50 protein-coding genes, 2 pseudogenes and 1 riboswitch (1 of these 53 cut by a window edge) are annotated in these 56524 nt (G+C 76.1%); of the genes and pseudogenes, 21 read left to right on the top strand and 31 right to left on the bottom strand.

Going from position 1 to position 56524, the window contains the following annotated elements; all coding sequences use genetic code 11:
* Both ACSNN7_RS12625 and ACSNN7_RS12620 read right to left on the bottom strand, forming a co-directional pair.
* Window positions 1-664, bottom strand: the start of a protein-coding gene (locus tag ACSNN7_RS12625; RefSeq protein WP_436680924.1) for an acetyl-CoA carboxylase carboxyltransferase subunit alpha. The gene continues 1061 nt to the left of window position 1, outside the view; 664 of the gene's 1725 nt are visible here — the first part of the coding sequence; its start codon is at window positions 662-664; the stop codon falls past the left edge of the window.
* Entirely contained in the window at window positions 661-1002 is a 342-nt protein-coding gene (locus tag ACSNN7_RS12620; protein WP_436680923.1) for a TcmI family type II polyketide cyclase, read from the bottom strand. Before ACSNN7_RS12620 ends, ACSNN7_RS12625 begins: the two co-directional genes overlap by 4 nt.
* 406 nt (window positions 1003-1408) lie before the next feature.
* On the opposite strand from ACSNN7_RS12620, the gene ACSNN7_RS12615 reads away from it, so the two are divergent.
* From ACSNN7_RS12615 to ACSNN7_RS12590, 6 genes and pseudogenes are all read left to right on the top strand, one after another.
* Complete coding sequence (locus ACSNN7_RS12615) at window positions 1409-2218, top strand: AfsR/SARP family transcriptional regulator (RefSeq protein ID WP_436680922.1); 810 nt, start codon at window positions 1409-1411, stop codon at window positions 2216-2218.
* Window positions 2219-2338: 120 nt separating this feature from the next.
* Window positions 2339-2686, top strand: a complete 348-nt coding sequence (locus ACSNN7_RS12610; protein ID WP_436680921.1) for a TcmI family type II polyketide cyclase — start codon at window positions 2339-2341, stop codon at window positions 2684-2686.
* Window positions 2687-2700: 14 nt separating this feature from the next.
* Entirely contained in the window at window positions 2701-4050 is a 1350-nt protein-coding gene (locus ACSNN7_RS12605; RefSeq protein WP_436680928.1) for an FAD-dependent oxidoreductase, read from the top strand.
* Window positions 4051-5028: 978 nt separating this feature from the next.
* Window positions 5029-5343 (top strand): annotated as a pseudogene (locus ACSNN7_RS12600) (helix-hairpin-helix domain-containing protein); the annotation flags it as partial.
* Window positions 5344-5706: 363 nt separating this feature from the next.
* Window positions 5707-6972: a low temperature requirement protein A gene (locus ACSNN7_RS12595; RefSeq protein ID WP_436680920.1), complete on the top strand. Its 1266-nt coding sequence runs from the start codon at window positions 5707-5709 to the stop codon at window positions 6970-6972.
* A 103-nt stretch (window positions 6973-7075) separates the two neighbouring features.
* Window positions 7076-7282: a hypothetical protein gene (locus ACSNN7_RS12590; RefSeq protein ID WP_088961651.1), complete on the top strand. Its 207-nt coding sequence runs from the start codon at window positions 7076-7078 to the stop codon at window positions 7280-7282.
* Between the two features lie 113 nt (window positions 7283-7395).
* Here ACSNN7_RS12590 and ACSNN7_RS12585 read toward each other — a convergent pair whose 3' ends face one another.
* From ACSNN7_RS12585 to ACSNN7_RS12570, 4 genes are all read right to left on the bottom strand, one after another.
* Complete coding sequence (locus tag ACSNN7_RS12585) at window positions 7396-9504, bottom strand: amino acid transporter (RefSeq protein ID WP_436680919.1); 2109 nt, start codon at window positions 9502-9504, stop codon at window positions 7396-7398.
* 116 nt (window positions 9505-9620) lie between these two features.
* Window positions 9621-10013 (bottom strand): hypothetical protein, encoded by a 393-nt coding sequence (locus ACSNN7_RS12580; RefSeq protein ID WP_436680918.1) that lies wholly within the window; start codon window positions 10011-10013, stop codon window positions 9621-9623.
* Window positions 10014-10193: 180 nt separating this feature from the next.
* A complete protein-coding gene (locus ACSNN7_RS12575; RefSeq protein ID WP_436680917.1) occupies window positions 10194-10964 on the bottom strand; it encodes a DUF5995 family protein in 771 nt (256 codons plus the stop codon).
* Between the two features lie 118 nt (window positions 10965-11082).
* Entirely contained in the window at window positions 11083-14004 is a 2922-nt protein-coding gene (locus tag ACSNN7_RS12570; RefSeq protein ID WP_436680916.1) for a helix-turn-helix transcriptional regulator, read from the bottom strand.
* A 190-nt stretch (window positions 14005-14194) separates the two neighbouring features.
* Between ACSNN7_RS12570 and ACSNN7_RS12565 the strand changes: the two genes are divergently transcribed.
* Window positions 14195-16546, top strand: coding sequence for an AAA family ATPase (locus ACSNN7_RS12565; RefSeq protein ID WP_436680915.1), 2352 nt, complete (start codon window positions 14195-14197; stop codon window positions 16544-16546).
* Between the two features lie 109 nt (window positions 16547-16655).
* Here ACSNN7_RS12565 and ACSNN7_RS12560 read toward each other — a convergent pair whose 3' ends face one another.
* The 3 genes from ACSNN7_RS12560 to paaK are packed head-to-tail and all read right to left on the bottom strand — an operon-like array spanning window position 16656 to window position 19020.
* A complete protein-coding gene (locus ACSNN7_RS12560) occupies window positions 16656-17240 on the bottom strand; it encodes a dienelactone hydrolase family protein (RefSeq protein WP_436680914.1) in 585 nt (194 codons plus the stop codon).
* A gap of 48 nt (window positions 17241-17288) precedes the next feature.
* Window positions 17289-17711 carry a hydroxyphenylacetyl-CoA thioesterase PaaI gene (gene paaI / locus ACSNN7_RS12555; RefSeq protein WP_436680913.1) on the bottom strand — a complete coding sequence of 141 codons (423 nt, stop codon included), beginning with the start codon at window positions 17709-17711 and terminating at the stop codon, window positions 17289-17291.
* A 1-nt stretch (window position 17712) separates the two neighbouring features.
* Entirely contained in the window at window positions 17713-19020 is a 1308-nt protein-coding gene (gene paaK, locus ACSNN7_RS12550) for a phenylacetate--CoA ligase PaaK (protein ID WP_436680912.1), read from the bottom strand.
* Window positions 19021-19194: 174 nt separating this feature from the next.
* Between paaK and ACSNN7_RS12545 the strand changes: the two genes are divergently transcribed.
* From ACSNN7_RS12545 to crcB, 3 genes are all read left to right on the top strand, one after another.
* Window positions 19195-20256, top strand: coding sequence for a hypothetical protein (locus ACSNN7_RS12545; RefSeq protein WP_436680911.1), 1062 nt, complete (start codon window positions 19195-19197; stop codon window positions 20254-20256).
* 283 nt (window positions 20257-20539) lie between these two features.
* Complete coding sequence (locus ACSNN7_RS12540; protein ID WP_436680910.1) at window positions 20540-21007, top strand: FluC/FEX family fluoride channel; 468 nt, start codon at window positions 20540-20542, stop codon at window positions 21005-21007.
* Window positions 21004-21366 carry a fluoride efflux transporter CrcB gene (crcB, locus tag ACSNN7_RS12535; RefSeq protein ID WP_436680909.1) on the top strand — a complete coding sequence of 121 codons (363 nt, stop codon included), beginning with the start codon at window positions 21004-21006 and terminating at the stop codon, window positions 21364-21366. The genes ACSNN7_RS12540 and crcB overlap by 4 nt, the downstream gene beginning before the upstream one ends.
* Before the next feature lie 51 nt (window positions 21367-21417).
* Here crcB and cobA read toward each other — a convergent pair whose 3' ends face one another.
* The 14 genes and pseudogenes from cobA to ACSNN7_RS12465 form a co-directional block, all read right to left on the bottom strand.
* On the bottom strand, window positions 21418-23079 hold the full coding sequence (gene cobA / locus ACSNN7_RS12530; RefSeq protein ID WP_436680908.1) for a uroporphyrinogen-III C-methyltransferase: 1662 nt from the start codon (window positions 23077-23079) through the stop codon (window positions 21418-21420).
* Window positions 23076-23672, bottom strand: coding sequence for a precorrin-8X methylmutase (locus ACSNN7_RS12525; RefSeq protein WP_436680907.1), 597 nt, complete (start codon window positions 23670-23672; stop codon window positions 23076-23078). The genes cobA and ACSNN7_RS12525 overlap by 4 nt, the downstream gene beginning before the upstream one ends.
* Window positions 23669-24754, bottom strand: coding sequence for a HoxN/HupN/NixA family nickel/cobalt transporter (locus tag ACSNN7_RS12520; RefSeq protein ID WP_436680906.1), 1086 nt, complete (start codon window positions 24752-24754; stop codon window positions 23669-23671). The genes ACSNN7_RS12525 and ACSNN7_RS12520 overlap by 4 nt, the downstream gene beginning before the upstream one ends.
* The gene (locus tag ACSNN7_RS12515) at window positions 24751-24942 is read right to left on the bottom strand and encodes a 4Fe-4S binding protein (RefSeq protein WP_154936401.1); all 192 of its coding nucleotides are present in this window, start codon (window positions 24940-24942) and stop codon (window positions 24751-24753) included. Before ACSNN7_RS12515 ends, ACSNN7_RS12520 begins: the two co-directional genes overlap by 4 nt.
* Window positions 24930-26600 (bottom strand): precorrin-3B C(17)-methyltransferase, encoded by a 1671-nt coding sequence (gene cobJ, locus ACSNN7_RS12510; RefSeq protein WP_436680927.1) that lies wholly within the window; start codon window positions 26598-26600, stop codon window positions 24930-24932. Before cobJ ends, ACSNN7_RS12515 begins: the two co-directional genes overlap by 13 nt.
* A gap of 161 nt (window positions 26601-26761) precedes the next feature.
* A complete protein-coding gene (cbiE, locus tag ACSNN7_RS12505) occupies window positions 26762-28069 on the bottom strand; it encodes a precorrin-6y C5,15-methyltransferase (decarboxylating) subunit CbiE (protein ID WP_436680905.1) in 1308 nt (435 codons plus the stop codon).
* Window positions 28057-29208 carry a cobalt-precorrin-5B (C(1))-methyltransferase gene (locus tag ACSNN7_RS12500; protein ID WP_436680904.1) on the bottom strand — a complete coding sequence of 384 codons (1152 nt, stop codon included), beginning with the start codon at window positions 29206-29208 and terminating at the stop codon, window positions 28057-28059. The genes cbiE and ACSNN7_RS12500 overlap by 13 nt, the downstream gene beginning before the upstream one ends.
* Window positions 29205-30035: a precorrin-4 C(11)-methyltransferase gene (gene cobM / locus ACSNN7_RS12495; protein WP_436680903.1), complete on the bottom strand. Its 831-nt coding sequence runs from the start codon at window positions 30033-30035 to the stop codon at window positions 29205-29207. The genes ACSNN7_RS12500 and cobM overlap by 4 nt, the downstream gene beginning before the upstream one ends.
* Window positions 30032-30784, bottom strand: a complete 753-nt coding sequence (cobI, locus tag ACSNN7_RS12490; RefSeq protein ID WP_436680902.1) for a precorrin-2 C(20)-methyltransferase — start codon at window positions 30782-30784, stop codon at window positions 30032-30034. Before cobI ends, cobM begins: the two co-directional genes overlap by 4 nt.
* The gene (locus ACSNN7_RS12485; RefSeq protein ID WP_436680901.1) at window positions 30781-32142 is read right to left on the bottom strand and encodes a cobyrinate a,c-diamide synthase; all 1362 of its coding nucleotides are present in this window, start codon (window positions 32140-32142) and stop codon (window positions 30781-30783) included. The genes cobI and ACSNN7_RS12485 overlap by 4 nt, the downstream gene beginning before the upstream one ends.
* Entirely contained in the window at window positions 32139-32750 is a 612-nt protein-coding gene (cobO, locus tag ACSNN7_RS12480; RefSeq protein WP_436680900.1) for a cob(I)yrinic acid a,c-diamide adenosyltransferase, read from the bottom strand. Before cobO ends, ACSNN7_RS12485 begins: the two co-directional genes overlap by 4 nt.
* 86 nt (window positions 32751-32836) lie before the next feature.
* Window positions 32837-35097 (bottom strand): annotated as a pseudogene (locus ACSNN7_RS12475) (VWA domain-containing protein); the annotation flags it as partial.
* Between the two features lie 55 nt (window positions 35098-35152).
* Window positions 35153-38848 (bottom strand): cobaltochelatase subunit CobN, encoded by a 3696-nt coding sequence (gene cobN / locus ACSNN7_RS12470; protein WP_436680899.1) that lies wholly within the window; start codon window positions 38846-38848, stop codon window positions 35153-35155.
* Between the two features lie 134 nt (window positions 38849-38982).
* Window positions 38983-39132, bottom strand: coding sequence for a hypothetical protein (locus ACSNN7_RS12465; protein ID WP_436680898.1), 150 nt, complete (start codon window positions 39130-39132; stop codon window positions 38983-38985).
* A gap of 45 nt (window positions 39133-39177) precedes the next feature.
* Window positions 39178-39308, bottom strand: a riboswitch (cobalamin riboswitch).
* 429 nt (window positions 39309-39737) lie between these two features.
* Here ACSNN7_RS12465 and ACSNN7_RS12460 point away from each other — a divergent pair.
* The gene (locus ACSNN7_RS12460) at window positions 39738-40367 is read left to right on the top strand and encodes an MBL fold metallo-hydrolase (RefSeq protein ID WP_436680897.1); all 630 of its coding nucleotides are present in this window, start codon (window positions 39738-39740) and stop codon (window positions 40365-40367) included.
* Between the two features lie 4 nt (window positions 40368-40371).
* Here ACSNN7_RS12460 and ACSNN7_RS12455 read toward each other — a convergent pair whose 3' ends face one another.
* The 4 genes from ACSNN7_RS12455 to ACSNN7_RS12440 form a co-directional block, all read right to left on the bottom strand.
* Window positions 40372-40707: a hypothetical protein gene (locus ACSNN7_RS12455; RefSeq protein ID WP_436680896.1), complete on the bottom strand. Its 336-nt coding sequence runs from the start codon at window positions 40705-40707 to the stop codon at window positions 40372-40374.
* A 92-nt stretch (window positions 40708-40799) separates the two neighbouring features.
* Window positions 40800-41696, bottom strand: a complete 897-nt coding sequence (locus tag ACSNN7_RS12450) for an aldo/keto reductase (protein WP_436680895.1) — start codon at window positions 41694-41696, stop codon at window positions 40800-40802.
* Window positions 41697-41776: 80 nt separating this feature from the next.
* Window positions 41777-42988, bottom strand: a complete 1212-nt coding sequence (locus tag ACSNN7_RS12445) for an MFS transporter (protein ID WP_436680894.1) — start codon at window positions 42986-42988, stop codon at window positions 41777-41779.
* Window positions 42989-43113: 125 nt separating this feature from the next.
* Complete coding sequence (locus tag ACSNN7_RS12440) at window positions 43114-43932, bottom strand: SDR family oxidoreductase (RefSeq protein ID WP_436680893.1); 819 nt, start codon at window positions 43930-43932, stop codon at window positions 43114-43116.
* Between the two features lie 81 nt (window positions 43933-44013).
* Between ACSNN7_RS12440 and ACSNN7_RS12435 the strand changes: the two genes are divergently transcribed.
* Window positions 44014-44952, top strand: a complete 939-nt coding sequence (locus ACSNN7_RS12435) for an AraC family transcriptional regulator (protein ID WP_436680892.1) — start codon at window positions 44014-44016, stop codon at window positions 44950-44952.
* A gap of 55 nt (window positions 44953-45007) precedes the next feature.
* On the opposite strand, the gene ACSNN7_RS12430 is transcribed toward ACSNN7_RS12435, so the two are convergent.
* Window positions 45008-45637 (bottom strand): TetR/AcrR family transcriptional regulator, encoded by a 630-nt coding sequence (locus ACSNN7_RS12430; protein WP_436680891.1) that lies wholly within the window; start codon window positions 45635-45637, stop codon window positions 45008-45010.
* 35 nt (window positions 45638-45672) lie between these two features.
* Here ACSNN7_RS12430 and ACSNN7_RS12425 point away from each other — a divergent pair, with 35 nt between their 5' ends.
* Window positions 45673-46866: an FAD-dependent monooxygenase gene (locus ACSNN7_RS12425; RefSeq protein WP_436680890.1), complete on the top strand. Its 1194-nt coding sequence runs from the start codon at window positions 45673-45675 to the stop codon at window positions 46864-46866.
* Between the two features lie 34 nt (window positions 46867-46900).
* Here ACSNN7_RS12425 and ACSNN7_RS12420 read toward each other — a convergent pair whose 3' ends face one another.
* From ACSNN7_RS12420 to ACSNN7_RS12410, 3 genes are read right to left on the bottom strand one after another with little or no spacing between them, the layout of a single operon-like run.
* On the bottom strand, window positions 46901-47326 hold the full coding sequence (locus tag ACSNN7_RS12420; protein ID WP_436680889.1) for an NUDIX domain-containing protein: 426 nt from the start codon (window positions 47324-47326) through the stop codon (window positions 46901-46903).
* A gap of 53 nt (window positions 47327-47379) precedes the next feature.
* Window positions 47380-47856 carry a cupin domain-containing protein gene (locus ACSNN7_RS12415; RefSeq protein WP_154936386.1) on the bottom strand — a complete coding sequence of 159 codons (477 nt, stop codon included), beginning with the start codon at window positions 47854-47856 and terminating at the stop codon, window positions 47380-47382.
* A 29-nt stretch (window positions 47857-47885) separates the two neighbouring features.
* The gene (locus tag ACSNN7_RS12410; protein WP_436680888.1) at window positions 47886-48371 is read right to left on the bottom strand and encodes an RrF2 family transcriptional regulator; all 486 of its coding nucleotides are present in this window, start codon (window positions 48369-48371) and stop codon (window positions 47886-47888) included.
* A 370-nt stretch (window positions 48372-48741) separates the two neighbouring features.
* Here ACSNN7_RS12410 and ACSNN7_RS12405 point away from each other — a divergent pair, with 370 nt between their 5' ends.
* The 8 genes from ACSNN7_RS12405 to ACSNN7_RS12370 form a co-directional block, all read left to right on the top strand.
* Window positions 48742-49488, top strand: coding sequence for an LppM family (lipo)protein (locus ACSNN7_RS12405; protein WP_436680887.1), 747 nt, complete (start codon window positions 48742-48744; stop codon window positions 49486-49488).
* A gap of 115 nt (window positions 49489-49603) precedes the next feature.
* Window positions 49604-49951 (top strand): hypothetical protein, encoded by a 348-nt coding sequence (locus tag ACSNN7_RS12400; RefSeq protein ID WP_436680886.1) that lies wholly within the window; start codon window positions 49604-49606, stop codon window positions 49949-49951.
* A 14-nt stretch (window positions 49952-49965) separates the two neighbouring features.
* Window positions 49966-50574 (top strand): glycine zipper family protein, encoded by a 609-nt coding sequence (locus ACSNN7_RS12395; RefSeq protein ID WP_436680885.1) that lies wholly within the window; start codon window positions 49966-49968, stop codon window positions 50572-50574.
* Window positions 50571-51266 (top strand): carboxypeptidase-like regulatory domain-containing protein, encoded by a 696-nt coding sequence (locus tag ACSNN7_RS12390; protein ID WP_436680884.1) that lies wholly within the window; start codon window positions 50571-50573, stop codon window positions 51264-51266. The genes ACSNN7_RS12395 and ACSNN7_RS12390 overlap by 4 nt, the downstream gene beginning before the upstream one ends.
* A 30-nt stretch (window positions 51267-51296) precedes the next feature.
* On the top strand, window positions 51297-52538 hold the full coding sequence (locus tag ACSNN7_RS12385; RefSeq protein ID WP_436680883.1) for a phage tail sheath family protein: 1242 nt from the start codon (window positions 51297-51299) through the stop codon (window positions 52536-52538).
* Between the two features lies 1 nt (window position 52539).
* Complete coding sequence (locus tag ACSNN7_RS12380) at window positions 52540-53025, top strand: phage tail protein (RefSeq protein ID WP_088961616.1); 486 nt, start codon at window positions 52540-52542, stop codon at window positions 53023-53025.
* Between the two features lie 1719 nt (window positions 53026-54744).
* Window positions 54745-55497 carry a CIS tube protein gene (locus ACSNN7_RS12375; protein ID WP_436680882.1) on the top strand — a complete coding sequence of 251 codons (753 nt, stop codon included), beginning with the start codon at window positions 54745-54747 and terminating at the stop codon, window positions 55495-55497.
* On the top strand, window positions 55494-56524 hold a 1031-nt coding region (locus tag ACSNN7_RS12370; protein WP_436680881.1), incomplete at its 3' end, for a phage late control D family protein. The genes ACSNN7_RS12375 and ACSNN7_RS12370, both read left to right, overlap by 4 nt.

The raw sequence follows: 56524 nt of genomic DNA, 5'->3' as shown, positions 1-56524 counted from the left end.
GGATCACCCGGGGGCCGGCGAAGCCCATCCGGGCGCCGGTCTCGGCGAGCACCACGTCGGTGTTGGTGGCGAACGACGCGGCCACACCCCCGTACGTGGGGTCGGTGAGCACGCTGACGGTGAGCAGCCCGGCCTCGCGCAGCGCGGCGACGGCCTGGCTGACCGTGGCCATCTGCATCAGCGACAGCGCGCCCTCCTGCATCCGCGCCCCGCCGGAGGCGGTCACCAGGACCAGCGGGACGCCGTCCTCCAGCGCCCGCTCCGCCGCCAGGGTGATCAGTTCACCGACGGCCGCGCCGAGGCTGCCGCCGAGGAACCGGAAGTCCATCACGGCCAGCGCGCACCGCTGGTGACCGATGGTGGCGGTGCCGCAGACCACCGCCTCCGCCAGCCCGGTGCCGGCCCGGGCCGCGCTGAGCCGGTGCCGGTACGACAGCACGTCGACGAAGTCGATCGGGTCCACCTCGGCCGGCCGGTCCGGCAGCGGGGTGAACGACCCCGGGTCCACCAGCTGGCGCAGCCGCTCCGGGGCGGCGAGCCGGGTGTGCTCCCCGCACTCCGGGCAGACGTCGAGGTTGCGGCGCAGGCGCTTGCGGTACAGCAGCGACGCGCAGCCGGCGCAGCGGGACCAGAGCTCCCCTTCCCGGGGTGCGGTGGCGGTCACGGCCGCCGCCCGGCGGAAGCCGTCGCGTCGAAGCGGTAGAAGCAGCGCGCCATCGCGTCTCGGGGTTCCCGCCAGGTCGGCAGGTACGGCGAGATGAACGGGCGGAGCCGCGCGCTGACCCGCTCGAACTCCGGATGCCCCCGGGCCGCCTCGACCGCGCCCTCCGCCGGTGACTCCGTCTCCAGCAGGTGCACGTAGAGGTCGTGCAGCCGGTAGAGCGACCGGTGCCGGACGCCGACCAGGCGCGGCAGCTCGGTCGCGTCGGACTCGGCGAAGATCGCGGCGACCTGCGCCTCGGCGGTGGGAACCACCTTCGCGACGATCAGCGAACGCTCCATGGACGGGCCTCCCCCCACGGCGCGGCGACGCGGTACGGACCGCGCCGGCCGAGCCGGACGACTGCCGACACGATGCGCGGGCCGCCGTCACCGGGGCGTCACCGGACACCGACCGGCGACGCAGGTTCGTGACGGTGCGTTGACGGATGCTGTGTATCCGCTGTGCGAACACCCTGACCGTCACGCACTATCCGCAGTTCAGAAGGGTTTTCACGGATGCGCGTACGGCAGCCGGCCGCCGTCAACGACATTGACCGAGAGTGACCACGATTGATAATCTTCATCACGGTCAGCCCGGTGGCGCGCGACGCCGCGTCGCGGCGCGGCGATCCGACAGTGGGGTCTTGGGCAGCCGCACCGGGGACACACGAGGAGTCGGGACGCGCGTTCCGCAGGGGGTGCCGCCGTGGCCGCTGAACCGTCCATGCCGACCACCGGGCACCGGCCCGGCACGGACATCACGCTGCACCTGCTCGGCGGATTCCGGCTGCTGCACGACGGCACGCCGGTCGTGGTCCCCCGGGGCCTGCAACGGGTCATCGCCCTGATCGCGCTGCGCCCCGGCGCCACCCGCAGCCACCTGGCAGGCCTGCTCTGGCCGGACGCGCCGGAGGACCGGGCGCTCTCCTCGCTGCGCACCGCCCTCTGGCGGCTGCGCCAGGACCCCTGCTGCCCGTTCACCACCGCCGGCGACACGGTACGGCTGGAGCCGGTCGTCCGGGTCGACGTCGACGCCCTGGTCGGCACGGCCGCCCGGATCCGCGACGGCGACGATCCGTGCGCCGCCGCCACGCTCGCCGCCGGCCGGCACGACCTGCTCCCCGGCTGGTACGACGACTGGGTCCTCGCCGACCGGGAGCGGCTGCGCCAGCTGCGCCTGCACATGCTGGAGGAGCTGGCCGGCCATCACCTGGCGGCCGGCCGCCACGGCGAGGCGCTGGAGGCCGCGCTGGAGGCGATGTCGGCCGAGCCGCTGCGGGAGACGCCACACCGGCTGGTGGTCCGCATCCACCTCGCCGAGGGCAACGCCTTCGAGGCGGTGCACGCCTTCTACGTCTACCGGGACCTGCTGCTGCGGGAGCTGCGCCTGGAACCTTCCGCGGCGATGACCGCGCTGCTCGACGAGACCCTCGCGCCGATCCGCGACGCCACCCGGGAACTCCCCGGTGGCCCCCGCCGGCCACCGGCCGCCCGGGTCGCGCCCCGCGGGCACTGACCGGCGTCACTGGAAGCGCGCCACGCGTGACGGCCAGGTGACAGCCGTACCGGCAGGGTGGGCCGCAGAGCAGACCGCGGTCTCCGACCTGGGCGGAGCGCCACCGGCGAGAGGGGTCCCATGAGTCGTCTACTGATCGTCAGCAGGATCATCCCGGGCTCGGAGGGTCGGGTGGCGCAGATCTTCGCCGAATCCGACGCGACCGAGCTGCCCGCCCTGACCGGCGTCCGGCACCGGTCCCTGTACTGCCTGCACGACCTGTGCGTGCACCTCATGGAGACCGAGGACGTGGACCCGGACGCGCTGGCCGGCGCCCGCAACCACCCGCTCTACCTCCAGGTCAACGAACGGCTCTCCGCGCACACCTCCCCCTACCTGCCGACCTGGCGGTCGCCGCGGGACGCGATCGCCGGCTGCTTCTACCGCTGGGACGCCGTCGACGTACCCGCGCCGCGTCCGGCCGGATGAGCGGGGCCGACGCCGTGTCCTCCCGGCCACCGCACGTCCTGGTGATCGGCGCCGGTACGGGCGGGCTCTGCCTGGCGCAGGGGCTGCGCCGCGCCGGCATCCGGGTGTCCGTCTACGAGCGGTACCGCACCCGGGGCGAGGGACTGCTCGGCTACCGGGTCGGCATCGGCCCGACCGGCAGCCGGGCGCTGCGCGACTGCCTGCCCCCGGAGCTGTTCGACACGTACCGGGTCACCTGCGCCCGCGCCCCCCGCTACTTCAACGTGGTCACCCAGCGGCTGCGGCAGACCGCCTCGTTCACCCTGCGCCCGGACACCGACCCGGTGAACACCGAACGCTCGGTGGCCCGGATGACCCTGCGCCAGGTGCTGCTCACCGGCATGGAGGACGTCGTCCACTTCGACAAGACCTTCACCCGCTACGAGCAGCGCGACGACGGCACCGTCACCGCGTACTTCGCCGACGGCACCAGCGCCACCGGCGACCTGCTGGTGGCCGCCGACGGCACGCACTCGGCGGTACGCCACCAGTACCTGCCGCACGCGGTCACCCGGGACGCCGGCACCATCAACATCGCCACCCGCATCCCGCTGACCGCGCACACCCGGGCCCTGCTGCCGCACCGCATCGAGCAGGGCATCAGCCTGATCTTCGGCGCCGGCGGCATGATGGGCGTGCTGCACGTCATGGAGTTCAAATGGGACTCCAACGGCGCCGTCAAACCCGAGGTCGCCGACGCCGACGCCGCGCTGCTGCGCCAGTGGCCCGGGCTGCGCCACGACAACACCCGCGACAACATCAACCTGATCGTCTGGAGCACCGCCCGCCGGTTCCCGCCGGACATCATGCAGCGCCGTGGTGAGCAACTGGTCCAGACCGCCCTGGACCTGACCCGCAACTGGCATCCACACCTGCGGGAGCTGCTGGCCCGCAGCGACCCCGGCAGCGCCCTGCCGATCAAGGTGTCCACCAGCGAGCCGGTGCCGCCCTGGAAGAGCAGCACGGTCACGCTGCTCGGCGACGCCATCCACACCATGACCCCCGGCCGGGGCGTCGGCGCGAACACCGCCCTGCGCGACGCCGCGCTGCTCTGCCGGCAGCTGCGGCAGGCCGCCGCCGGCGACAAGACGCTGCTCCAAGCGGTGGCCGACTACGAGGCGGCCATGCTGCCGTACGGCTTCGCCCGGGTCGCCGACTCGCTGCAGCGCAGCGGCACCAGCGGCGACGACCGGATGTACAAGCCGGTCGTCGGCCGGCTCGCACTGCTCGGGGCGCGCGGCTACTTCGGCGTCACCAGCCGGGTGCCGCGGCTGGCCCGCAAGTTCGTCGACGACTTCTACACCTATCGGGGCGAAGAGGACTGAGCCCCCGGCCGGGCCCGACGACGGCACCTCGCCGCGGCCCGGCCGGGTCCAGCCGTGTGGCGTACCGTCGGTCATCCCGTCGCCACCCGCCGACACCGTGCATCCCACCTGCGTCGCGATGGCCCCTCCTCCCTGTCGTCCGACATGCGCGTGTGCGAAGCTGCGGCGAGTTTTTTCGCGACTTTCACCGACAACGCAAGAGGGAGGTTTGCCGTGCCGTCGACTTTCGGGCAATGGCTGATCGTGATCCTGGCCCTGGTACTGGGCGGAGCCGGCGGTTGGCTGGCGCGCGGCCGGCAGGCCGTGGCGACCGCCCGGCAGCCGGAGCCCATGGTGGAGGGTGACCCGGTCGTCGGGCTCTCCGAGCAGGAGAAGGCCGCCGCCACGGTGACCGCCACCGTCGACACCCCCCAGCCGGCGGCCACCGTCGACGTCTCGCCGGCGCCCGCCGCCGTGGTCGACGCGCACACCCCGCACGACCTCGACACTCCGCCCGCCGCCGCGTCCCTGGCCGCCGACCACACCCCGCTCACCGCCGACGAGGAGACCGCCGCGGCGGACACCGCCGCCGGTCCGGTCGCCGTGACCGGCACCGACGAGGTCGACCTGGCCGCGAACCGGACCGACTCGCCCGACGCGACCGACGACCGGGCCGACGCCGACGCCGTCGACAGTCGGGCCGACGCGGACGCGGCCGGAGCCGACGTGGAGCCGGTCGCGCCGGTCGAGGTCAGCGCCGACGACCGCGCGGTGGACGCCGAGGCGGGCCCCACCGGTGACGAGGCGACCCCGCAGGTCACCCCGGTGCCGACCGGGCAGGTCGAGGAGCCGGTCGCGGCCGAGGACGCCGACCGGCGCGACGAGGACGAGGCCGCCGAGCGGCCGGCCGAGGTCGGTGTTCCCGTCGCTGCCGATGCGCCGGTCGAGACTCCGGCTCCGGCCGCGGTCATCCCCGCCCCTCGCAAGGCCATGGAGGACGAGGCGCCGGCCGACGCCGCCGCGCCGGTCGTCGCGGCGACCCCGGTCGCAGCGGACGAGGACGCCCCGGCGGACGACTTCCGTCGCATCCAGGGCGTCGGACCGAAGATGGCCACCGCGTTGCAGGCCGCCGGGATCCGCACCTACCGCCAGCTGGCCGAGCTGGACGAGGCGGCGCTGCGCGACACCATCCGGGCGGCCGGGCTGCGTGCCGCGCCGAGCCTGGCCACCTGGCCGCAGCAGGCGAAGGTGCTGGCCGGGGCCGGCGCCGAGGCCGGTGCGGTGCTGCCCGGGCCGGGCGCCGACCAGAACTGAGCACCACGCGGGCCGGTGGCCGCGCCTCGGCGCGGTCGCCGGCCCGCACTCTTTCGCCCGGACCGCACGGGTACCCGACCCTCGCGCCGGCGGTCGCGCACCAGCCGGTTGCCGGAGGCGACGTGGCCGTGGCACCAGAGCGGCGGTCCGTCCCTGCTGGAGTGCATCGTCACCACCGGGGGCGCGGTCATTCCGTGCGACGGATCGCCACCCCGTCGTAGATCCGCAGTGCTGCTCGCGCAGCGCCGTGCGGCCCGCCGGGCCGGCCGGAGCGCCCGGTACGGGAACTGCCCGGCGACCAGGCGGCGGCAGGCCGGAAAGCCCCGAACCGGACACGCACCCCGCCCGCCGTCGCTACGGTCGGTGGAAGGGGCGACGGCGGCCCGCCGCGCCGACGACCCGGTACCGCAGGAGCAGCTCGTGCAGGCACCCCCGCCGGACCCGCCCGCCCGGCAGGCCGACCCGCCGCCGCTGCGCGATCCGGAGGGCCCCCGCCGGGTGACCCTGCTGGAACTCTTCTTCGACCTGGTCTACGTCGTCGCGCTCGCGCTCATCTCCCGCGGCCTGGTCACGGACCTGACCTGGCAGCACGCGGGCCAGTCCCTGATCATCCTGATGGCCGTGTGGTGGACGTGGGCGATCACCACCCTGGTCACCGACATGTACGACCCGCAGCGCCGGGAGATCAAGCTGCTGGTCACGGCGGTGATGTTCGGCGCGCTGCTGATGACCACGGCCATCCCGCACGCCTTCACCGACCGGGGCATGGTCTTCGCCGGCACCTACGTGGCGATCCACCTCGGCCGGGGCCTGTTCCTCATGCCCACGGTACGCGGACACCGGCCGACCCAGCGCCGGGCCGCCCGGATCTTCATCTGGTTCAGCGTCTCGGCGATCCCCTGGATCGTCGGCTCCACCGTCAGCGGGCACGCCCGGGAGGCGTGCTGGGCGTTGGCGCTGGCCATCGACTACGGCGGCTTCCGGCTCGCGTACCCGGTGCCCGGGCTGGGGATCATCCCGGAGCGGCAGCGCAACGTCACCGCCGAGCACCTGTCGGAGCGCTACCAGCAGTTCTTCATCATCGCGCTCGGCGACGCCATCCTGGTCATCGGCACCATGTTCAGCCTCCATCACTCGGAGAGCGAGAACATCGGCGCGTTCGCCGTCTCCTTCGTCACCACGCTGCTGCTCTGGCGGATCTACGTGCACCGCTCGGGCGAGCTGCTGCCGCACGCCATCCAGGCCTCCCAGGCGCCGAGCAAGTTCCTGCTGTCCGCCCCGTACACCCATCTGATGCTGGTCGCCGGGGTGGTGACCACGGCGGCCGGCTTCGACCTGGTGCTGCACGAGCCGCTGGGGCACACCCCGCCGGCGTGGGCGGCGGTCATCCTCGGCGGGCCGGCGCTCTTCCTGGTCGGCCGGTCCGCCTTCGAGTACGAGGTGTTCAGCCGGGTCTCCCTGTCGCGCCCCGGCGGGTTGCTGGCCCTGCTGACCCTCGCCCCGGCGGTGCTCTTCCTGCCGCCGCTCTTCGCCGCCGCGGCCGCGATGGTGGTGCTCGCCGGCGTGGCGGTCGCGGACGCCCTACGCAGCCGGGGCAAGCCGCCCGAGCAGCCCTCCCCGCCACACTGATCCGGCCGGTACGCCGGTGACCGTTCCGGATGCCGTTTATCCGTTCGTCGCGTCTGGGTACAAGGTGCGTCACCTCGACCCACCACGATTCTGGAGGCACCCCATGCGCGGCACGTCGATTTTCGGAGTACTGGTCGTCATCTGGCTGCTCATCGGCGCGATAGCCGCCGGGCAGCGCGGCTACTACAGCAACGACGACACCAACTGCGCCGAGGCCGGCACGATCCTGGTGACCATCGTGGCCGGGCCGTTGAACTACATCGGCGCCAACCCGAAGGTCGACTGCAAGCTGCCCGAGCCCTCCAAGTAGGCCTCCCCGACCGGAACGCCCGCGCCCGCACCCCCGGGGCGCGGGCCGTTCCATGTCCGCTCCCGATCACGTCCGTCACCACCCCTAGGGCGTCCTAGGAGGCTGGGTAACGGTCAGCCGCCGACGTGGATGCCCGGCCGGCGGGCCGGGTCCGGCTCGCTTCTGCGGATGATCTCCCGAACCACCGGCGGAGTGTCGCCCCGGCCCAGGATGAGGTAGCGCAGCAGGTGGGCGACCGGACTGCCCTCGGACCACTCGAAGTGCGCGTGCGGGCGTACGCCGGTGCCGTCGCGCAGGGCGAGCAGGATGGCGGCGATGGCGTTCGGGACCGCCGGGCTGGCGGCCCGCAGCACCCGGTAGCCGCCGACCTCCACGCCGCACACCCGCAGTTCCTGGCTGAACCGGGAGGGGTCCACCACGTCGATCTCCAGGAAGAGCACGTCGGCGGCGCCCGGCACCGGGTTCATGCCGCGCTGCGCCCGCTCCTTGACCCGGTACTCCTTGAGCGAGCCGCTGGCGCGCTTGTGGGCGACCAGGTGCAGCCGGCCGTCGTTCGCCAGCGACTCGGCGACGAAGCGCCGGGCGGTCTCGTCGAACTCGATCCGCTCCGCCCGCAGCTCGGTGGTGCGCGACACCCGGGAGATCAGCGAGACGGCGATGATCCCCGCGATGAACAGCATCGAGATGGCGATGCCGTCCGGCTTCTCGATCACGTTCTCGGCGAGGGCGTAGAGCAGGACGGCGGTGAGCACGCCGAAGCCGGTCGCGGCGACCCGGTGGTGGGCGCGCACCGCCGCGATGCTCACCGCCACCGCGGCGGAGACCATCATCGCCAGGATCCCGGTCGCGTACGCGCCGGCCTGGGCGTTGACGTCCGCCCGGAAGGCGATCGTGATGGCGATGCTGATGCCGGTGTAGACGATCACCACCGGGCGCACCGCCCGGCCCCACTCCGGCGCCATCCCGTACGAGGGCAGGTAGCGGGGCACGATGTTGATCAGACCGGCCATCGCCGAGGCGCCGGCGAACCAGAGGATCAGCACACTGCTGATGTCGTACACGGTGCCGAACGCCTCGCCGACGTGCTCGTGGGCCAGCCAGGCCAGGGCCCGGCCGTTGGCCGCGCCATCCGGCCGGAACTGCTCGGCCGGGATCAGCACCGTGGTGACGAAGGTGGTGGCGATCAGGTACACCGACATGATCAGCGAGGCGGCGGCGAGCAGCTTGCGGGTGTTGCGGATGCGCGCCTCGAGGCGCTGCTGCCGGTCCGCCCCCTCCCCCTTGACCAGGGGCATCATGCTGACCCCGGTCTCGAAGCCGGACAGGCCCAGCACCAGCAGCGGGAAGGCCAGCACCGCGGGCCCCAGCAGGTCACCCGGGCCCGCCCCGCCGGCGGTCAGGGCGCCGGTCCAGTCACCCACCAGCGACGGGTCCGCGACCAGCTCGGCCAGCCCGACGACGACGATCACCGCGTTCAGCCCGAGGAAGACCGCGACCAGCGGGATGGCCACGGTCACCGCCTCGCTGAAACCCATCAGGAACACCCCGCCGAGCACCAGCAGCAGCACCACGGTGACCACGACGGCGGCCAGGGTGCCGTGCGGGAAGGACTCCGGCAGCAACGGGTTCTCCAGCAGGTGGACCGTGGCGTCGGCGGCGGAGAGGGTGATCGTGATGATCCACGAGGTGGCGACGAAACCGAGCAGCACCAGCACGAAGATCTTGCCGCGCCAGAACGGCAGCAGCCGCTCCAGCATCGCCACCGACCCCTGCCCGTGCGGGCTCTCCCGGGCCACCCGGCGGTACATCGGCAGCATCCCGAACAGGGTCAGCGCCACGATGAGCAGGGTGGCCAGCGGGGAGAGCGCCCCGGCGGCCAGCGCCGCGATGCCGGGCAGGTACGACAGCGTGGAGAAGTAGTCGACGCCGGTCAGGCACATCACCTGCCACCACGGGTGGCGCTTCTGCGCGCCCTCCTCCGCCTCCGGGCCGACCGCCTGCACGTGGTGGGCGAAGAGCCAGCGCCGCAGCGGGTCGGCCGGCGGCCGAGTCCGGGCGTGGCTCTCCACGCACTCGGGGACCACCACCGGCCCGGTGCGGGTCCGCTCCCCCTGGGCCGGGTCCCGGGCCGCCCGCACCTCGCGCCCGGGATTCGCCGGCGCGCTCGGTCCGCGCCGACCCCGGCTACGCCGCGGCGCCGCCCCGTCCCGCCCGTCCGTCATGCCCCGTCCCACTCTCCACGGTCCTGCACCGACCGTAGGCGCTCCCTGCGGCGCGGCTCGGCGGAACCGGCAAGCCGGGAGATCATCCCCGGCCCCGGGCCACCTGACCGGAGGCCTCAGCCGGGCCGGCCGCCCAGCACGTCCCGCAGGGCCTCGGGGTCGGAGACGGTGACGGTGGCGCCCGGGTGGCGCAGCCACGGTCCCGCCACGAGGGCCGGCACGGGCTCGGCGAACCGCACACACACCCCCGCGGCGGTGCTGCTGCCGAAGGTGACCCCCCGGTCGGCGAACGACAGGTGCGGCCCGATCGTCCGCCACCAGCGGAACGGCCCGTCGATCTGCGCCCCGGTGACGTTGGCCCGCGGCGTGCGCAGCCGCCAGCGTCCGTACCGGATCTCCAGCGCCTCGTCGTCCACCAGGACCCAGGAGGTCTCCGGGCGGACGCCGAGCAACGCCAGCGGAGCCCGGAAGGCCGGGTCGAAGCGGAACGCGGAGCGGTGCACAGGCATGACCCGCGCGTACCCGGTGCGGGCCGGCCGACACCCCGGCTCACTCAGCCGCGGTCGGCGCGGACCCGGGTTGCACGGCGCGGCGTCGTGGTGGCGGACGGCACCTGTCGGCCATCCTGCCCGGCGGGGACGCGCCCCCGCGCCCCGGTTTCCCGGAGCGCGGGGACCCCCCGTTCCCGGCTACTGCAGAAACGCCCCCAGTGGCGAGAGCAGCAGCCGGCCGAGCGCTGCGGCGTTGTCGTCCAGCCGCGTGCGCTCGCAGTCTCGGGCGTGCGGGTCGTGCCGGCAGCGCCAGATCTTCTGCGCGTTGCGCCAGGCCACGTCCCGGGTGTATTCCACCAGTTCGCCCTGGTACCAGTCGTCGACGTCACCGTTGAGCATGTCGATCAGCAGCTGCCACCGCTCCAGGTAGCCGCGGCGCAGCGACGGAATCTTGTCGGCGAAGATGTCATTGATCTTGAGATAGTCGCGGTGCTGCTCGCTGCCGTCGACCGGCTCGGACTCCAGGTGGTCGAAGGTCGTCACCAGCGCGAACGGCAGGTCGAAGTTGATGTGCGCGTTGACCCCCGCCGCCGCCGACGGCAGCGGCCGGGCGTCCGGGCCGCGCATCCGCTTGAACAGGCAAGACCAGGCCTTCGGGGTGCTCGGGCTGGACTCGGACCACAGCCGCAGCGCGTCGAAGTAGCGGGTGGCGAACTCCACGTCGAGCCGGGACAGGAAGACCGGATCGGCGAAGAAGCCGTCGTACAGCCCCTCCAGCACGCTGGTGGTGATGGTCAGGTACAGCTCGTTGAAGTCGGCCAGCGGGCAGCTGCGCTCCAGCGGTGGCAGCCGCACCAGCAGGTCCTGGAGCTTGGTGAGGTGGTCCACCACCGCCGGCACGTCGCCCGGGTGGTCCGCCAGCAGACCGACGATGTCGGCGTGGACCGGGCCCCAGACCGGTTCCGTCATGTCTCCTCCACAATGGTTCAGGGGCACCGGCGTGCCGTCGGCGTCGCTGGACAGCCTTCCAGCGACGCAGACGTACGGGATCAGTAGAACGACGTATTCGCGCCGGCCCCGCTCGGGGTCAGTCGGCGCGGTTGCGCAGGTGGATCGCGCTGGCCTGGACCCGGGTACGCACCTGGAGCTTGTCGAAGATGTGCGAGACGTGTACGCCGATGGTCCGCTCGCTGATGAACAGCCGCTGGCCGATCTCCTTGTTGGTCAGCCCCTCGGCCACCGCGGCGAGCACCTCGCGCTCCCGGGCGGTCAGCACCGCCAGCTCGTCGCTGACCGGCTCGGCGTGGGTCGCCGCCCGGCCGCCCGCCGGCTGGGCCCGCTCCTCCAACTCCACCCGGGCCCGCCCCGCGAGCGCCCTGATCTCGCTGGTCAACGGCACCGCGCCCAGAGACTGCGCCATCTCGTACGCCCGGCGCAGCAGCTTGGCCGCGGTCGCGCTGCGGCTGCGCCGGGCGAGCAGCGCCTCGGCCTGCCGCAGCCGCGAGTACGCCGCCGGGTACGGGTGGTTGCGCCGGTCCCACTCGGTGGCCGAACGGGCCCACAGCTCGGGGTCGCCGCGCCCGTCGAGCCGGCTCAGCTCGGCCGTGCACAGCGCCAGGAACCCCTCCACGCCCAGGCGTACCGGCCGGGCCGCGTGGGCGCTCTTGCGGGCCACCCGGTCGACCACCTCGCGCAGCCGCCGCAGCGCCGTCTCGTCGACCGGCACCGTCCGGCCGGCGTGCGCCTCCGCCTCGGCGCGCAGGCCGTGCCAGGCGAGGGTGGCCAGCAGCATCACGTCGTCGGAGCGGCTCTCGGTGAGGCCGCGCTGCACGGCCTGCCGGGCCAGATCGGGCCGGCCCTGCCACATCGCCAGCCCGGCCCGCAGGATCAGCATGGGCAGCACGTGGCGGGCCCCGCCACCGGCCAGCACGGTGGCCACCGCCTCCAGGTCCCGGTCGGAGGCCGCCACGTCGCCGTACCCGACGGAGAGCCGGCACCGGGCCAGCAGCAGCTCGACCGCGTCCGCGCCGGACGGGCGGTGCCGCAGCGCCGCCGCGACGACCTTCTCCGCCTCGGCCCACTGCCCGACCCGGAACAACCCGTTGGTGGCGATGGCCAGCAGCCGGGTCTCGTAGGTGCGTCCCAGGCCCAGCTCGGCGACCCGCTCCGCGCCCCGGCGGGCCACCACCACCCCCTCCTCGAGGATGTTCAGCGGACCGGTCAGCAGCTCCGCCAGGTGCAGGTACGCGCACGCCACGTCCTCGGGGCGGCCGGCCCGCTCGGCGATCTCCAGCGCCCGCCGCACCACGGCCAGACCGGCGTCCGGGTCCTCCAGGAACGCCTCGCTGAAGCCGAGCGCCGAGCTGGCCAGCACCACCTCGGTGGTGCTGCCGTCGACCTGGGCCGCCAGCTCCAGCGCCTCCCGGGCCCGGGCGCCGGCGTCGGCGTACCGGCCCAGGTGCAGCAGCAGCTCGGCGAGGTGCGCGGCGGCGGTGGCCCGTTCCCGGACGGTGCAGTCGGCGGCTTCCAGGACGCGCTGGTACTCGGCCTCGGCCGGCGCGGACCGCCCGGCGGCGGCCAGGTAGCGGGCCCGCCGGATGCGCAGCGCGCAGGAGGGCTCGGCGTCGTCGCCGCCGGCCAGCTCGGCGAGGAGGGAGAGCGCCCGCGCGTGCTCGCCGCACTGGTGGGCCGTCTCGGCCGCGTGCTCCAGCAGCACCGCCCGGTCGACCTCCACCGGCGCGGCCTCCGCCGGCCCGGCCGCCGGGGTGTCGGCCAGCTGCAACGCCACCGACCAGTGCCGGTGCGCCTCGGCGAAACCGTGCAGCCGCTCGGCCTCGCGGGCGGCGGCCATCGCCGCGGGCAACGCCCGGCCGGGCTCGCCGGCCAGCCGCCAGTGGTGCGCCAGCCGGGCCTGGTGCAGCTCCGCCGGCACCCGGGTGAGCGCCTCGGCGTAGCGCCGGTGCAGGGCGCTGCGCTCGGCGGGCAGCAGCTCGTGGGCGAGCACCTCGGCGACCAGGCGGTGCCGCAACCGGTAGCCGTCGTCGGCGCCGACCAGCAGCCGGTGCGCCACGGCGGCGCGGACCGCCTCGATCAGCTCCTGCTCGGGCAGGCCGAGCACCTCGGCCAGCAGCCAGTGCTCGACCGGTTCGACGCCGGCGGCCACGGCGTGCACGACCGCGTGCGCGTGCTGGGGCAGCGCGTCGACCCGGGACAGGAAGATCTCGCGCAGGGTGTCGGAGAGACCGTCACGACCGTCACGCAGGTCGCGGGCCAGCTCCTCGACCACGAAGGGGTTGCCGCCGCTGCGCTGCCAGACCTGCTCGGCGGCCTCCGGCGTCGGCGGCGTGCCGACGATCGCGGCGACCAGCCGGTCGGTGTCCGCGCGGTCCAGCGGGGCCAGGTCGACCACCCGGACCGAGCGCAGCCGGCGCAGCTCGGTGAGCACCCGGCGCAGCGGGTGGGCGCCCTGCAACGACTCGGCCCGCACCGCGGCGAGCACGGAGAGCTGGAGGTCACCCAGCCCGGCGAGGAGGTAGAGCAGCAGCTGCCGGGTGCTCCGGTCGACCCACTGCAGGTCGTCGAGGACGAGCACCAGCGGGCGCCCCTCGGCGATCAGGCTCAGCCCGCGGGAGACCCGTTCCAGCAGCGCGCCACCGTCGGGCGTGGCCGTCTCCTCGGCGAACATCCGCAGCAGGCCGCGGACGGCCGACGAGGTGCGGGCCTGGGTGGCGGTCAGCTCGGCGTCGAAGCGGCGCAGCGCCTGGAGCACCGGATGCAACGGGGAGGCGTCGCCGATGTCCAGGCACGACCCGGTCAGCACGACCGCTCCCGCGTCACGCAGCCGTGCCCCGACCTCGTGCAGCAGCCGGGTCTTGCCCACCCCGCTCTCGCCACTGACGAAGACCGCGGCGGTCTGCCCGGGCCCGAGCTCGTCGAGCAGCGCGGAACGCAGCGCCGTCAGCTGGTCGGCACGGCCGACGAGCGGTGCGGTGTCCACATCGCTGGCCATGACCGCAGCCTAGTCACAGGTCCCCGCACCGTTCTACGGGCTTGATCCCGCTGTGGTACTCCTCGCGTCGACATTGCGACTAAAGGTTGCGACCGAACGACATACGTCGTTCTGCAGATCCCCCGACGGCCCGGTGGTGACAGTCTCCGGAGGTCGTAAGGCACCACTGCTGGGGGGAAGGGTGGGCACGATGCCACTGTCCACGATCACCACCGGCCGGGAGGACCACGGCTGTTCCGGCTCGGCGCGCCTGGCGCCGCGCCCCGACCCGGAACAGCCGGTCACCACGTCACCCTGGCCGGTGCGGGAGGAACGGCGCGTGGTCAGCGTGCTGTTCGCCGACATAGTCGGCTCGACGGCGCTGACCGAACGGCTCGACCCCGAAGACGTCCGGGCGCTGCAACGCGCGTACTTCGACACCGTCGCCGGGGTGCTGCGGCACTGGCACGGCGTGGTCGAGAAGTACGTGGGGGACGCGGTGATGGCGCTGTTCGGCGCGCGCCGCTCCGACGGGCTCGACGCGTACCGGGCGGTCCGGGCGGCGCTGGAGATCCAGCGGGCCCTGGACCGGCGGCCCATGCCGGGGGGCGTGCGGCTGCGGGTCCGGGTCGGGGTGGCCACCGGTGAGGCGGTGGTCGACCTGGCCGCCGCCCACGACGGCGGGCACGGCGCTGCCAGCGGCGCGGTCACCACCACCGCCTCCCGGCTGCAGGAGTACGCCCCGGCGGGCGGGGTGGTGGTCTGCGCCGCCACCCACCGGGCCACCGCCGACCTGGTCGAGCAGCGCCCGCTCGCCCCGGTGGCGCTGGCCGGCAAGGCGCTGCCGGTCGACGTCTGGCGGGTCACCGCGGCCGGCCGACCGCGGCGGCCCCGGCACGAGGGCCCGCTGGTGGGCCGGCGCCGGGAGCTGGCCACCGTCGCCGACCAGCTCGCCCGGGTCGCCCGGGAGCACCGTCCACGATGGGTGTCCCTGGTCGGGCCGGACGGCGTCGGCCGCAGCCGCCTGCTGCACGAGCTGCGCCGCACGCTGCGGGAGGTCGACGGGGTGGCGGTGCGCTGGGGCGTGACGCACTGCCCGCCGTACGCGCAGGGCGCCTCGGGGCCGATCGCCGAGCTGGTGCGCGACCTCGCCGGAGTGCGCGGCCGGGACCCGGCGGCGGTGGTCCACCGGCGGCTGGCCGCCCTGGTCCACGGGCTGGTCGCCCCGCCCCTGGCCGTCCCGGCCGTGGCCGCGCTGACGGCGCTGCTCACTGCGCCGGAGGGCGCCGCCCCGGCCGGCGGCGGGCCGGTGGCCTGCCGCCAGCTGCTGCTGGCCCTGGCCGCCCGGCAGCCGGTGGTGGTCGCCGTCGACGACCTGGACCGGGCCGCGCCGGAGCTGGACCGTTTCCTGCGGACCCTCTTCGCGGCGGCCACCCAGCGCGGGCTGCCGCTGGCCGTGGTCGCCACCCACCGGCCACAGCTGGCCGATCCGCTCCCGGTGCCCGGCGACCGGCGCTGCCGGGTGCCGCTGGCGCCGCTGGGCACGGTCGACACCGGCCGGTTGCTGCGCCGGCTGCTCACCCACGCCGGCCGGCCGGCCGCGCTGGCCGGGCGCCTGCTGCCGCTGGTCGCCGGCATGCCGGGATACGCCGCCGCGTACGTCGCCGCGGCCGGCGACGGCGACGGGGAACCGGGTCTGCCCGAGGCGGTGCGCCGCACCGCGTCCGCCCGGCTGGACCTGCTCGACGCCCAGCGGCGCGCGGTGCTGACGGCGGGCGCCACGCTGGGCGTCGGCTTCACCGCGCCGGCCGTCGACCGGCTGCTCGGCTGGGCGCCCGGGCGCGCGGCGGCGCTGCTGCGCCGGCTCGCCACCGCCGACGGCCTGGTCCGGGGCGACCGGCACGGCCGGTACGAGATCGTCGACCCGGCCCTGCGCCGGGCCGCGTACGACCGGCTGCCCCGGGCGGTCCGCGCCGAGTTCGGCCGGCGGGCCGAGCAGTGGCGGCGGTCCACGGCACCCGCCCGGCTCGCCGCCCGCCGCTCCGGCGCTCCCGTGCGGCTCGGCACGCCCCGCCCGGCCGGCGTCGTTCCTCCTCGGGCCCCCGCCCTCGCCGCCCCGGCGGTCGCCCCCGGCGGCCTGCGCCAGCACGTCGGCACCGGCGTGCACGCGGACCGGTTGGCGCCTGCCGTGCGCTTGAAAAAGGACGGTGCGTCGACGCCGACGACGACGAGCACCGCGGGAGGGCCACGCGGCCAGGCGGTCGGCGGTCTCCACGCCGCCCCGGGACGCGGTCCGCGCGCCGAACGGGGCCGTCGCGAGGATGTCGTGCCGATCCTCCCCCGGCTCGCCGTCGGGCCGCGCCCGCACCGGCGACCAGCCGATGCCGTCGTACACCGGGACCGCCACACCGCACCGGACGCGCACGCCCACCCGCCGTCACCGCTGCCCCAACCCGTCGGCCGGGACACCGCCGGCGTGGTGGTGGCACTGCGGCCGGCGACAGCGCAGCGCGCCGATCGGACGCCGTCGCACGGCGGTCCACGGCCGGCGCGGGCGGCCTGATCCACCCCACGGAGGTGCGGCGCCGGCGTCTCGACCTGCCCGACCGTGTGCCGGCCCGGCGGCCGGTAGAGGGAACGGCACGCCGCGGTCCGCCGGGCGCGCGTCGGGGTCAGCCGGCCGACGGGGTGGGCAGCGCGGCGAGGAAGGCCAGCGCCCGCTCCCAGGTCAGCTCGGCGGCCCGCGGGTCGTGGTCCGGCACGTCCGGTTCGGTGAAGAAGTGCCCCGCGCCCGGGTAGCGGAACACCTGCACCCCCGCCCCCGCCCCGGTCATCGCCCGCCGCCACTCGTCGACCTCGTCCGACGGCTCGTACTCGTCGGGGTCGGCGAGGTGCAGCTGCACCGGCAGGCCGCGGCGGACGGTGGCCGGATCGCCGCCGGTACCGTGCAGGAGCAGCAGCGCGGCGGCATGTGGCCGCTCGGCGAGCAGCGCGCCGGCCACCCCTGCGCCCATCGACCAGCCGGCCAGCACCGTCTCCGGCGGCAGCGGGGCCAGCGCGGCCCGGCCCCGGCGCAGCACCTCGTCCAGGCCGATCTTGTCGAACAGGGCGAAGCCCGCCTCCACGGTGTCGACGGGCGGCTCGCCGTACAGGTCGGGGGTGACGACCCGGTGCCCGGCCGCGCGCAACCGGTCGGCCTGGGCCAGCGTGGCCGGCCGGAGCCCGTACACGGAGTGGAAGAGCACGATGTCCGTCATCCGGTCATGGTGCCGGAGAACACCGACAACGGCGGCGCGGCGCGCGGGTCAGACCTCGCGGGCCACCGTCCGGCTGCGACCCCGGAACTCGGCCACCACCTCGTCGCCGCGGAACACCGTGACGTCGTAGATGCCGCTGCGGCCGTAGCGGGTGCGTTCGGTGGCCCGGGCGGTCAGCAGGTCACCCTCGCGGACCGGGCGCAGAAAGCTGATCTCGCCGCCGGCGGCGACCGTCACCGGGCCGTGGCTGTTGCAGGCCAGCGCGAACGCGGTGTCGGCGAGCAGGAAGACGAAGCCACCGTGACCGATGCCGTGCCCGTTGAGCATGCTCGCGGTCACCCGCATCCGGGCCACCGCGGCGCCGCCGGCGGCGGAGACCAGCTCGATGCCGAGGGCCCGGGAGGCCACGTCCGCGTCGAACATGTCGTGCGCGGCGGTACGCCCCGACCCGACCCGGCCGTTCTCCGCCATCTCAGCCCGCCCGTCGCTGGTCGACGATCCGCCGCATCTTGCCCATCGACCGCTCCACCCCGTCGGGCTCGACCACCTCGACCCCGACGCTGACCCCGATGATGTCCTTCACCTGCTCGACCAGGGCCCGGCCCGCCCGGGTGGCCTCCTCGACGCCCGCCCCGGCGCGCCGCTCCACCCTGACCGTCAGGGTGTCCAGCCGTCCCTCGCGGGCCAGCACGCACTGGAAGTGCGGCGACAGCGCGGGCGTACGCAGGATCAGCTCCTCGATCTGGGTCGGGAAGACGTTCACCCCGCGCACGATCATCATGTCGTCGGTCCGCCCGGTGATCCTCTCGATCCGGCGCATCGGCCGGGCGGTGCCCGGCAGCAGGCGGGTGAGGTCACGGGTGCGGTAGCGGACCACCGGCATCGCCTCCTTGGTCAGCGAGGTCAGCACCAGCTCACCCTGCTCACCGTCGGGCAGCACCGCGCCGGTGACCGGGTCGATGATCTCGGGATAGAAGTGGTCCTCCCACAGGTGCAGCCCGTCCTTGGTCTCCACGCACTCGGTGGCCACCCCCGGGCCCATCACCTCGGACAGGCCGTAGATGTCCAGCGCGTGCATGTCGAGGCGCTGCTCCATCTCCCGGCGCATGTCCTCCGTCCACGGCTCGGCGCCGAAGATGCCCACCCGCAGCGAGGTGCCGCGCGGGTCGATCCCCTGCCGCTCCATCTCGTCGACGATGGCCAGCATGTAGCTGGGGGTCACCATGATGACCTCGGGCTGGAAGTCGCGGATCAGCAGCACCTGCCGCTCGGTCATGCCGCCGGAGACCGGGATGACGGTGCAACCCAGCTCCTCGGCGCCGTAGTGGGCGCCCAGACCCCCGGTGAACAGGCCGTAGCCGTACGCCACGTGCACCCGGTCGCCGGGCCGCCCGCCGGAGGCGCGGATCGAGCGGGCCATCAGCCGCGCCCAGGTACGCAGGTCCTCTCGGGTGTAGCCGACCACGGTGGGCCGGCCGGTGGTGCCGGAGGAGGCGTGCAGCCGGGCGACGAGTTCACGGGGCACGGCGAACATCCCGAACGGGTAGTTCTCCCGCAGCTCCGCCTTGCCGGTGAACGGGAACCGGGCCAGGTCGGCCAGTTCCCGGCAGTCGTCCGGGTGCACGCCGGCCGCCTCGAACGCCCGCCGGTAGTGCGGCACGTTGTCGTACGCGTGCCGCAGCGACCAGCGCAGCCGGTCGAGTTGCAGCGCCCGCAGCTCGTCGACACCGACCCGTTCGACGGGTTCCAGCTGCTCCGGCGAGGGGGTGCGGTCCTGCACGGTGCCTCCTGTGCGCGCGGGTACCGGCGCGGGTCCGCGCCGAGGCGACGCTGCGTACCGTACGCCCCGCGCCGGCGGGCCGACCAGCGCGCCGACCGCCGATCCGCGGGTCACCCGATCAAGCAGCGAAGCGGCAGAATGGCGCGGAGTGGCAGACGCGGGAGGGCGGCGACGATGACGCGTACCGACACGGCACCGGCGGGCATCGGCGGGCGGGCGGCCGGACGGCCGGCGGTCGCCCCGGCGAGCCGGCGGGCGGACCTGGTCGCCGTCCTGCTCGGCGCGTGCCTGGTCGGCGGGGCACTGGCCGACGGCTGGGCGCACACCAACCGGCTGGAGACCATCGAGGGCTTCTTCACGCCGTGGCACGGCCTGCTCTACGCCGGTTTCGCGGGCAGCGCGGGGTGGACCTGCTGGCTGGCATACCGGCGTCGGGACCGCGCGCCGCGGTGGTGGCGCGACGGCTGGCCCCGGGGGTACCGGGTGGGCGCGATCGGCGTCGCGGTCTTCGCCGCCGGCGGGCTCGCCGACATGATCTGGCACGAGACCCTCGGGGTGGAGGTCGGGCTGGACGCCGAGTTCAGCCCCAGCCATCTGCTCCTCGGCGGCGGGGCGGTGCTGCTGCTCACCAGCCCGCTGCGGTCCTGGTGGGCCAGTGGGGAGGGCGGAGCGCGGGCGGCGACCGGGGTGGCGTCACTGGCGCTCGGCACGACGGCCACCACCATCCTGCTCGCGCACTCCTCGGCGTTCCGCACCGCCGCCGCCACCCAGCCGGTGGGAGCGGCCGGCGCGCAGCAGTCGGCGATCCTCGGCGTTGACGCGTACCTGGTCACCGCGGTGGTCGTCGTCGTGCCGTTCCTGCTGGCGCACCGCCGCCGGGCGACGCCCGGGGCGGCCACTGCCGTGGTCGCCGGGGTGGCGCTCTTCGCCCTGGTGATGTTCGAGTTCCCGGTGCCGCAGACCTGGGGCGCGGTCGGCGCGGTCACCGGCGCCGCCCTCGCCGACCTGATGCTGTGCCGGTTTGACGCGGTACGCGGCGCGGACGCGCCGCTCCGGCTGCCGATCGCCGGCGCGGTGCTGGCCGCGCTGGTCTGGGGCGGGCACCTGGCCGGGCTGGCCCTGGCGGACGGGATCGGCTGGACGCCGGAGGTGTGGAGCGGGGTCGTCACGCTGACCGCGATCGAAGGGGCGCTGCTCGGCGGACTGGCCGCCCGCCCCCTGCCCGAGGCGGACTGATCGGCCGGGCCCGGACGGATGGCCCACCCCTGCGCGACCCGCCCGCCGCCGCCGTCAGGGGTGCTGCGGGTCCAGGTTCCGGTCCCCCGGAGCAGCGCGCCGAGCTTGGCCCGGCCTGATCGAGGTGGCGGGCGGGCCGCGGCAGACTGCCGGGCCGCAGGGCCTCGGCGGCGATATGCTCGCGGGCGGCGCCGGCGGGGGCCTGCCGCCCCGGCCCCGACCGGCACCGGCCACGCCGGGTACGCCCACGGTCCCGGCCCGTGTCCGGGTACCTAGGAGGACAGTGTCCGCACCTCGGCGCATCGACCCCGACGTCGACCTGCGCGTACCCGCCGACCGGCGCGAACTGGGCGCCCACCCGGCCGCCGTGCTCGGCGCGATCGCCGCCGGCGGGGTGCTCGGCGCGCTGGCCCGGGCGGGCATCCAGGCGGCGCTGCCGCACCCGCCCACCGGCTTCCCGTGGTCGACCTTCGGCGTCAACGTGACCGGGTGCCTGCTGATCGGGGCGCTGATGGCGGTGCTCGGCCGGCGCGACGCCGCCCCGCTGGCCCGCCCGTTCCTCGGCGTCGGGGTGCTCGGTGGGTTCACCACCTTCTCCGCGTACGTGGTGGACGCCCACCGGGCGGTCGTCGCCGGGGCTGCGCCGATCGCGCTGGCGTACCTGGCGGCGACGCTGGTCGCCGGGCTGCTGGCGGTCTGGGCCGGGGACGCGCTGGCCGCCCGGCTGCTCCACCGGGGCGCCGCCCGGTGACCGTCCTGCTCATCGTCGTCGGCGCGGCGCTCGGCGCGCCGCTGCGTTACCTGGCCGACCGGGCCGTGCAGGCCCGGCACGACTCGCTGCTGCCGTGGGGCACCCTCACCGTCAACGTGGCCGGTTCGCTGCTGCTCGGCGTGCTGCTCGCCGTCCCCGCCGGGCCGGCCGTCACCGCCCTTCTCGGCACCGGCTTCTGCGGCGCGCTGACCACCTGGTCCACCTTCGGCTACGAGACGCTGCGGCTGGCCCGCACCGGCGCCCGGCGCCACGCCCTGGCCAACGTGCTGCTCAGCGTGACCGCCGGCCTGGCCGCCGCCACCCTCGGCCACGCCGTCGGCCAGGCACTCGCCGGCTGACACCCCTCCTCCAATGCCGCCCTGAACCCGCCAGGCCGTGACGACCGCCGGTCAGGGGGTGGGGGCGCCGACGAGGGTGAGCGCCGCCACCGGGCCGACCACGAAGACGGCCGGCGGCCGGATCTCCTCCCGGGCAGCCAGGTCACCCACCTCGTCCAGCCGGGACGACAGCGACCGCTGGTCCGGCTGGCCGGCGTCCTGCACCACCAGGACCGGGGTGTCGGCCGGGCGGCCGTGCTCGACCAGCACCGCCGCGATCTTCTGGACGGTGTCGACCGCCATCAGCAGCACCAGGGTGCCCCGGGCGCGGCCCAGCGCCACCCAGTCCACCAGGGAGTCCGGGTGCCCGGGCGGCAGGTGGCCGGAGACGACGGTGAACTCGTGGGCGACGCCCCGGTGGGTGACAGGCACGCCGGCAAGGGCCGGCGCGGCGACCGCGCTGCTCACCCCGGGCACCAGCACCGTCTGGACCCCGGCCGCCGCGCAGGCCTGGACCTCCTCGTGGCCCCGGCCGAAGACGTACGGGTCGCCGCCCTTGAGCCGGACCACCCGCCGGCCGGCCCGGGCGTGCGCGATCAGGGTCTCGTTGATGGTGTCCTGCCCCATCGACGGCCCGCGTGGCACCTTCGCCGCGTCGACCAGCAGCACCCCCGGGCGCAGCCCGGCCAGCAGGCCCTGCGGGGCCAGCCGGTCGGCCACCACCACGTCCGCGGCGTCGAGCAGCGCCCGGCCCCGTACGGTGATCAGGTCGTCCGGGCCGGGGCCGCCGCCCACCACGGCGACCTGCCCCGGGCGCAGGCCGGGGTCCTGACCGTGGTGGTGATGGTGGTGGTGCCCGTCGTGGTGGTGGTGGCCGCCCACCGGGTCGTCGGGGTGGTCGTGCGGGGTCTGCGGCCGGCCCACCTTGTCGGCGAAGCCCGGCATCAGCACCCGGTACGCGCAGGTGTCGCAGTTCATCCGGATGTCGCCGCGCAGCGCCTCGGCGTGCCGCTCCAGGACCAGGTCGGCCAGCGCGTCGCAGTCGCCGATCAGGTCGGCCACCCGCACGTCCAGCTCGGGATGGGCGGCGGCGAACTCGGCCGACCGGGCGACGATCCGGTCCGGCAGCACCCCGGCGAAGAGAAAGTACGGTGCGACCACGATCCGCCGGGCGCCGAGACGGCGCAGCCGTTCCAGCACCGCCGGCACGGACGGCTCGGCCAGCGAGATGAAGCCCGGTTCGACCCCGGCGTAGCCGCGCCCCTCCCACAGCAGCCGGGCCACCTTGGCCACCTCGGCGTTGGCGTCCGGGTCGGTGGAGCCGCGGCCGATCAACGCCACCCAGGTGCCGGCCCGGTCGTCCCCGCCGAGGGCGGCGTCGATCCGCTCCTCGAGGGCGGTGTGCAGCAGCGGGTGCGGCCCGAGCGGCCGCCCGTAGCGGTAGGTCAGCCCGGGGTGGCGTTCCTGCTCGCGGGCCATCGCGGCGGGGATGTCGCCCTTGCCGTGCCCGGCGGCGGTGAGCACCAGCGGCAGCGCCACCAGCGACCGGTGTCCCCGGCCGGCCAGCGCGCCGACCGCGTCGGTCAGCGGCGGGCGGGACAGCTCGATGAAGCCACCCTCGACGTCGCCGACCCGGCCGGCGGCGCGCTGCCGGACCCGGTCGACGAGGGCGGTGAACTGGTCGACCCCGGCCGCGCTGCGCGTGCCGTGCCCGACGATGACCAGCGCGGTCATGGTGTCTCCTCCTGGTACAGCAGGGCGTTGAGGGCGGCGGCGGCGACCGCCGAGCCGCCCTTCTCGCCGACGTTGGACACGGCGGGCAGGCCGCTGGCCCGCAGCGCCGCCTTGCTCTCGGCGGCCCCGACGAAACCGACCGGCAGCCCGACCACCAGGGCCGGCGCCGCGTCGAGAGTGATCAGCTCCGCCAGCGCGGTCGGCGCGCAGCCGACCACCCAGACCGCGCCCGGCCCGACCCGGTCCAGGGCGATGCGGACCGCCGCCGCCGAGCGGGTCAGCCCGGTGTCGCGGGCCAGCTCGGCGGCGGCCGGCTCGGCGACCGGGCAGACGATCTCCCGGCCGGCCCGGGTGATCCCGGCGGCGACCATCCAGACGTCGGCCACGATCGGGGCGCCGGCGCGCAGCGCGGCCAGCCCGCCCGCCAGCGCCGCCTCGTCGCAGACCAGCTCGGTGACGTAGGCCAGGTCGGCGCTGGCGTGCACCACCCGCTCGGTGACCGCCCGGCTCAGCGGCGGCAGGTGGCGCAGGTCGACGCGGTCCCGCAGGATCCGGTACGACTCCTGCTCGATCGGGTGCACCATGCGGGTCACGGGCGGTCCCCGGCCGCGCCGCCGTAGCGCCGGTCGTGGCCGCGCAGCTTCCACAGCACCACGGCGCCGCCCCAGGCCAGCGCGAAGAGCACCACCACCGCGTAGCCGAGCTGCTCGAAGTGGTCGCCGAGCGCGGCGTACCCGGAGAGCGCGGTCAGGCCGAGGTGGTCGACCAGCAGGCTGGCCCCGTAGACGCTGGCGACCAGCGCGCCGACCAGCACCGTCATCCCGGTCGTGGCCAGGTTGTACCAGAGCCGCCGGGCGGGGTGCCGGTACGCCCACGAGTAGGCGCGGGCCATCAGCAGGCTGTCGGCGGTGTCCATGGCGGACATCCCGGCGGCGAAGAGCAACGGCAGGGTGAGCAGGGCCAGCACCGGCAGCCCACCGCCGGCGGCGGTGCTCGCCGACAGCGACAGCAGGGTGACCTCGCTGGCGGTCTCCAGGCCCAGCCCGAAGAGGAAGCCCACCGGCGCCATGTGCCAGGAGGAGCGGACCAGCGACCGGGCCCGGGTGCCGAGGATCCGGTGCATCAGGCCCCGGTTGAGCAGCAGCAGGTCCAGCTCGGACTCGTCGAGCGTGCCGGCGCGCAGCCGCCGCCACAGCTTCGCCATCCCGGCCAGCACCGCCGCGTTGAGCCCCGCCACCAGCAGCAGGAACGCGGTGGCGGTGGCCGCCGCGACCACCGCGCCGACCTCGCGTACCCCGGCCAGGCCACCGTCGGTCATGGTGGCGGAGGCGAGCCCGATCACCAGGGCGAGCAGCAGCACCACCGCGCTGTGCCCGAGGGCGAAGAAGAAGCCGACGCCGACCGCCCGGCGGCCGCGCAGCAGCATCAGCCGGGTGGTGTCGTCGATGGCGGCGATGTGGTCGGCGTCGAAGGCGTGCCGCACGCCGAGCAGGTAGGCCAGGGCACCCGCGCCGGCCAGCCCGCCGGCCGCCGCCGGCTGGTCGTTCCAGTACAGGTAGAGGCTCCACCCGGCGACGTGCAGGGCGGCGACGGCGGCCACCACGCCGCCGAGGCGTACCCGCTCGGCACGGCTCCACCGGCCGACGGGCGGGGCGGCGGTCGGGGTCGTTGTCATCGTTCTCCTCGGGGTTCGGCGGTGGCACGGATGGCGTCCACCGGGCAGATCTCCAGGCACTCCAGGCAGCCGGTGCAGCGGTCCTCGCGGACGGTGAGGCCGCCGGGTGTGGGCCGGATGGCGTGCGTCGGGCAGGTGAGCAGGCAGGCGCCGCAGCCCTGGCAGGCGCCGATGGTCACCGCCGCCACCGGTACCCCCGGGGCGTGACCATCCGGCCGGCGACCAGCCGGGTTTGGGTGCTGCCGACGACCACCACGCTGTACATGTCGACCACGGCCGGGTCGAAGGTGGCCAGGGTCGCCAGGTGCACGCGTTCGCCGTCCCGGCTGGCGTTGCGCACCACGCCGACCGGGGTGTCCGGCGGACGGTGCGCGGCGAGCAGCTCCAGCGCCGCGCCCAGCTGCCAGTCCCGGGCCCGGCTGCGCGGGTTGTAGAGCAGCGTGACCAGGTCCGCCTCGGCGGCGGCGGTGACCCGCCGGACGATGACCTCCCACGGGGTGTGCAGGTCCGACAGGCTCAGGTAGACGTGGTCGTGCCCGAGCGGCGCGCCGAGCAGCGCCGAGGCGGCCAGCCCGGCGGTCACCCCGGGCACGCCCACCACGTCGATGCGCGTGTCGGCGTACTCCAGGGCGGGGCTGGCCATCGCGTACACCCCGGCGTCGCCGGAGCCGATCAGCGCGACCGCGTGCCCGGCGGTGGCCTCCGCGACGGCGGCGCGCGCCCGTTCCTCCTCCGCGCCGAGCCCGCTGGCGAGCACCCGGGTACCGGGCCGGAGCAGGTCGCGGACCTGGGCGACGTACTGGTCGAGGCCGACGACCACGGCGGCCCGGCGCAGCTCGGCCGCCGCGCGCGGGGTCCGCAGGTCGGCCGCGCCGGGGCCGAGCCCGACGACGGCCAGCCGGCCGCGCGGGGCGTGCCGGGCGACGGCGACGGTGGCCATCGCCGAGGCGGTCTTCGGCACCAGCAGGGTGGCGTCGCCGCCGCGCAGCGCGGCGGCCTCCGCGACGCTGGGGGTGCCGACGGCGGCGCGGACCACCTCGCTGGGGTGCGGCACGTCGACCGTCGCCAGCTCCGCCGCCGGCCAGGTCACCAGGGGTACGCCGAGCGCGCGGGCGGTGTCCACGATGCCCGCCTCGTCGGCCTTGAGGTCCACGCTGGCCAGGCAGCGCAGGCTGGCCGGGGCCAGCCCGGCGTCGGCGAGCGCCCGGCGCAGCAGCCCGGCCACCTCGGCGGCGGCCACGCCCCGGCTGGAGCCGATGCCGGCCACCAGGGACGGCGGGCGCAGCACGGCGGTCCGCCCGTCCAGCGGCACGACCCGGTCGGTGACCAGCAGCCGGTACCCGGCGTCCGGCGCGTCGGCGCGCACGTTGCCGGGCAGCGCCGGCAGCGGCCAGGTGGTGTCGGCGTCGAGGCGGACCGGCTCGCCGTCGAGGACGGCCCGGGAGACGGCGGCCACCGCCCCCTCGACGGGCCAGCCGAGCGTGTCCAGGCCGGGCAGACCGACCGCGTCGGTGGCGGTGGTGACCACCGGCCGCGCGTCGAGCAGCGCGGCCACGTCGGCGGCGAGGGCGTTGGCGCCCCCGGCGTGCCCGCCGAGCAGGGCGACCGCGTGCCGGGCCGCCTCGTCGACGACCACCACGGCCGGATCGGTGCGCTTGTCGCCGAGCAGCGGCGCGAGGATCCGGACCACCGCCCCGGTGGCGAGGAACGCCACCACCGCGTCGCACTCCGCCCAGGCGCTGCGCAGCGCGTCGGCGACCGTCTCCCCCGGGACCTCCCGGGCGTGCGGCCAGGCCTCGGCGAGGGTACGGGCGTGCCGCCGGCCCGCGGCGGTCGCGGCGACCAGCCCGACGGTGGCGGGACCGGTCGCGGGCGCGAGGGCCGCACCGGTCGTGGCCCCGGCCTGGCCGGGCACGGCGGCGGGGCCGGTCGGAATGGTGTCGGGTGGTGCGGTCTGGTGCACGTGCGCTCCCCGCGAGGGTCCGGTGTGGTGGGTGGGTGGCGTGGTCACCGGCGCTCCCCGGTGAGGACGACCACCGGGTTGGCGGCGGCCAGGCGCAGCGAGCCGCCGGGCAGGTCGGCGAGGCGGGCGGCGGCGAGCTGGCTGCCCTCGACCGCGTAGCCGACGGCGCGCAGCAGGTGCACGGCGGGGGCGACCCGGTCCAGCGCCGCGAGGGCGGCCACCACCCGGTCCGGCCGGCGCTCGGCCACCGCGGCGAGCACGTCGGTGCCGCCGCCGCCGACGAAGACGGCATCCGGGTCGGGCAGCCCGCGCAGCGCCTCCGGGGCGGAGCCGGTCACCAGCCGGACGTCGACGCCGTGCCGGGCGGCGTTGTCCCGCACCGGCGCCTCCGGGTCGCGCTCCACCGCGACCACGGCCGCGCCGAGCAGCGCACACTCGATGCCCACCGAGCCGCTGCCGGCGCCCACGTCCCAGATCAGCCGGCCGAGCCGGGGACGCAGCCGGGCCACCGCGAGGGCGCGTACCTCCGCCTTGGTGATCATCGAGTCGCGGTGGGCGTACGCGGACTCGGGCAGCGCCCACCCGCCGGCCGGCGCGGCGGCCGGCTGGTCGTCCGCCCGCACCGGCCCCACCCCGGTGACCTCGCCGGCAGCGGCGGTACCGCCGGCGACATCGGCGAGATCGGCGGCGTCGGCGAGCCGTCCACCGCCGGTCGGGCCGGCCGCGGCCGGGGCGAGGCTGAGCAGGACGTGCGGGTCGACCCAGCGGCGGCCGGCGGCGTCCTCGGGAGTGGTCCAGGTGATCCGCTCGTCGGGCGTGCCGAGCAGCTCGGCCACCACCAGCCGGCGGGGCCAGCCCACCAGACCCGCGCCGAGTTCGGCCGCTCCGGCGCCGGGCGCGGTGAGCACCGCGACGGCCGGCAGCGCGCGGCAGGCGTTGAGCGCCGGCCGCGGGTCGCGCCCGTGGGCGGTGACCACGGCGGCGCCGTCCCAGGGCAGCCCGGCGCGGGCGAACGCGGCGGCGACGCTGGAGACCGCGGGCAGCACCCGCAGCGGCAGCCCGGCCGCCCGCAGCCGCCGGACGATGCCGAAGAAGCCGGGATCGCCGCTGGCCAGCACGACGGCCCGGTGGCCGGCGGCGACGGCGGCGCGGAGCGCGTCCAGCGCGGGGGCCAGTGGCCCGAGTGCGACGGTGACGCACCCGGGCCGCACCGGCACGGCGGCGAGGTGCCGGGCCGCCCCGACCACCAGCCCGGCCGTGGCCAGCGCCTCGGCCAGCCCGGGGTGCGCCGGCCGACCGGCGGCGTCGATCCCCACCACGGTCACGGCCGCGCCGGCGCTCACGCCGCCCACCGCCCCGAGGAGGCGACGACCCGGGAGCCGGCGAAGTCGACCATGGCCACGTCGACGGTGACCGGCCGATCGGCGAAGCGGAGCAGCACCTGGCGTACCCGCTGGCAGAGCAGGTCCCCGGCGGGACCGAGCAGGCCGGCGGCCTCCCACAGCTCGTACGCGTGCCGGCCGGTGTTCGCCGCGGTGACCGCCGCGACCAGGTCGGCGTCGCCGCCGGCCTCGGCGGTGATCGCGCCGAGCAGCGACAGGTCCACCTTGGAGCGGGTGTAGTGGGTCATCAGGATGCCGGCGGCGAGCTTGGCCAGCTTGCCGGCCATCCCGACGAAGACCACGCCGGTCATCCCGTCACCGACGGCGGCGGTGATCGCGGCCCCGGTGAAGTCGCCGACCTCGACGAAGCACACCTCGGGCAGCTCCGGCAGCAGGTTGCGGGCGGCCCGCTCGGTACGCCCCCCGGTGCAGAGCACCACGGTGGACTCGCCCTGGGCGGCCATCACGTGCACCGCCTGCACCACGCTGGCCCGCCAGGAGGCGGTGGAGAAGGGCCGGACGATCCCGGTGGTGCCGAGGATGGAGATGCCGCCGAGGATGCCGAGCCGCCGGTTGGTGGTCTTGCGGGCCATCACCTCGCCGCCCGGCACGCTGACCACCACCCGGACGCCCACCTCGGTCAGGTCGACCACCTCGGCCACGGCCTGGCCGATCATCCGGCGCGGGGTGTCGTTGATCGCCGGCCCGCCGACGGCCAGGCCGAGCCCGGGCTTGGTGACGGTGCCGACGCCGGGGCCGCCGGCGAGGTCCAGGCCGGGCTCGGCGCGCCAGCCGACGGTGGCGGTGAGGTGCGCGCCGTGGGTGACGTCGGGGTCGTCGCCGGCGTCCTTGATCACCACGGCCTCGGCCCGCGGGTCGGGCGCCGGGGTCAGGTCGCACCGGGCGACGGGGAAGCTCACCCGCCGGCCGTCGGGCAGCCCGATCTCCACCTCCGGCTGCGGCACGCCGGTGACCAGCGCGGTCACCGCGGCCTTCGCCGCCGCCGTCGCGCAAGCGCCGGTGGTCCAGCCGGTGCGCAGCGCGGTGGGCCGGACCTTCGCGGTACGCGGCAGGTCCGGCTCGCGCAGCGGCGGCTCGGCGTACGTCACCGGAGGCCGTCCCCCGACCCGGCGGCGCGGGCGCGGCGCAGCTCGGCGCGGGCGGCCGGCTCGGCCCGGCGGAAGGTGTGGAAGTGCCCCGGGTGGTAGAGGTGCGATCGGGTGCCGGTGGCGGCGAGCGCCGGGCCGACCAGGAAGAGGGTGTGCTTCCAGAGCCGGTGCTCCTTGACGGTGGCCTCCAGGTCGGCCAGCGCGCAGTGCACCACCAGCTCGTCCGGCCAGGTCGCCTGGTACGCCACCACGACCGGGGTCTCCGGCGGGTAGCCCCCGGCGAGCAGCTCGGCCTGGGCCTGCCCGGAGCGGGCGGCGGAGAGGAAGAGCGCCATCGTGGTGCCGTGCCGGGCGAACTCGCGGACCCGCTCCCCCGCCGGCATCGGCGTCTTGCCGCCCTCGAGTCGGGTGAGGATCACCGACTGGGCCACCTCGGGGATGGTCAGCTCCCGGCCGACGATCGCCGCCACGGCGGTGAACGAGGACACCCCGGGCACGATCTCGACGGCCAGGTCGAGCGCCCGGCACAGGTCGAGCTGCTCCTGCACCGCGCCCCAGAGCGCCGGGTCGCCGGAGTGGATCCGGGCCACGGTCAGGCCCTCGGCGGCGGCCCGCCGGTACAGCGGCAGCACCCCCTCGATGGGGAGTTGCGAGGAGTCCACGATCTCGGCGTCGGCGCGGGCGTGGGCGAGGACGTCGGTGTGTACCAGGCTGGCCGCCCAGATCACCACGTCGGCCGCGCCGATCACCCGGGCGGCGCGGAGGGTGAGCAGGTCGGCCGCGCCGGGTCCGGCCCCGACGAACCACACCTTTCCGGTGCTGGTCACAGTTTTCCTCCCCGGCGGTCCCGGCGGGCCGGGACCAGCAGTGTCGACAGGTACGGCAGGTCGTCGCCGGTCGCGTCGACCGGCCCGATCCGCTCCCCGGGCAGGCCGAGGGACCGGCCGAGCACGGCGTCGGTGAGCCGGTCGTGCCGGCGCAGCTCGTCGACCAGCTCGGGATGGCGCCGCCAGCCCTTGTAGACGACGACGGTGCCCGGGCCGGCCAGCGCGTCGGCCAGGAGCGCCCGCCCGGCGGTGGCCGGCAGCAGGGTCAGCGGTTCGCGGCCCTCGCAGAGCGGCACGCCGCTGCGCGCGGCCAGCTCCTGCATCGCGGTGACCCCGGGCACGGTGCGCACCTCGACGGCGGGGCGCAGCGCACGGACGCCCTGCGCGAGGTAGCCGAAGGTGGAGTACACGTTCGGGTCGCCGATGGTGGCGAAGGCGATCGAGGCGGCGCCGTCGTCGAGGGCGGCCACCACGGCCCGGGCGGCGGCGTCCCAGGCCCGCTCGCGGCGGGCGGTCACCCCGCCCCGGTCGTCCAGGGCGAACGGCAGCCGGCGCAGCCGGTCCGCGTCGACGTGCGCGCGCACGGTCGTCTCGGCCCGGCCGGGGGGCGTGTCGCCGTCCGCGGCCAGCCGGTCCAGCACGGGTACGACCACCAGGTCGGCCTCGCGCAGCACCCGCACCGCCTTCAGGGTGAGCAGTTCCGGGTCGCCGGGGCCGACGCCCACCCCGGTCAGCGTGGGCGCCCTCACCGGGCGGCCGCCTCGACGAGACGGCGGGCCGCCGACGGGTGGCCGGCCCAGTGGGTGTGCAGGTAGGAGGCGTGCACGCGGCCGTCGACGAAGCCGTGCCGGCCGCCGTCGAAGTGCCACGCCGGCCGGTCCCCGTGGCCCGGGTCGGTGGCGGTGCGGTGGAACTCGTGGCCGCGTACCGGCTCGCCGGCCGGGTGCGGCGGGGAGTCGGCCGCGGCGACGGCCTCCCGGTAGCCAAGGGTGAGCTTCCCGGTCATCCGGGCGGTGTGCGGCAGCCGCCCGGACATCGGCACCCCGTCGAGGGAGCGCCCGAGGTAGAGCAGGCCGGCGCACTCGGCGACGACCGGCCCGTCGAAGCCGGCCAGTTCGGCGCGGAGCGCGGCATTGGCGGCGAGGGCCTCGACGTGCACCTCGGGGAAGCCGCCGCCGACGACCACGGCACGGGTGCCGGTGGGCAGGGCGGGGTCGCACAGCGGGTCGAAGCGGACCACGGTGGCGCCGGCCGCGGCGAGCAGCTCGGTGGTCTCGGCGTACGAGAAGGTGAAGGCCGGGCCCCCGGCGACCGCGACGACCGGACGCTGCCCACCGGCGGGGCCGCCGACGGCGACGGCCGGGTCCCAGGCCGCGGCGGTCAGCGGCGGGGCGGTCCGGGCGAGGTGCAGCACCGCGTCGAGGTCCACGGTGGACTCGACCAGCTCGGCGAGGGCGTCGACGACGGCGAGGGATTCGGGGGCCCGTTCGGCGACCGGCACCAGCCCGAGGTGCCGCGACGGCGCGGCCACCTCGGCGGCCCGGGTGACCGCCCCGAGCACCGGTACGCCCACCTCGGCGAGGGCGTCGCGCAGCAGGGTCTCGTGCCGGGGCGAACCGACCCGGTTCAGCACCACCCCGCCGATACGCACGCCCGGGTCGAAGGCGCGCATGCCGAGCACCAGCGCGGCGGCCGAGCGGCCCTGCGCGGTGGTGTCGAGCACCAGCAGCACGGGCGCGTCGATCAGCCGGGCGACGTGGGCGGTGGAGGCGTACGACCGGCGGCCGACCGCGCCGTCGTGCAGCCCCATCACCCCCTCGACGATCGCCACGTCGGCGGGGGTGGGGACGCTCGCCCCGTGCCGCAGCAGCGGCGCGATCCGCTCCTCGCCGACCAGCCAGGGGTCGAGGTTGCGGCCGGGCCGGCCGGCGGCGAGGGCGTGGTAGCCGGGGTCGATGTAGTCGGGGCCGACCTTGTGCGGGCTGACGGTCAGGCCGCGCCGGCGCAGCGCGCCGAGCAGTCCGGTGGCCACGGTGGTCTTGCCGTGCCCGCTGGCCGGGGCGGCCACCACCAGCCGGGGCAGGGCCCACGGCGCGTCCGGGCTCACCACTCGATGCCCTTCTGGCCCTTCTGGCCCGCGTCCATCGGGTGCTTGACCTTGGTCAGCTCGGCGACCAGGTCGGCGGCGGCGACCAGACGCGGGTCGGCGTCCCGGCCGGTGATCACGACGTGCTGGAAGCCGGGGCGGCCGGCGAGGGTGTCCACGACCTCGTCGACGTCGACCCAGCCCCACTTCATCGGGTAGGTGAACTCGTCGAGCACGTAGAGGCCGTAGCGTTCGGCGGCCAGGTCACGCTGGACCTGCCGCCAGCCCTCCAGGGCGTCGGCGGCGTGGTCGGCCTCGCCGCCGCGCTGGATCCACGACCAGCCCTCACCCATCTTGTGCCAGGCCACCGGGGCGCCCTGGCCGGTGCGCTCGTGCACCTCGCCGAGGGCGCGGAAGGCGTTCTCCTCGCCGACCCGCCACTTGGCGCTCTTGACGAACTGGAACACCCCGATCGGCAGCCCGGCGGTCCAGGCCCGCAACGCCAGCCCGAACGCGGCGGTGGACTTGCCCTTCATCTGTCCGGTGTGCACGACCAGCAGCGGGCGGTGGCGCCGCTGCCGGGTGGTCAGCCCGTCGGCGGGCACGGTGGACGGCTTGCCCTGCGGCATCAGGCGCTCCTTCTCATGGTGGCGGCGGGTCCGGCCGCCGCGGCCGGGCAGTCGTGGTGGGTGCCGCCCCGGCAGGTGCAGGCCGCAGCGGTGGCGAGCCGGCGCAGCGGGTCGGTGGCGACGGTGTCGAGGCGGTGGTGGTCCGCGGCGAGCTGGGCGGCGAGGCGGCGGGCGAGGCCGAGCCGGACCGGGCCGGACTCGCAGTCGACCACCACGGCGGGCGCGCCGGTGGCGGCGAGCACCGCTGCGGCCCGGGCGGCCCGGTCGAGCGGACGCTCCCCGGCGGTGGCCCGGCCGTCGGTGACGACCAGCACCAGGGGGCGGCGCTTCGGGTCGCGCAGCCGCTCGACCCGCAGCAGCTCGGCGGCGGCGAGCAGCCCCTCCGCCAGCGGCGTGCGCCCGCCGGTGGGCAGCTCGGCCAGCCGGGTCGAGGCGGCCAGCACCGAGGAGGTGGCGGGCAGCAGGGTGCGCGCCCCGGCGCCCCGGAAGGCGATCACGGCGACCTTGTCCCGGCGCTGGTAGGCGTCGGTGAGCAGGGCGAGCACCGCGCCCTTGACGGCGGACATCCGCTGCCGGGCGCCCATCGAACCGCTGGCGTCGACCACGAAGAGCACGAGGTTGCCCTCGCGTCCCTCGCGGACCGCCTCCCGCAGGTCGTCGGGGCGCAGCAGCAGCGGGCCGCCGTCGCGCCCCCGGCCGCTCTGGTGCGGGGCGGCGGCGCGCACCGTCGCCGGCAGGTGCAGCGCGCCCGGCCGGCCGGCCGGTACCCGGGCGCCGGTGGTGCGGCCCCGCCCGGTCCGGGCGCGGGACCGCCGGCCGGGCACGCCCTCGCCGACGCCGGGCGCGGTGAGCAGCCGGGCCTTCAGCCCGCCACGCGGCAGTGCCACCGGCCGGGTACCGGTCGACCCGTCGTCGCCGCCCGGCCGCCCGGCACCGGGCCGGCCGCCGTTCTCGCCCGGTTCGGCGGCGGCCGGCCAGGTGGCGTCGGCGGACGGGTCCTCGTCGCCGGGCCCGGGCCGTCCGCCGGTGCCGTCGCCGTGCTCCGGCGGGCCGGCGTCCGGGTCCTGGTCACCGAGCCCGTCGGCGCGTCCCGTCGGACGCCCGGTCCCGCCGTCGCCCCCGTCCGAACCGGCACCGGGTCCGTCCGCACCGTCGCCGGGAGCCCCCGGACCGGTACCGGGCTGACCGGGGCCGCCCGGACCGGGGCCCGGGCCGCCGCCGTCGGGGTCGCCGTCGGGGCCGGGGCCGCCGCCGGGCGGGTCGTCGTCGGGGTGCTCGTCCTGGGCCCGCCGCAACGCCTCGTCCAGGCGCTTCTCGTCCAGGTCCGGGCTGTCGAACGGGTCGCGGCGGCGGCGGTGCGGCAGCGCGAGCCGGGCGGCGACCCGGACGTCCTCGGCGCTCACCCGGTCCCGGCCCTGCCAGGCGGCGTGCGCCAGCGCGGTACGGGCGGTGACGATGTCGGCGCGCATCCCGTCCACGTCGAACGCGGCGCACACTTCGGCGATCTGGCGCAGCGCGGCGTCGGGCAGCAGCACCCGGTCCAGCCGCCGCCGGGCGGCGGCGACCCGGCGGGCGATCTCGGCGTCGGCGTCGGCCCACCGGGCGGCGAACCCGGCCGGGTCGGCGTCGGCGGCCAGCCGGCGGCGGACCACCTCCACGCGGACGGCCGGGTCGCGGCTGGCCCCGACGGCGACGGTGAGCCCGAACCGGTCGAGCAGCTGCGGGCGCAGCTCCCCCTCCTCCGGGTTCATCGTGCCGACCAGCAGGAACCGGGCGGCGTGGCTGACCGAGACGCCCTCCCGCTCGACGTGGCAGCGGCCCATCGCGGCGGCGTCGAGCAGCAGGTCGACCAGGTGGTCGTGGAGCAGGTTCACCTCGTCGACGTAGAGCACGCCGCGGTGGGCGGCGGCGAGCAGGCCGGGCTCGAAGGCGCGTACCCCCTCGCCGAGGGCCTTCTCCAGGTCGAGCGAGCCGACCACCCGGTCCTCGGCGGCGCCGACCGGCAGCTCGACCAGGCGGGCCGGGCGGCGCTCGGCCGCCGGTGCGGCCGGGTGCGGCCCGTCCGGGCAGGCCGGGTCGGCGGCGGCCGGGTCGCAGGCGAAGCGGCAGCCGGCGACCCGGTCGACCGGGGGCAGCAACGCGGCGAGCGCCCGGACGGCGGTGGACTTGGCGGTGCCCTTCTCGCCCCGCACCAGCACCCCGCCGATGGCCGGGGAGACGGCGTTGAGCAGCAGGGCCAGCCGCATGTCGTCCATGCCCAGCACCGCGCTGAACGGGTACGTCGTCACTGTGCCTCCTGCGATCGCGACTGCGGGGCTCGCAAACCCGGCTCACTCCTCGCGCTCACTGCGCCTCCTGCGATCGCGACTGCGGGGCTCGCAAACCCGGCTCACTCCTCGCGCTCACTGCCGGTCCTCCAGGTCGCCCTCGCCAGCCAGGTACGTGTCGCGGAGCCGGTCGAGGGTGGCCGGCTCGGGCGCGGCCCACAGCCCCCGGTCGGCGGCCTCCAGCAGCCGCTCGGTGATGCCGCGCAGCGCCCACGGGTTGGACTGCTCCAGGAACTCGCGGGTGGTCTCGTCGAAGACGTACGCGGCGGCCAGGTGCTCGTACATCCAGTCGTCGACGACGCCGGCGGTGGCGTCGTAGCCGAACAGGTAGTCCACGGTGGCGGCCAGCTCGAACGCGCCCTTGTAGCCGTGCCGGCGCATCGCGGCGATCCACTTCGGGTTGACCACCCGGGCCCGGAACACCCGCCGGGTCTCCTCGCCGAGGGTGCGGGTACGCACGTCGTGCGGCATCGCCGAGTCGCCCACGTACGCGGCGGGCGCGGCGCCGGTGAGGTGGCGGACCATCGCCACCATCCCGCCGTGGTACTGGAAGTAGTCGTCGGAGTCGACGATGTCGTGCTCGCGGGTGTCCTGGTTCTTCACGGCGACGGCGATGCGGGCGAAGGAGCGTTCCATGTCGGCGCGCGCCTCCCGCCCGTCCAGCCCCCGGCCGTAGGCGTAGCCGCCCCAGACGGCGTACACCTCGGCGAGGTCGGCGTCGGTGCGCCAGTTCCGGGCGTCGATCAGCGGCAGCAGCCCCGCCCCGTACGCCCCCGGCTTGGAGCCGAAGATCCGGGCGGTGGCCCGCCGCTCGTCGCCGTGCTCGGCGAGGTCGGCGGCCACGTGGGCGCGGACGTAGTTCTTCTCGGCCGGCTCGTCGAGGGCGGCGACCCGGCGTACCGCGTCGTCGAGCAGCGCCACGACGTGCGGGAAGGCGTCGCGGAAGAAGCCGGAGATGCGCACGGTGACGTCGACCCGGGGGCGGCCCAGCTCGGCCACCGGCACCACCTCGACGCCGGTGACCCGGCGGGAGCGGTCGTCCCAGACCGGCCGGCAGCCGAGCAGGGCCAGCACCTCGGCGATGTCGTCGCCCTGGGTCCGCATGGCGCTGGTGCCCCAGACGGTGAGTCCCACCGAGCGGGGGTACGCGCCGGTGTCGGCCAGGTGCCGGGCGAGCAGCGAGTCCGCTAGGGCCACCCCGACGTCCCAGGCGTTGCGCGACGGGATGGCCTTGGGGTCGACGGAGTAGAAGTTGCGGCCGGTGGGGAGCACGTTGACCAGGCCGCGGGTGGGTGAGCCGGACGGGCCGGGCGGCACGAACCGGCCGTCGAGCGCGCCGAGCAACCGGTCGATCTCGTCGGTGGTCCGGGCCAGCCGGGGCACCACCTCGCGGGCGGCGAAGCGCAGCACGTCGGCGGCGTCGCCGATCGCCCGGCCGGTGACCTCCTCGACCACCGCGTCGACCTTGTCGGCGTCCCAGCCGAGGGTCTCCATGCCGACGACGAGCCGGCGGGCCAGGGCCTCGATCAGGTCGACGGCGTCGGCGGCGGTGCCGGCCGGCCCGTCGGCCGCCTCGGTGAGCGGCTCGGGCACGGCGATGCGCCGTCCCGGCTCGGCGAGCAGGTCCTGCTCGTCCAGCCCGTACGCGGCGGCGAGCGCCTGGCGCAGGCCGGGCAGGGCGCGGGTGCCGCCCCAGACCTGGGGGGCGCGCAGCACGGCGAGGACGAGGTTGACCCGGGCCTCGCCGGTGGGCGCCTCGGCGAGGATGTGCAGCCCGTCGCGGATCTGCACGTCCTTGACCTCGCAGAGGTACCCGTCGAGGTGCAGCACGAAGTCGTCGAAGTCGTCGGCGGCGGGCATGTCCTCGGTGTGCAGGTCGTGGTGCAGCTCGGCGGCGCGGACCAGCTCCCAGATCTGCGCCCGCACGGTGGGCACCTTGGCCGGGTCGAGCGCCTGCACTCCTGCGTACTCGTCGAGGAGCTGTTCGAGCCGCGCCAGGTCGCCGTACGTCTCGGCGCGGGCCATCGGCGGCACGAGGTGGTCGACGACGACGGCGTGCGCCCGCCGCTTGGCCTGGGTCCCCTCGCCGGGGTCGTTGACGATGAACGGGTAGACCAGCGGTAGGTCGCCGAGGACCGCGTCGGGGGCGCAGTCGGCGGCCAGCCCGAGGCCCTTGCCGGGCAGCCATTCCAGGGTGCCGTGCTTGCCGAGGTGCACCACCGCGTCCGCGCCGAAGCCGCCGTCGGCCACCGGCGCGGCCAGCCAGCGGTACGCGGCCAGGTAGTGGTGGCTGGGCGGCAGGTCGGGGTCGTGGTAGATCGCGATCGGGTTCTCGCCGAAGCCGCGCGGCGGTTGGATCATCAGCACCACGTTGCCGAAGCGCAGCCCGGCCAGGACCAGGTCGTCGCCGTCGGTGTAGAGCTCGCCGGGCGGCTCGCCCCAGTGGGTGCGCATCCGCTCCCGCAGCGGCGCCGGCACCCGGGCGAACCAGCGCCGGTAGGTCGGCCCGGGCACCCGCGCCTCGGCGGCGGCGAGCTGCTCCGGGGTGAGCCACTCGACGTCGTGCCCGCCGGCGGCGATCAGCGCGTGGATCAGCGCGTCCCCGTCGGTGGGGACCGGCTCGTCGCCCAGGTCGTAGCCGGCCTCGGCGAGGGCGGTGAGCAGGCGTACCGCCGAGGCGGGGGTGTCCAGTCCGACGGCGTTGCCGACCCGGGAGTGCTTGGTCGGGTACGAGCTGAGCACGACCGCTAGGCGCTTGTCGGCGTTGGGCACGTGCCGCAGGCGGGCCTGGCGGACGGCGATGCCGGCCACCCGGGCGGCCCGCTCCGCGTCGGCGGCGTAGACCGAGAGCCCGTCGGCGTCGATGCGCTTGAACGAGAACGGCACGGTGACGATCCGCCCGTCGAACTCGGGGATGGCCACCTGCATCGCGGCGTCCAACGGGGAGAGTCCGGCGTCGCTGCCGGCCCACTGCTCCCGGGTGCTGGTGAGGCAGAGCGCCTGCACGATCGGCACGTCGAGGGCGGCGAGCGCGCCGACGTCCCAGGCGTCCTCGTCGCCCCCGCCGGAGGCGTCCGCGGCCACGGCGCCGCCGGCGGCGAGCACGGTGACGACCAGGGCGTCGCAGCGGGCGAAGAGGGGCAGCGGCCCCTCGCCGGGGCGCAGCCCGCGCAGTGAGCCGCAGAAGATCGGCAGCGGATCGCCGCCGGCCGCCTCGACCGCGTCGGCGAGCACGTCGACGAAGCCGGTGTTCCCGGCGAGGGCGTGCGCCCGGTAGAAGACGATCCCGACGGTGGGGCGGGCCGCCGTGGCCGCGCCGGCCGCCGCCGACACTCCGGCGGTCCGGTCACCGTGGACGCCGTAGGCCGGGGTGGGCGCGGGCGGATCGAAGCCCTCGCCGGTGAGCAGCACCGTGTCGGAGAGGAAGCGGGCCAGCTCGGCCAGGTTCGCCGGGCCCCCCTCGACCAGGTAGGACAGCGCCTGGGTGGCCACCCCGGAGGCCACCGTGGAGACGGCCATCAGCTCCGCGTCGGGCACCGCCTCACCGCCGAGCACGACCGTGGGCACGCCGGAGGCGAGCACGGCGGCCAGCCCGTCCGGCCACGCCTGCCGGCCGCCGAGCAGGCGTACGACGGCGAGGTCGACCCCGTCGAGCAGCGCCGGCACGGTGTCGGCGGCGACCCGGGCGGGGTTGGCCAGCCGGTAGCCGGCGCCGCTGGCGCGGGCGGCGAGCAGGTCGGTGTCGGCGGTGGAGAGCAGCAGGATGCGCACGGACGGCTCCGGAGAGTAACGCCCGGACCGGCGCGGGGACGGTCGGGCGGGGCGAGGGGGGCGCAGTTCAGCGGGTACGACGAACCGCCGGGCCGGTCACCGGCGGTCAGCCGGTGGGCGGCACGGCGCGGAGGTCAGCGGTGAACGGCGGTACGCGGGGAGCGGGCCCCGGTCGGGGTGTCCGGGCCGGTGGCCGGCGCGACGGCGCGGCCGGGCGGGGGCGCGACACAGCACACGGAACGGGTACGACGGAGCTCGTCGACGGTGGAGACGCTGCGCGTCATCGGGTCCTCCTCGGGTGTCCACGCCCTTGGGTCACTCGACGGCCGAAGTATCCTGGCTTCCGGATCGACGCTCTCCCCCGGCCTTCCAAGCCGCAGGAACACGGCCGTGACTCGCGAGGGGGGATCGCTCCCCGGTGACAGTGGCGGGACCGCGCCGGAATCGCACCGGCTTCCTTCACTGCCGTCAGGCCGCGAATGCTGCCACACCCCTCGGCGTCGGGTCAACGCCGCCCGGGGCGGCACCGAACGCGCCGGCCCATCGAAGCCCGGCGATCACCGGCGCCTTTTCCCGCACGTCGGACAATGTCCGGCCTCGATGCCGCGCACCCTTTGCTCTGCTGCCCCGGAGGCGACACCGGCAACGCTGCGCCGTCGCCGGGGCGGCAGCAGAGCAAAGGGGACGGTGCGGGCGGGTATCCGCCGGTCAGCGTCGGCGCCGGGGCCATCGACCGGGGACCGGGCGCCTACGATCGGTCCCGCCGGCCAAAGCGTCGACGGTCGATCGGGAAAGGACCCCAGCCATCGCCGACCCCACGTTCCACCATCTCGCCGGCCGGGTCTGGCACTACCCGGGCGATCCCGACCCGGAGGCCGTCCGGCCGAGCGTGGCCTTGATCACCCACGAGCGCGGCAGCGTGCTGGTCGACGCCGGGCAGAGCCCGGGCCACGCCCGGGAGATCCGCGCCGCGCTGACGGCGGCGGGGCTGCCCGAGCCGCGCTGGCTGGTCTACACCCACCACCACTGGGACCACGTGTGGGGCGCCTGCGCCTGGCCGGGCGTGCAAATCGTCGGCCACCTCGCCGGGGAGCGTCTGCTGCGCGCGGAGGCGGCCCGCCCGTGGAGCCATCGCTACCTACGCGAGCAGGTCCGCGCCGAGCCGCGCCTGGGCCCCAGCTTCCGGGCCCGCGCCTTGGCCATGGACTCCTGGGACGACTTCGCGGTGCTGCCGCCCACCCGCACCTTCACCGACGAGCTGGAGCTGCCCACCGGCGTACGGCTGCGTCACGTCGGCGGCCGGCACGCCCCGGACTCGACGGTGGTGCTGGTGCCCGACTCGGGGGTCATGCTGCTCGGCGACTGCTTCTACCCGCCGCCGTGGCACCTGCGCCAGGACGGTGACGCCCCCGACCTGGCGCTGGTACGCCGGCTGCTCGACGACCGCTACCACTGGTACGTCTCCAGCCACGCCGACCCGATGACCCTCGACGAGGCCCGGGCCGCCGTGCAGGGGTGAGCGGTCAGCGCATCCGGCGTTCCGGGTGGGCCCGGTTCCAGACCCGCATCCGCTCCGGATATCCGGTCTTCGTCGCCTCGTAGAGCGGCACGGCGTGCCGGCCGGCCAGCTTCGCCGCCGCCTGCGGCGTGCCGGTACGGCGGCGGATCCACTCGCCGTCGTGGGCGATCGCCACCACCGTGGTGTCGGTGGCGATGGTCTCCGGCTCCAGGTAGAACTCCACGCCGTGCCGGCTCGTCACGAACTGCTCCAGCGCGGTCAGGTCCTCGAGGGTGGCCTCCCGGTCGAGCTTGGTCGGGGTGGGGACGGCGGTCCGCAACCGCCGGTTGAACCAGCCCATCTGCCCGCTCCTCTCCTCGGCGTCCCTCCAGTGGAGCACCCTGGCCTGGCAGTCCGCTGCGAGGACGGTGACAGTGACCTGACCGTGGGTACTCAGCCGAGCGCGGCCAGCTCCTCGGCGGAGAGCCGCAGCGCCCCGGCCGCGACGTTCTGCGCCAGGTGTGCCTCGTCGCCGGTGCCGGGGATGGCCAGCACGTGCGGCCCCTGGTGCAGGGTCCAGGCGAGGCGGACCTGGTGCGGGGTGACGCCGTGGGCCCGCGCGACGGCGTGGACGGCGGTGACGTGCTCGGCCGCCGCGCCCGCCTCCCGCCGGGTGCCGGCGAGGGCGAAGAACGGCACGTACGCCACTCCGCGCGAGCCGCACTCGCGCAGCAGGGCGTCCTGGTCGCCCCGGTTGTCGATGGCGTAGCTGTTCTGCACGCAGACCACCGGGGCGACGGCCTGCGCCTCGTCGAGGTGGTCGAGGCGGACGTTGGAGAGCCCGAGGTGGCGGATCAGCCCGGCGTCGCGCAGCTCGGCCAGCACGCCGAAGGACTCCGCGACCGAGTCCCGCCCGGGCCGCTTGACGATGCGCAGGTTCACCACGTCGAGGTGGTCGCGGCCGAGCCGGCGCAGGTTCTCCTCCACCTGGGCGCGCAGCCCGGCGGGCGTGACGTCCTCGCGCAGCCCGGTCGCCGGGTCGTACGCGAAGCCGACCTTGGTGGTGATCACCAGGTCCTCCGGGTACGGGGCGAGCGCGGCGCGGATCAGCTCGGTGGCGTACCGGGCGGGGCCGGTGCCGACGTCGAGGGTGCCGCCGGGCGAGACGTAGAAGGCGGCGGTGTCGATGTGGTTCACGCCCAGCTCCACGGCGCGGCGCAGCACCCGGACGGCGCGGCCGGGGTCGGGGTCGGCGGTGGTCCGCATGGAGCCGAACCCCATCCGGCGCACGGCGCGGTCACCCAGGGTCCAGCTGCCCGCGGCGGTCGCGGTGATCTCGTCGGTAGGCATCCGGCGACCCTAGCCAGCGCGGGTGCGCGGCGCAGTCGGCCGCGCACCCGATACCGCCTGCGGCCGGTCGCTGTTAGGTTTTATCTGCTGGCGGGGTGCGCCGGCGGGCGGGTCACCGGCACCAGAGCCAGGGTCGGCAGCAGCAGCAGCGGCACCACCAGCAGCGCGTTCAGAATGCCGACCCGGTCGCCGAGCAGGCCGAGCAGGGGCGGCCCGGCGAGGAACGACGTGTAGCCCAGCACCGCGACCACACTGACCCGCGCCGGCGCCCGCTCCTCGTCGTCGGCGGCGGCGCTCATCCCCACCGGGAAGCCCAGCGAGGCGCCGAGCCCCCAGAGCGCCACGCCGGCGATCGCCACCGGCCCGGAGCCGGCCAGCACCGCCACCGCCGCGCCGAACGCGGCGAGCAGGATGGTGGCCACCAGGACCGGCACCCGTCCCCAGCGGTCGAGGGCCACGGTGCCGACGGTCCGGCCGAGCGTCATACCCGTGACGAAGACCGCGAAGACGGCGGCGCCGACGGCCTCGCTCGTGCCGTACCCGTCGACGAAGGCGACCGCGAGCCAGTCGTTGGCGCTGCCCTCGGCGAACGCCATCACCAGCACCAGCAGGCCGAGGAGCAGGGTGCGCGGCTCCCGCCAGGCGGCGAGCAGGCCACCGCGCCGGGAGGCGGCGGAATCGCCGGTGGGCTGGGCGGGCAGGAACGCCCGGGCGCCGAGCAGGGTGCCGCCGAGCACGACCGCCGCCAGCACCGCCAGGTGCACGTCGATCGGCACGGCGAGGCGGGCGGCCCCGGCGCCGATGGCGGCGCCGGCCACCGAGCCGAGGCTCCAGGCGGCGTGGAAGCGCGGCATGATCGTGCGTCCCAGCCGCTTCTCGACCGCGGCGCCCTCGACGTTCATCGCCACGTCGCAGGTACCGGAGCCGTAGCCGAGGGCGAACAGGCCGACCGCGACGCCGGGCAGCGAGCCGGCCACGCCGGTGGCCACCCCGACCCCGGCCATCCCGACCGCCACCAGCACGGTGGACGCCACCACCGTGCGGGCCGCGCCGAGGCGCTGGGTCACCAGTCCGGCGGTGGTCAGGGCCAGCACCGCGCCGCCGGACATGGCCAGCAGCAGCAGGCCGAGCCGGCCGGCGCTGAGCCCGAGGGCCTCGCGGACCGCCGGGACCCGGGAGAACCAGGACGCGACGGCGAGGCCGTTGAGGGCGAAGACCACCGCGACGCCGGTGCGGGCGGCCAGCACCCGCCCGGGTACGGCGGGGCTCGGCGCGGTGAGGAGTGGGCTCACGTGCAGTCCTTCCGGTGATACGACGTCTCGCTGTCGATCACACACCGGAATCGTCACGACCACAAGCGGGATGCGCTCCTTACCACATGCTGGTCAGGCGCGGGCCCGTCGACCCGCCCCGGCGGTCAGGGGCGCCAGGCCGCGGCCGCCTGCTCCGCGTACGCCCGGAAGTCGCGCGGCGGGCGGCCGAGCACCCGCTGGACGCCGTCGTCCAGCCGGGCGTTGCGGCCGTCGAGGACCTCGGTGAACAGGTACGTCAGCAGCGCCACCTCCTCCGCTGCGACGCCCGCGGCGGTCAGCTCGGCCGCGTACGCGGCGCTGGTGACCGGGACGAACCGCACGGGGCGGCCGGCGGCGGCGATCTCGGCGACCGCCTCGGCGAAGGTCAGCAGCCGGGGGCCGGTCAGCTCGTACGTCCGGCCGGCGTGCCGGTCAGTGGTCAGGGCGGCGACGGCGACCTCGGCGATGTCGTCGGCGTCGACGAAGGGCTCCGGCACGTCACCGACGGGCAGCGCGAGCACGCCGGCGCGCACCGGCTCCACCAGGTGTCCCTCGCTGAAGTTCTGGGCGAACCAGCTGGCCCGCAGCACCGTGGGGTCGACCCCGCCGGCGGCGACGGCCCGCTCGGCCTCGGCCGCCTCGGGCTCGCCGCGCCCGGAGAGCAGCACCACCCGCCGCACGCCGTGCGCGACGGCCAGCCGGGCGAGGTCGCCCACCGCCTCGACGGCGCCGGGCGCGGCCAGGTCCGGCTGGTACGCGAGGTAGACCGCGCCGGCGCCGCGCAGCGCCGGGGCCCAGGTGTCCCGGTCGGTCCAGTCGAAGGGGGGCGCGCCGGCCCGCGAGCCGATCCGGGTGGGTACGCCGAGCGCGGTGAGCCGCCGGGCGACCCGCCGGCCGGTCTTGCCGGTGCCGCCGAGGACGAGTGTCGTCAGGTGTTCCGTCATGGGGACAGTCAACCGATCGGCGGTGAGACGCTGAATGGTTCGCCGTCGTGCGGGCATACGCGCGCGTCTACGATCGCCGCTGTGGATCCGCTGACCGGGCTGCTCGACGGCCCCCGCGCCCGGGGCGCGTTCCTGCTCCGCTCGCTGCTCGACCCGCCGTTCGCGCTGCGCATCGAGGACCGGGCCCCGCTGACCGTGGTGGCCGTGGTGCGCGGCACCGCCTGGGTGGTGCCCGACGCCAGCCCGGCCGAGCTGCTGCGCCCCGGCGACGTGGCGGTGCTGCGCGGCCCGGACGGGTACACCGTCGCCGACGACCCGGCCACCGCACCGCAGGTGGTCATCCATCCGGGCCAGCGGTGCACCACCCTGCGCGGCGAGCCGTTCACCACCACCCCGGCGGCGGGGGTGCGGACCTGGGGCACCGGGACGCCGGGCGGGACGGCGCTGCTGACCGGGACGTACCAGTTGCCGGGCGAGGTCAACCGGCGGCTGCTCGCCGCCCTGCCCGCGCTGCTGGTGGTCCGCGCCGACGAGTGGCGCAGCCCGCTGGTCGGGCTGCTCGCCGAGGAGGTGGTGCGCGACTCCCCCGGGCAGGAGGCCGTCCTGGACCGGCTGCTCGACCTGCTGCTGATCGCCGTCCTGCGGACCTGGTTCGACCGGCCGGGCGCGACCCCCTCCTGGTACGCGGCGGCGGCCGATCCGGTGGTCGGGCCGGCCCTGCGCCTGCTGCGTGCCGATCCGGCGCGCCCCTGGACGGTGGCGTCGCTGGCCGCCGAGGTCGGGGTGTCCCGGGCCGCGCTGGCCCGCCGCTTCACCGAACTGGTCGGCGAGCCGCCGATGGCGTACCTCATCGGCTGGCGGCTGAGCCTCGCGGCGGACCTGCTGCGTGAGCCGGACGCCACGCTCGGCGCGGTGGCCCGCCGGGTCGGCTACGGCAGCCCGTTCGCGCTGAGCACCGCCTTCCGCCGGGTACGCGGCATCAGCCCCCGGGAGCATCGCACCCGGACCCCGGCCGGCTGACCCCCTCGATCCGCGCCACGACGCGGCCGGTCGGAGCGGGCGTCGTCCGCACGGGTCAGGCGCCGGTGAAGGCGCGGAGCAGGGCGCGTACGGCGGCGCGCAGGTCCTCGCGGCTCTCCGGGCTGCCGGGCGGGGGCGCGCTGAGCGCGCCGGCGCCGACGAGGCGGTCGAAGAGCAGCCCGTCGACGAAGGCCACGAACTGGTCGCCCTGCCGCCGCGGGTCGGCCGCCCCGGCGCCGGCCAGCAGCGCCCGGGCCTGCTCGCGCAGCACGGTGCCGTGCGTCAGGATCCGGCGCAGCTCGGGCCGGTGCACGGCTTCCAGCAGGCAGGCGTAGCGGGCCAGGCTGCGGTCCCGGCCGGTGGTGAGCCAGCGGTCCAGCACCTGCGCCGTGGCCTCGGCGAGCCGGTCGAGGTCGGCCGGGGTGAGCCGGGGCGGCGGCCCGGCCGGCGGCGCCTCGGTGGGCAGTTCCCGGTCGGCCAGGTCGGCCTGGTCCAGGTCGACCAGGCGGCGCACCACCGCCTCGATCAGCGCCTGCCGGGTCCGCAGGTACGCCGAGGTGGTGCCCAGCGGCACCCCGGCCCGGGTGTCGACGGCCCGGTGGGTGAGTGCCCGCATCCCGCCCTCGGCGAGCAGCGCGATGGCCGCGTCGGCCAACGCCGCCACCCGCGCGGACCGACCGCTCATCCCGGGCCTCCTCGTCGTCGTTCTACAGTTGTAGTATGAACTTCTACAGGTGTAGAAGGGCGGTCGGCATGGACGGACACGCGGTGGTGGTCGGCGGCGGCATCGGCGGGCTGGCCGCCGCCCTCGCCCTGCACCGGGCGGGCTGGCGGATCACCGTGCTCGAGCGCGCGCCCGAGCTGCGCGAGGTGGGCGCCGGGCTGACCCTGATGTCCAACGCACTGCGCGGGCTGGACGCGCTCGGCGTCGGGGAGGCGGTGCGCGCGCACGGCCGGGCCGAGGCCCCTGGCGGGCTGCGGACCCGCAGTGGACGCTGGCTGTCCCGGGTGGCCGCCGCCGAGCTGACCCGGCAGGTGGGCACGACCGCCCTCGGCGTGCACCGGGGCCGGCTGCACGCCGTGCTGCGCGACGCCCTGCCGCCGGCCGCGCTGCGCACCGACGCCGAGGTGGTCGACGTGACGACCGGCCCCGACGGCGCCGTGGTGCAGCACCGGTGGCACGACGAGCCCGCCGAGCTGGCGGCCGACCTGGTGGTCGGCGCCGACGGGCTGCGCTCGGTCGTGCGCGCCCGGCTCTGGCCGGAGCACCCCGCACCGGTGTACGCCGGGGCGACCGCCTGGCGGGCGGCGATCCGGTGGTCCGAGCCGCTGCCGACCGCGGTGAGCTGGGGTCCGGGCGCGGAGTTCGGCATGGTGCCGCTCGGCGCGGACCACGTCTACTGGTACGCCGCCGTCACCGCCCCGCCCGGCGGCCGGGCCCCCGACGAGCTGGCCGCCGTGCGGAAGCGCTTCGGCCACTGGCACGACCCGATCCCGGCGCTGCTGGCCGCCACCCGGCCCGAGCAGGTGCTGCGACACGACCTGTACCACCTCGGCACGCCGCTGCCGACGTACGTGCGGGGCCGGGTGGCGCTGCTGGGCGACGCGGCGCACGCGATGACCCCGTACCTGGGTCAGGGCGCCTGCCAGGCGATCGAGGACGCGGTCACCCTCGGGGTGGCCTGCGCCGGCGGCCCCGCGCACCTCGACGCCGCGCTCGCCCGCTACGACCGGGAACGCCGCCCGCGCAGCCAGTCGGTGGCCCGGGCCTCGGCCCGCGCCGGCCGCGTCGGCCAGCAGCTGGACCACCCGGTCGCGGTCGCGCTCCGCGACACCCTGATCCGGCTCGTCCCGTCCCGCGTCGCGCTGCGTCAGGCGGCCCGGCACGCCGACTGGCGCCCGCCGCGCGACTGAGGCAGCCCGGCCCGGGCTGCGACGGATCGGGCGGTCAGCGAGCGGCGGCGGCCAGGCCGGCGTACTCGGGCGAGACCAGGAAACGGGTCAGCACCTCGACGGTGCCGGGGGTGTACGGCCGGCCGTCGAGCACCTCGCCGGCCGGGACGAAGAGCATCGCCGCGCCCTCGCCGAGCACCACGTCCTCCTGCCGGGCCCGGGTGGAGCCGCAGAAGTAGTGCTTCACCCGGCTCACCTCCGGCACCTCCTGGCTGGCGAAGAGGCGCAGTTCGCCGTCGGGGCGCAGCCCGCTCTCCTCGTACAGCTCGCGGGCCGCGGTCTCCGCGACCGTCTCCCCCGGCTCCCAGTGCCCGCCCGGCAGCCCCCAGACGTGCGGGTGGTACGGGGCGTGCCCGTCGCGCAGCTGCAACAGCAGCCGGCCGGCCGGGTCGACGAGCAGCACGCAGGCGACGGGGTGCACCCGTCTCAGCCTAGTCGCCGGGCCCGCCGCGGCGGGCCCGGCGGGCGGCGCGGTCAGGGGCGGTCGCGCCACAGCGGGCTGTCGACGTAGTGGTTGTCGTAGCGCTGTCCGCTGGCGGCGATCTCGGCCGGGTCGGCCTCGCCCCGGTACACCCGCTCGAGGAGCCGGTAGTAGTCGAACCGGTCGATACCGGGGGTGAAGACCACCAGCACGTCGGCGGACTCGCCGCGGGCCGGGGCGAAGGCGTGCGGGGTGTGCGCGGGGACGAGCAGGAAGTCGCCGCGGCGCAGGGTGCGGATCTCATCGGCCACCAGCACGTCGAGGACCCCGTCGAGGACGAAGAAGGTCTCGGCGGCGCGGGTGTGCAGGTGCGGTGGGGCGCCGGGCGAGCCGGTGTGCAAGGTGGCCCGGTTGGCGGTGAGCGCGCCGCCGGTCTCGCCGGCGTCGCCGAGCAGCGTGATCAGGCTGGTCGGACCGTCGGCGAGGACGGTGGCGTCGTCGGCGCGGACATGCAGGGGTGCCGTGGTCATTGGTGCTCGCCTTTCGATGGCAACGATGGTCAGGACGGGGGCGCGACGAGGCGCTCACGGGTGTTCGCCGGGGTGTCCGGGTAGCGGTCACCGACCGCCTCCCGCAGCTGCGCGAGGGTCTGTCCGGCCAGCTCCCGCCGCCAGGCCAGGTCGGCGCGGCGCATCGCCTGGGAGATCAGGCAGGCCTGCCGGTAGTCGACGTCGGCGCGTCCTCCCGGCCCCTGGCGGAGGATCTGCGCGCAGCGGAAGGCCTCCTCCGCCCCCTCGATGGCGGTCACCACGTCGAGCAGGGTGATTTCCTCGGGGGCGCGGGCCAGTCGGAACCCGCCGCGCGGACCGGAGACGGACTGGAGGATCCCGGCCCGCACCAGGGCCTGCAACTGCTTGTTGAGGTATGCCGCGGGGAGCCCGTAGAACGCGGCCAGCCGGGCGGCCGACACCGCTCGCCCCGGCTCCAGCCAGGTCATGTTGAGGCAGCTGTGCAGCGCCCACTCGACGCCCTCGGCCATCTTCATATCCTGGATACTAGATATCCAGGATCGGTTCGGCAAGCGTTTCGCACAGCCACACCTCGATGCCGGCCCGCCGCCGTCGGGTCGGCCCGTCGCCTGGCGGCGGCACGCGACGGGGCACCGTCCACCCTGGCCGTATTCCGTCACCGACCTCCCGAGGCGGAGCGTCGAAATTGCGCCGGGCCAACCCTCCAGAATACCGACCGCGCCCATTTTCGGTGTCAGCCGAAAGGGAGAGCGGGCCGGTAAGATCGGTGACACGGTTGTGACTGATCGCTGACTGCGGATAGTGAGGGCGATCACACACACTGCTGGCATGAATACGGGACTCGACCGCGGCAGGGCATTCCGCCTGGCGGTGTGTCTCGCCCTGGTGGCACTGCTCACCGGATGCATGCAGCTCCACATCGGCCTGACCGTCAACGCCGACGACACGATCGACGGGCAGCTGCTGCTGACCGCCGAGAAGCGGCTGTTGACCAGCAACAACAGGACGGTGCAGGTCGGCTTTGCCGAGCTGCGGCAGAACATCCCCGCCCTGCCGGCGGGCGAGGAGCGCGTCTACGAGGACGAGCGCTACTACGGTTCCCAGATCACCTACCGCCGCACTCCGTTGGAGAAATTCAGCGGCGAGAGCGTGAAACTGGTCCGGGACGGCGATCTCTACCGATTCACCATCCCGCTCGATCCGAAGAAATACGGCGGGAAAGTGGCCGAACAGGATCCACGGAACCAGGCCGCGTTCATGCAGTTGATGTCGTTCGAGATTTCCGTGACCTTCCCCGGCCGCGTGCTCGACACCAACGGCACGGTCACCGGCCGCTCGGTCACCTGGAAGGTCGGCGCCAACCGCGACAAGCCGGCCGAGTTGCGGGCGGTGGCCGAGGCCCCGCCGAAGCCCTCGCCGTCCGGGGCCGCCGCCACCGGCGGTGACTCGGCCGGCTCATTCCCCTGGCTCCTGGTCGTCGGGGCCGTGCTCGTCCTGCTCCTGGCCGGCGCGGTCGTCGCCGTCCTGCTGCTGCGCCGACGCCGCCGTCCCGCGACCGCCGCCTCGACGCCGTCGGGTACGCCCGGCACGCCGGCCGCGACGCCACCGGCGCAGCATCCGGGGCCGGTCTGACCTCCGCGGGTCGGATCACGCCACCACCCGGGCGGTCGGGCCCGGTCCGCCTCGCCCGCCGCCGCACCTCACCACCACCACACCCCCTCCCGGCACCACCCGAAGGGAGATCGCCATGAACGATCTCTTCACCTGGCCCGCCCTCGGCAGCCTCACCGGCGCGAGCGCCGCCACCCTGCTGACCGCCAACGTCGTCGGCGGGCTGCTCGGACCCGCGGGCGACAAGGCCCGCAAGTGGATCGCCCTGGGCGTCGCCCTGGCGCTGTCCTACCTGACCGCGGCGTTCGCCGCGGACGCCGGCGCCGAAAAGTGGATCATCGCGTTCTTCAACGGGCTGATCATCTTCTCCGCCGCCCTCGGCATCAACCAACTGCCCCCGGGCAACCGGCAGGCGACGCAGGCGTCGCCGGCCCGGATCGCCCAGGGCGGCGGCGAGCCCCGCTACATCCGTTCCTGGGTCTGAGAGAGGTGAGCGTCATGGTCTTCGGAATCATCAGCGCCGCCGTCCACATCGTCCTCGGCGCCGCGCTCGGCGGCTGGGCCGGCGGCACCCTCGGCCTGCTGATCGGCGCCGTCGCCGGGCTGCTCGTCGGCGGCCCGTTCGGCTGGGCGGTCGCCTCGGCCCGGGTCTACGGCCCGGACGCCCGCGGCGTCTGGCTCTTCGTGGTGGACCACACCTGGAGCCTGCTGAACACCGCCGTCGGCGCGGTCTACCTCGCCGTGCACCTGATCTTCGGCCACCAGCTCGACCGGACCACCTCGCAGCACAGCTGCCGGGTCAACGTCGTGGAGGGCGTCTCCCCGCGGTACGCCACCACCATCGGCACGGTCTGCGCCGGCTCCAACGCGGGCATCCAGCGGCACGAGGACGTGCACATCTTCCAGGGCCGGCTGCTCGGCCCGCTCTACATCCCGCTGGTCCTGCTCAACTACGTGCTCTTCACCATCGCCCCGGTGTGGCTGCTCTGGCACGACCACACCAACGCGCCGATCAACCGCTTCACCCGGTACTTCGAGATCGGCGTCTACCCGCACGTGTGGAACGAGGCGATCGCGTACCGGATCCAGGGGACCCCGCCGCGATGACCGACGACGGGCGTGGACCGGTCGAGGCGGCCACCGCCGACCTGGCGGCGTGGCTGGCCATGGCGGCGGGCGAGGTCGTCCCGGTCGGCCCGCCCGCCGACGGCGGACCCGCCGACGGGCTGACGCTCTGGCCGCTGGACCTGCGGCCCGGCCGGCAGACCCGCGGCACCGGCAACCGGGAGCCGTACCGCTTCACGGTGCGCTACCTGCTCTGCGCCGGCGGCCCGGCGGCGCTGCCCCGGCTGGACCGGGTGCTCGCCGCCGCCGTCGCCGGCGGCGAGCCGGAGGTGCTGCTGGAGGCCGGCGACCCCGGCCTCTGGCGGGCGTTCGGCGTGCCGCCCCGGCCGGCGCTGCTGATCGACGTACCGGCGCAGGTGGCCCGGCCGCTGCCGACGGCGCCGCCGGTGCTGCGCCCGCTGCGGCTGCGGCAGCTGCCGATGCGCACCCTGGACGGCCGGGTGGTCGGCCCGCAGCAACAGCCCCTCGCCGCGATGCGGGTCGAGCTGGTCGGCACCGGGCAGGCCACGCACACCGACCCGGCCGGCCGGTTCCGGCTCACCGGCGTACCGGACGACCCGGAGCGACCCGGCCCGGTCCGGCTGCGCCTGGTCGGCCGCGGCCACACCCTGACCGCCGAGGTCGACCCGGCCGCGGCCGACCTCGTCATCGTCTGCGAACCCCCGGCCCGCTGACCCGGACCGCCCCGCGCACCAGGAGGACCGATGCCCAACTACTTCTCCCCCGGCATCTACGTCGAGGAGGTGCCGAGCGGGGCCCGCCCGATCGGGCCGGTCGGCATGAGCACCGCCGCGTTCGTCGGCATCGCCCCGGACCGCGGCGCCCACGTGGACCGGGCGCTGCCGGTGAACAGCTGGTCGGAGTTCCTGCGGCTCTACGCCGCCGGCGAGCGCCCGGAGAGCACCCCGCTGGCCCGCGCCGTCTTCGGCTTCCTCGACAACGGCGGGACCCGGTGCTGGGTGGTCAACGTCGGCGAGGGCGGCCAGCTCACCGGCGGCGGCCAGCGCCGCGCCGGCCTGCAACTGCTGGAGGCCGTGGACGAGGTCAGCATCCTCGCCGCCCCCGGCTTCCACGACCCGGTCTCGCACGAGGCGCTGCTGAGCATGGCCGAGCGGCTGCGCACCATGGTGGCGATCTGCGACCCGTCCCCGGGCATCGACGACATCTCGGCGCTGACCCGGGTCGCCACCCCGAGCTCCGCCCGCGCCCCCCGCGCCGCCGACGGCAAACCCGCCGAGGGTACGGCGAAACCGGCCGACGACGACGGTGGCGGCACCGCCGCGTACCGGCCCCGGCAGTCGGACTTCGGCACCTGCTACTTCCCCTGGCTGCGGGTGCGCGACCCGCTCAGCGGCGAGCTGGTGCTCACCCCGCCCAGCGGCCACATGGCCGGCATCTGGGCCCGCACGGATGGGCTGCGCGGGGTGCACAAGGCACCGGCCAACGAGCCGGTACGCGGGGCGGTCGACCTGGAGTACCTGGTCACCCGCCCGGAGCACGACGTGCTCAACCCGAAGGGCGTCAACGTGATCCGCTACTTCGCCGGCGAGGGCATCCGGGTGTGGGGCGCCCGTACGCTCGCCGCCGAGGCCAGCGAGTGGCGCTACCTCAACGTGCGGCGGCTCTCCATCTCCATCGAGCAGGCGATCGCCAACGGCACCCGCTGGATGGTCTTCGAGCCGAACGACTTCTCGCTGTGGCGCTCCATCCGGCGCGACATCGGCGCCTTCCTCACCCGGGTCTGGCGCGACGGGGCCCTGCTGGGGCGCACGCCCGAGGAGGCGTTCTTCGTCAAGTGCGACGAGGAGACCAACCCGGCCGACGTCCGCGACGCCGGCATGGTGGTCGCCCACATCGGCATCGCGGTGGTCAAGCCCGCGGAGTTCGTGGTGTTCAAGCTGAGCCAGTGGGCCGGTGGCACCGAGACCGAGACGATCGGAGGCTGACATGACCACCCCCGCCACGCCGCAACCGGGCGCGCCGGTCGACCCGTACCGGGCCTACAACTTCAAGCTGCTCATCAACGGCATCACCAACGGACACTTCACCGAGGTCAGCGGCTTGGAGGTGACGATCGCCCGGCGGGCGTACCGGGAGGCCGGCAACGACCGGATCCGGGCCGTACCCGGCCAGGTCGACTACGCCCCGGTGACCCTGCACTTCGGGCTCACCTCCTCCCGCGAGCTGTGGGACTGGGTGCAGGCCGCGGCCCGGGGGACGGTGAACCGGCGCAACGTCTCGGTGGTGCTGCTCGACGCCGCCGGCACCAGCGAGGCGCTGCGCTGGAACATGATCAACGCGTGGCCGATGCGGTGGCGCGGCGCGCACCTGCACACCCTCTCCCAGGAGATCGCCATCGAGGCGCTGACCCTGGCGTACGAGGGTCTGGAGCTGGAGTCGGGCAGTGCCGCCGCCGCGCCCAGGACCGCGTAGCTGGCTGGCCCGGCAGCTCCGGGTCGCCGCCGACGCGGTCGAGCGGTGGGATCCCGCCCCGACCGCCGGTGGCCCACCGCCCGCGCCGGACCTGCCGCCGGCCGAGGCGACGCGGGAGGTGCCGCGCCGGCCGGGCCAGCCGCCGGAGCACTGGCTGCGCCTGGTCGCCGCGCACGCCCCCGGCCTGCTGCGCGGCCTGGACGTCGACCCGGACGCCCTGCCGGACGCCGAACCGCCGCCGGGTCCGTCCGACCCTTGGGGCGATCTGGCCGACGTACCCGCCGGCTCCGGCACGCCGCCCTCGACCGGCCCGGTGCGGTCGAGGCCTGGCGCCGGCTCGTGGCCCGGTGACGCCGACGCGGCTGCCGGCTCGTGGTCGGGTGGCTCCGACGTTGGCCAGTGGCGGGGCCACCTCGACGGGGGCGCACGGCCCGGCGACCCCGCCGCCGCCGACCTCAGGTGGCACGGCGACCGCGATGGAGTCCCGGGCTCATCGCCGAGCCGTCCCGACGGCACCGCCGGCTCATCGCCCCACGCCCGGGGCGCAGGCAGGACCGGCGAGCCCGGCACGGGCGTGGGCCACCGGCCCGGCGATCCGGGCACGGGCATGGGCTGTCGGCCCGGCGATCCGGGCACCGGCGTGGGGTACCGGCCGGGCACGGGCGTGGGCTCGTGCGCCGGCGACTCCGGAGTGGCCCCCGGTTTCCACGCCGAAACGGCGAGCAACCGGCCCGACGGCGTCGACGGCACCGCCGCGCCGAGCCTTCCGGTCGACGGCACGTCGCCCGGCCCTGGCCCGGCCGGCGGGACGGGAGCCGCGGCGCCGGACGCCCCACCGGGACCGCCGCCGGCCTCTACCCGGCTCGGACGATCAGCACCCCACCGGTCCGGACGGGCCGAGCGACACGGTGGGCAGCCGGCCGAGGCCGACCGGTCCGCAGGGCCTGACACCGCCGCTCACCCGCGGCCCGACGGCCTGATCGGGTGCAGTTGTTGTCGCTCCCACGACAACAACTGCACCCGATCGCGGTGGCCGATCCGTCCGGGCGGATCAGGGCCGGGCGACGGCAGCGCCGACCGGCACCGGGACGCACTGCCGCCGCCCGGTCCCGGCGAGCCGCGCATCGACGCCGTCGACCAGCCGGCCACCGGCCGGCTCCCGGCGACCGCATCCTTCGCGGGCACGACAGCCGACGGCCGGGCGGGCACCGGAACCGATGCGTACCGACCGGACGCGACGGGCCGGGACGGCATCGACGCGCTCCGGTTCCCAGCCCCCTGGTCTGCGCCGACGGGAGCGCGGAGGGCTGACCGAACCCCGGCCGACGTCGCGGGAGCCCGGACGCGCAGGGTCGGTCCGGACGATGCCGCAGCCGCGGTCGAGCACGCCACCGCAGTCGGGCACGACGGACAGCCCATCGGGGACATCGGCTTCGACAGCCGATCCTGGTCCACCCACCGCCGGCCGGCAGCGCGATTCGACCAGAACTGGCCCGCCAATGTCCCGCCCGCCCCCGCGCCCAATCCGTGGCCGGTCCTGCCGGACGGGACCGGCGCGGAGGGCGTACCCCCGGCCGGAGCGACCACGGCGGGCCGGGCCGGGCCGTGGGCCGCCGATCCGTGGCCCGCGCTGCCCGACGACCCGGCGTGGCGACCGGCCCCCGACGCCCACGACGGTGAGCGGCTGCGCCGCCTCGACCACGAGCAGCGGGGGGCCTGATGGAACGGGTGGCCTTCCTGGTCGACGAGTCCGGGGTGCGGGTGGACTGCCTGCTCAACCCGGAGACCGTGCAGGTGACCCGGCTGGCCGGGGTACGGCCGCGCGGCGTCGGCGACGGGCAGCTCACCGGGGCCGGCCTCGCCGACGACCCGCTGGTCTTCACCGGCGGCGGCCGCACCGAACTGGTGCTCGACCTGCTCTTCGACACCGACCTGGTGGACGCGCCGGCCCGCCCGGAGGACGTGCGCGCCCTCACCCGTCCGCTGTGGATGCTGGCGGAGAACTCCGCCGCCGCGCACGGCTGGCTGCGTCCGCCGCTGGTCCGGCTGGTCTGGGGCAAGACCTGGAACGTGCCCGGCGTCATCGTCGCGATCGCCGAACGGTTCGACGCGTTCACCCTCAGCGGCTCGCCCCGGCGGTCCTGGCTGCGGCTGAAGCTGGTTCGGGTGGCGGAGTCCGCCGACGAGGCCCAGGAGGGCTTCGACGAGGAACTGGCCGCCGCCAGCACCCCCACCGCGGCGCCCGGCTCGGCGGTGGTGGCCGCCGGGGACGGCTCCGCCGTGCCCGGGTACTCCGGGGTCCGCTTCGACCTGCTCGCCCACGACGCGCTCGGCTCGCCGCTGCGCTGGCGGCTGCTCGCCGAGCACAACCGGATCACCGACCCGCTGACCGTGCCGGCCGGTACCGCCCTCGCGGTGCCCCCGCTCACCGCCGCCGCGACCACCCCGACCCCGCCGGGAGGTACCCCGTGACCGCCTGGCCGACGGTGCTGCTCGACGGCGTACCGCTGGAGGCGCGCCGGCTCCGGTCGGTGCGGGTCGCCGCCCGGCTGGACCAGCCGACCCAGTGCGAGGTCGGGTACGCCGCCGGCCCCGGCCCGGCCGGGCTCGACCTCGGCCCCGGCCCGGCGGTGCCGACCGGCGCGACGCTCGACGTCCGGCTGGCCGACGCCGCCCTCTTCTCCGGGGAGGTGACCTGCGTCGAGGTGGAGCACGCCGCCGACGGCGCCGCCCTGGTCCGGCTGCGCGGCTACCAGCCCCTGCACCGGCTGCGCAAGCGGCAGCGGTTGCGGGTCTTCGAGTCGGTCACCGCCGCCGACCTGGCCCGGGACCTGTGCGCCGAGGCCGGGCTCGACGTCGACGCCGAGGACGACGGACCGCGCCTGGAGCGGGTGCTCCAGCACCGGCACAGCGACCTGGACCTGCTGCTGGAGGTCGCCGGCCGGGCCGGGCTGCACCTCGCCGACGACTCCGACCGGCTGCGGCTGGTCACCCTGGACGGTCACGGCGAACCGCTGCCGCTGACCCTCGGCCGGAGCCTGCACTCGGTACGGATCGCGGCCAACCTGGACCGGGCCGCCACCGAGAGCGCGGCGCTGGGCTGGCATCCGCAGCGGGCCGAGCCGATCAGCCAGCGGGCCGACGTGGCGCGCACCGGCCGGCGCATCCCGCTCGACCCGGACCCGGCGGTCGTCGGCGCGGACGGGGTGCGCACGGCGGTCGACCAGCCGGGCCGCAGCGACGACGAGCTGGCCGCGATCGCCCAGGCCGGGCTGGACGCCCGGGTGGCCGCGCTGGTCACCGCCGAGGGGGTCGCCGAGGGCGACCCGGCGCTGCGCCCCGGCCGCCGCGTCGAGCTGGCCGGGGTCGCCGACCCGGTGGCCGGGGTGTACGTGCTGACCGAGGTGGTGCACACCATCGACGCCAACGGTCACCTGACCCGGTTCACCACCGCCCCGCCCGAGCCGGTCCGGGTCGGCCACGTCGGTGACCGTGCCGA

The sequence above is a fragment of the Micromonospora sp. URMC 105 genome (assembly GCF_051386295.1).
Lineage (GTDB): Bacteria > Actinomycetota > Actinomycetes > Mycobacteriales > Micromonosporaceae > Micromonospora.
This window is presented reverse-complemented; position numbering and strand designations above follow the sequence as displayed.

What these genes read in the sequence shown, in the direction of transcription:
- ACSNN7_RS12620 (WP_436680923.1), bottom strand. Translation starts at nt 1,002, where the DNA reads ATGGAGCGTTCGCTGATCGTCGCGAAGGTGGTTCCCACCGCCGAGGCG.
- ACSNN7_RS12610 (WP_436680921.1), top strand. Translation starts at nt 2,339, where the DNA reads ATGAGTCGTCTACTGATCGTCAGCAGGATCATCCCGGGCTCGGAGGGT.
- ACSNN7_RS12590 (WP_088961651.1), top strand. Translation starts at nt 7,076, where the DNA reads ATGCGCGGCACGTCGATTTTCGGAGTACTGGTCGTCATCTGGCTGCTC.
- ACSNN7_RS12585 (WP_436680919.1), bottom strand. Translation starts at nt 9,504, where the DNA reads ATGACGGACGGGCGGGACGGGGCGGCGCCGCGGCGTAGCCGGGGTCGG.
- ACSNN7_RS12580 (WP_436680918.1), bottom strand. Translation starts at nt 10,013, where the DNA reads ATGCCTGTGCACCGCTCCGCGTTCCGCTTCGACCCGGCCTTCCGGGCT.
- ACSNN7_RS12575 (WP_436680917.1), bottom strand. Translation starts at nt 10,964, where the DNA reads ATGACGGAACCGGTCTGGGGCCCGGTCCACGCCGACATCGTCGGTCTG.
- ACSNN7_RS12570 (WP_436680916.1), bottom strand. Translation starts at nt 14,004, where the DNA reads ATGGCCAGCGATGTGGACACCGCACCGCTCGTCGGCCGTGCCGACCAG.
- ACSNN7_RS12565 (WP_436680915.1), top strand. Translation starts at nt 14,195, where the DNA reads ATGCCACTGTCCACGATCACCACCGGCCGGGAGGACCACGGCTGTTCC.
- ACSNN7_RS12560 (WP_436680914.1), bottom strand. Translation starts at nt 17,240, where the DNA reads ATGACGGACATCGTGCTCTTCCACTCCGTGTACGGGCTCCGGCCGGCC.
- paaI (WP_436680913.1), bottom strand. Translation starts at nt 17,711, where the DNA reads ATGGCGGAGAACGGCCGGGTCGGGTCGGGGCGTACCGCCGCGCACGAC.
- ACSNN7_RS12545 (WP_436680911.1), top strand. Translation starts at nt 19,195, where the DNA reads ATGACGCGTACCGACACGGCACCGGCGGGCATCGGCGGGCGGGCGGCC.
- cobA (WP_436680908.1), bottom strand. Translation starts at nt 23,079, where the DNA reads ATGACCGCGCTGGTCATCGTCGGGCACGGCACGCGCAGCGCGGCCGGG.
- ACSNN7_RS12520 (WP_436680906.1), bottom strand. Translation starts at nt 24,754, where the DNA reads ATGACAACGACCCCGACCGCCGCCCCGCCCGTCGGCCGGTGGAGCCGT.
- cobO (WP_436680900.1), bottom strand. Translation starts at nt 32,750, where the DNA reads ATGCCGCAGGGCAAGCCGTCCACCGTGCCCGCCGACGGGCTGACCACC.
- ACSNN7_RS12465 (WP_436680898.1), bottom strand. Translation starts at nt 39,132, where the DNA reads ATGACGCGCAGCGTCTCCACCGTCGACGAGCTCCGTCGTACCCGTTCC.
- ACSNN7_RS12455 (WP_436680896.1), bottom strand. Translation starts at nt 40,707, where the DNA reads ATGGGCTGGTTCAACCGGCGGTTGCGGACCGCCGTCCCCACCCCGACC.
- ACSNN7_RS12450 (WP_436680895.1), bottom strand. Translation starts at nt 41,696, where the DNA reads ATGCCTACCGACGAGATCACCGCGACCGCCGCGGGCAGCTGGACCCTG.
- ACSNN7_RS12440 (WP_436680893.1), bottom strand. Translation starts at nt 43,932, where the DNA reads ATGACGGAACACCTGACGACACTCGTCCTCGGCGGCACCGGCAAGACC.
- ACSNN7_RS12430 (WP_436680891.1), bottom strand. Translation starts at nt 45,637, where the DNA reads ATGAGCGGTCGGTCCGCGCGGGTGGCGGCGTTGGCCGACGCGGCCATC.
- ACSNN7_RS12425 (WP_436680890.1), top strand. Translation starts at nt 45,673, where the DNA reads ATGAACTTCTACAGGTGTAGAAGGGCGGTCGGCATGGACGGACACGCG.
- ACSNN7_RS12415 (WP_154936386.1), bottom strand. Translation starts at nt 47,856, where the DNA reads ATGACCACGGCACCCCTGCATGTCCGCGCCGACGACGCCACCGTCCTC.
- ACSNN7_RS12410 (WP_436680888.1), bottom strand. Translation starts at nt 48,371, where the DNA reads ATGAAGATGGCCGAGGGCGTCGAGTGGGCGCTGCACAGCTGCCTCAAC.
- ACSNN7_RS12400 (WP_436680886.1), top strand. Translation starts at nt 49,604, where the DNA reads ATGAACGATCTCTTCACCTGGCCCGCCCTCGGCAGCCTCACCGGCGCG.
- ACSNN7_RS12395 (WP_436680885.1), top strand. Translation starts at nt 49,966, where the DNA reads ATGGTCTTCGGAATCATCAGCGCCGCCGTCCACATCGTCCTCGGCGCC.
- ACSNN7_RS12390 (WP_436680884.1), top strand. Translation starts at nt 50,571, where the DNA reads ATGACCGACGACGGGCGTGGACCGGTCGAGGCGGCCACCGCCGACCTG.
- ACSNN7_RS12385 (WP_436680883.1), top strand. Translation starts at nt 51,297, where the DNA reads ATGCCCAACTACTTCTCCCCCGGCATCTACGTCGAGGAGGTGCCGAGC.
- ACSNN7_RS12380 (WP_088961616.1), top strand. Translation starts at nt 52,540, where the DNA reads ATGACCACCCCCGCCACGCCGCAACCGGGCGCGCCGGTCGACCCGTAC.
- ACSNN7_RS12375 (WP_436680882.1), top strand. Translation starts at nt 54,745, where the DNA reads ATGGAACGGGTGGCCTTCCTGGTCGACGAGTCCGGGGTGCGGGTGGAC.